At 63.6% G+C, this 56,489-nt stretch carries 54 protein-coding genes (1 of these 54 running past the window's edge); 25 read left to right on the forward strand and 29 right to left on the reverse strand.

The features are described from left to right. Positions 1 to 138: 138 nt before the first annotated feature. Positions 139 to 1,050, reverse strand: a complete 912-nt coding sequence (gene trmB, locus ABD283_RS08390; RefSeq protein ID WP_344224534.1) for a tRNA (guanosine(46)-N7)-methyltransferase TrmB — start codon at positions 1,048 to 1,050, stop codon at positions 139 to 141. 149 nt (positions 1,051 to 1,199) lie between these two features. Between trmB and ABD283_RS08395 the strand changes: the two genes are divergently transcribed. From ABD283_RS08395 to ABD283_RS08405, 3 genes are all read left to right on the forward strand, one after another. Next, the gene (locus ABD283_RS08395; RefSeq protein ID WP_344224535.1) at positions 1,200 to 2,429 is read left to right on the forward strand and encodes a multidrug effflux MFS transporter; all 1,230 of its coding nucleotides are present in this window, start codon (positions 1,200 to 1,202) and stop codon (positions 2,427 to 2,429) included. Positions 2,430 to 2,650: 221 nt separating this feature from the next. Then, entirely contained in the window at positions 2,651 to 4,096 is a 1,446-nt protein-coding gene (locus ABD283_RS08400; protein ID WP_344224536.1) for an alanine/glycine:cation symporter family protein, read from the forward strand. A gap of 195 nt (positions 4,097 to 4,291) precedes the next feature. Continuing rightward, positions 4,292 to 5,146 carry a D-hexose-6-phosphate mutarotase gene (locus tag ABD283_RS08405; protein WP_344224537.1) on the forward strand — a complete coding sequence of 285 codons (855 nt, stop codon included), beginning with the start codon at positions 4,292 to 4,294 and terminating at the stop codon, positions 5,144 to 5,146. Between the two features lie 99 nt (positions 5,147 to 5,245). Here the strand turns inward: ABD283_RS08405 and ABD283_RS08410 are convergent, their stop codons facing one another. After that, positions 5,246 to 6,793: an alanine/glycine:cation symporter family protein gene (locus ABD283_RS08410; protein ID WP_484797335.1), complete on the reverse strand. Its 1,548-nt coding sequence runs from the start codon at positions 6,791 to 6,793 to the stop codon at positions 5,246 to 5,248. A gap of 182 nt (positions 6,794 to 6,975) precedes the next feature. Further along, positions 6,976 to 7,371 carry a hypothetical protein gene (locus ABD283_RS08415; RefSeq protein ID WP_344224599.1) on the reverse strand — a complete coding sequence of 132 codons (396 nt, stop codon included), beginning with the start codon at positions 7,369 to 7,371 and terminating at the stop codon, positions 6,976 to 6,978. Between the two features lie 208 nt (positions 7,372 to 7,579). Between ABD283_RS08415 and ABD283_RS08420 the strand changes: the two genes are divergently transcribed. From ABD283_RS08420 to ABD283_RS08430, 3 genes are all read left to right on the forward strand, one after another. Beyond that, positions 7,580 to 8,356: a type 1 glutamine amidotransferase domain-containing protein gene (locus tag ABD283_RS08420; protein ID WP_344224539.1), complete on the forward strand. Its 777-nt coding sequence runs from the start codon at positions 7,580 to 7,582 to the stop codon at positions 8,354 to 8,356. A 187-nt stretch (positions 8,357 to 8,543) separates the two neighbouring features. Next, complete coding sequence (locus ABD283_RS08425; protein WP_344224540.1) at positions 8,544 to 9,296, forward strand: SDR family NAD(P)-dependent oxidoreductase; 753 nt, start codon at positions 8,544 to 8,546, stop codon at positions 9,294 to 9,296. Positions 9,297 to 9,552: 256 nt separating this feature from the next. Beyond that, positions 9,553 to 11,193 carry a DEAD/DEAH box helicase gene (locus tag ABD283_RS08430; RefSeq protein ID WP_344224541.1) on the forward strand — a complete coding sequence of 547 codons (1,641 nt, stop codon included), beginning with the start codon at positions 9,553 to 9,555 and terminating at the stop codon, positions 11,191 to 11,193. 101 nt (positions 11,194 to 11,294) lie between these two features. Here ABD283_RS08430 and ABD283_RS08435 read toward each other — a convergent pair whose 3' ends face one another. Further along, the gene (locus tag ABD283_RS08435; RefSeq protein ID WP_344224542.1) at positions 11,295 to 11,963 is read right to left on the reverse strand and encodes an HAD family hydrolase; all 669 of its coding nucleotides are present in this window, start codon (positions 11,961 to 11,963) and stop codon (positions 11,295 to 11,297) included. Positions 11,964 to 12,075: 112 nt separating this feature from the next. On the opposite strand from ABD283_RS08435, the gene ABD283_RS08440 reads away from it, so the two are divergent. The 4 genes from ABD283_RS08440 (at position 12,076) to ABD283_RS08455 (ending at position 14,710) form a co-directional block, all read left to right on the forward strand. Beyond that, entirely contained in the window at positions 12,076 to 12,684 is a 609-nt protein-coding gene (locus ABD283_RS08440; protein WP_344224543.1) for a hypothetical protein, read from the forward strand. Next, entirely contained in the window at positions 12,681 to 13,244 is a 564-nt protein-coding gene (locus ABD283_RS08445; protein ID WP_344224544.1) for a GNAT family N-acetyltransferase, read from the forward strand. The genes ABD283_RS08440 and ABD283_RS08445 overlap by 4 nt, the downstream gene beginning before the upstream one ends. Next, the gene (locus tag ABD283_RS08450; protein WP_344224545.1) at positions 13,228 to 13,827 is read left to right on the forward strand and encodes a DNA-3-methyladenine glycosylase I; all 600 of its coding nucleotides are present in this window, start codon (positions 13,228 to 13,230) and stop codon (positions 13,825 to 13,827) included. Before ABD283_RS08445 ends, ABD283_RS08450 begins: the two co-directional genes overlap by 17 nt. Positions 13,828 to 13,927: 100 nt before the next feature. Beyond that, a complete protein-coding gene (locus ABD283_RS08455; RefSeq protein WP_344224546.1) occupies positions 13,928 to 14,710 on the forward strand; it encodes a glucose 1-dehydrogenase in 783 nt (260 codons plus the stop codon). A 90-nt stretch (positions 14,711 to 14,800) separates the two neighbouring features. Here the strand turns inward: ABD283_RS08455 and ABD283_RS08460 are convergent, their stop codons facing one another. From ABD283_RS08460 to ABD283_RS08475, 4 genes are all read right to left on the reverse strand, one after another. After that, positions 14,801 to 15,034 carry a hypothetical protein gene (locus ABD283_RS08460; RefSeq protein WP_344224548.1) on the reverse strand — a complete coding sequence of 78 codons (234 nt, stop codon included), beginning with the start codon at positions 15,032 to 15,034 and terminating at the stop codon, positions 14,801 to 14,803. Positions 15,035 to 15,199: 165 nt separating this feature from the next. Further along, positions 15,200 to 15,835: a DUF3618 domain-containing protein gene (locus ABD283_RS08465; RefSeq protein WP_344224549.1), complete on the reverse strand. Its 636-nt coding sequence runs from the start codon at positions 15,833 to 15,835 to the stop codon at positions 15,200 to 15,202. Beyond that, positions 15,832 to 16,302, reverse strand: a complete 471-nt coding sequence (locus ABD283_RS08470; RefSeq protein WP_344224550.1) for a phage holin family protein — start codon at positions 16,300 to 16,302, stop codon at positions 15,832 to 15,834. The genes ABD283_RS08465 and ABD283_RS08470 overlap by 4 nt, the downstream gene beginning before the upstream one ends. Continuing rightward, positions 16,299 to 17,009, reverse strand: a complete 711-nt coding sequence (locus tag ABD283_RS08475) for a hypothetical protein (RefSeq protein ID WP_344224551.1) — start codon at positions 17,007 to 17,009, stop codon at positions 16,299 to 16,301. Before ABD283_RS08475 ends, ABD283_RS08470 begins: the two co-directional genes overlap by 4 nt. 232 nt (positions 17,010 to 17,241) lie before the next feature. On the opposite strand from ABD283_RS08475, the gene clpB reads away from it, so the two are divergent. Together clpB and ABD283_RS08485 are read left to right on the forward strand one after the other, a co-directional pair. Further along, complete coding sequence (gene clpB, locus ABD283_RS08480) at positions 17,242 to 19,911, forward strand: ATP-dependent chaperone ClpB (RefSeq protein ID WP_344224552.1); 2,670 nt, start codon at positions 17,242 to 17,244, stop codon at positions 19,909 to 19,911. Positions 19,912 to 20,090: 179 nt separating this feature from the next. After that, positions 20,091 to 21,128 (forward strand): serine hydrolase domain-containing protein, encoded by a 1,038-nt coding sequence (locus ABD283_RS08485; protein WP_344224553.1) that lies wholly within the window; start codon positions 20,091 to 20,093, stop codon positions 21,126 to 21,128. 96 nt (positions 21,129 to 21,224) lie between these two features. On the opposite strand, the gene ABD283_RS08490 is transcribed toward ABD283_RS08485, so the two are convergent. Next, the gene (locus tag ABD283_RS08490; protein WP_344224554.1) at positions 21,225 to 23,060 is read right to left on the reverse strand and encodes a BCCT family transporter; all 1,836 of its coding nucleotides are present in this window, start codon (positions 23,058 to 23,060) and stop codon (positions 21,225 to 21,227) included. A gap of 599 nt (positions 23,061 to 23,659) precedes the next feature. Here ABD283_RS08490 and ABD283_RS08495 point away from each other — a divergent pair. Continuing rightward, positions 23,660 to 23,860: a DUF3073 domain-containing protein gene (locus tag ABD283_RS08495; RefSeq protein ID WP_344224555.1), complete on the forward strand. Its 201-nt coding sequence runs from the start codon at positions 23,660 to 23,662 to the stop codon at positions 23,858 to 23,860. A 178-nt stretch (positions 23,861 to 24,038) separates the two neighbouring features. On the opposite strand, the gene purM is transcribed toward ABD283_RS08495, so the two are convergent. The 5 genes from purM to ABD283_RS08520 all read right to left on the reverse strand — a co-directional run bounded on the left by purM (position 24,039) and on the right by ABD283_RS08520 (position 28,605). Further along, the gene (gene purM, locus ABD283_RS08500) at positions 24,039 to 25,202 is read right to left on the reverse strand and encodes a phosphoribosylformylglycinamidine cyclo-ligase (protein ID WP_344224556.1); all 1,164 of its coding nucleotides are present in this window, start codon (positions 25,200 to 25,202) and stop codon (positions 24,039 to 24,041) included. Beyond that, entirely contained in the window at positions 25,199 to 26,743 is a 1,545-nt protein-coding gene (purF, locus tag ABD283_RS08505) for an amidophosphoribosyltransferase (protein WP_344224557.1), read from the reverse strand. The genes purM and purF overlap by 4 nt, the downstream gene beginning before the upstream one ends. Positions 26,744 to 26,755: 12 nt before the next feature. After that, positions 26,756 to 27,097 (reverse strand): hypothetical protein, encoded by a 342-nt coding sequence (locus tag ABD283_RS08510; protein ID WP_344224558.1) that lies wholly within the window; start codon positions 27,095 to 27,097, stop codon positions 26,756 to 26,758. A 79-nt stretch (positions 27,098 to 27,176) separates the two neighbouring features. After that, positions 27,177 to 27,542, reverse strand: a complete 366-nt coding sequence (locus ABD283_RS08515; protein ID WP_344224559.1) for a sterol carrier family protein — start codon at positions 27,540 to 27,542, stop codon at positions 27,177 to 27,179. Positions 27,543 to 27,603: 61 nt separating this feature from the next. Further along, complete coding sequence (locus ABD283_RS08520; protein ID WP_344224560.1) at positions 27,604 to 28,605, reverse strand: asparaginase; 1,002 nt, start codon at positions 28,603 to 28,605, stop codon at positions 27,604 to 27,606. Between the two features lie 71 nt (positions 28,606 to 28,676). On the opposite strand from ABD283_RS08520, the gene purD reads away from it, so the two are divergent. Continuing rightward, the gene (gene purD / locus ABD283_RS08525; RefSeq protein ID WP_344224561.1) at positions 28,677 to 29,972 is read left to right on the forward strand and encodes a phosphoribosylamine--glycine ligase; all 1,296 of its coding nucleotides are present in this window, start codon (positions 28,677 to 28,679) and stop codon (positions 29,970 to 29,972) included. Further along, the gene (locus ABD283_RS08530; protein ID WP_344224562.1) at positions 29,969 to 30,940 is read left to right on the forward strand and encodes a phosphoribosylaminoimidazolesuccinocarboxamide synthase; all 972 of its coding nucleotides are present in this window, start codon (positions 29,969 to 29,971) and stop codon (positions 30,938 to 30,940) included. The genes purD and ABD283_RS08530 overlap by 4 nt, the downstream gene beginning before the upstream one ends. A 76-nt stretch (positions 30,941 to 31,016) precedes the next feature. On the opposite strand, the gene ABD283_RS08535 is transcribed toward ABD283_RS08530, so the two are convergent. After that, positions 31,017 to 31,379, reverse strand: a complete 363-nt coding sequence (locus tag ABD283_RS08535; protein ID WP_344224563.1) for an MGMT family protein — start codon at positions 31,377 to 31,379, stop codon at positions 31,017 to 31,019. Next, complete coding sequence (locus ABD283_RS08540) at positions 31,372 to 32,481, reverse strand: sensor histidine kinase (protein WP_344224564.1); 1,110 nt, start codon at positions 32,479 to 32,481, stop codon at positions 31,372 to 31,374. The genes ABD283_RS08535 and ABD283_RS08540 overlap by 8 nt, the downstream gene beginning before the upstream one ends. Before the next feature lie 315 nt (positions 32,482 to 32,796). Here ABD283_RS08540 and ABD283_RS08545 point away from each other — a divergent pair, with 315 nt between their 5' ends. Continuing rightward, complete coding sequence (locus ABD283_RS08545; protein ID WP_344224600.1) at positions 32,797 to 33,537, forward strand: response regulator; 741 nt, start codon at positions 32,797 to 32,799, stop codon at positions 33,535 to 33,537. A 274-nt stretch (positions 33,538 to 33,811) separates the two neighbouring features. On the opposite strand, the gene ABD283_RS08550 is transcribed toward ABD283_RS08545, so the two are convergent. Then, positions 33,812 to 34,633, reverse strand: coding sequence for a FadR/GntR family transcriptional regulator (locus tag ABD283_RS08550; RefSeq protein WP_344224565.1), 822 nt, complete (start codon positions 34,631 to 34,633; stop codon positions 33,812 to 33,814). 82 nt (positions 34,634 to 34,715) lie between these two features. Next, positions 34,716 to 36,386, reverse strand: coding sequence for an L-lactate permease (locus ABD283_RS08555; RefSeq protein WP_344224566.1), 1,671 nt, complete (start codon positions 36,384 to 36,386; stop codon positions 34,716 to 34,718). A gap of 203 nt (positions 36,387 to 36,589) precedes the next feature. On the opposite strand from ABD283_RS08555, the gene ABD283_RS08560 reads away from it, so the two are divergent. From ABD283_RS08560 to ABD283_RS08570, 3 genes are read left to right on the forward strand one after another with little or no spacing between them, the layout of a single operon-like run. Next, positions 36,590 to 37,423, forward strand: a complete 834-nt coding sequence (locus ABD283_RS08560; protein ID WP_344224567.1) for a (Fe-S)-binding protein — start codon at positions 36,590 to 36,592, stop codon at positions 37,421 to 37,423. Then, entirely contained in the window at positions 37,420 to 39,249 is a 1,830-nt protein-coding gene (locus ABD283_RS08565; RefSeq protein WP_344224568.1) for a LutB/LldF family L-lactate oxidation iron-sulfur protein, read from the forward strand. Before ABD283_RS08560 ends, ABD283_RS08565 begins: the two co-directional genes overlap by 4 nt. Further along, positions 39,246 to 39,890: a LutC/YkgG family protein gene (locus ABD283_RS08570; RefSeq protein WP_344224569.1), complete on the forward strand. Its 645-nt coding sequence runs from the start codon at positions 39,246 to 39,248 to the stop codon at positions 39,888 to 39,890. Before ABD283_RS08565 ends, ABD283_RS08570 begins: the two co-directional genes overlap by 4 nt. 27 nt (positions 39,891 to 39,917) lie before the next feature. Here ABD283_RS08570 and ABD283_RS08575 read toward each other — a convergent pair whose 3' ends face one another. The 5 genes from ABD283_RS08575 to thiO form a co-directional block, all read right to left on the reverse strand. Beyond that, positions 39,918 to 40,718 (reverse strand): SDR family oxidoreductase, encoded by an 801-nt coding sequence (locus ABD283_RS08575; protein ID WP_344224570.1) that lies wholly within the window; start codon positions 40,716 to 40,718, stop codon positions 39,918 to 39,920. A gap of 134 nt (positions 40,719 to 40,852) precedes the next feature. Then, complete coding sequence (moeB, locus tag ABD283_RS08580) at positions 40,853 to 42,049, reverse strand: molybdopterin-synthase adenylyltransferase MoeB (RefSeq protein WP_344224571.1); 1,197 nt, start codon at positions 42,047 to 42,049, stop codon at positions 40,853 to 40,855. Then, a complete protein-coding gene (locus ABD283_RS08585; RefSeq protein WP_344224572.1) occupies positions 42,046 to 43,044 on the reverse strand; it encodes a thiazole synthase in 999 nt (332 codons plus the stop codon). The genes moeB and ABD283_RS08585 overlap by 4 nt, the downstream gene beginning before the upstream one ends. A 1-nt stretch (position 43,045) precedes the next feature. Then, on the reverse strand, positions 43,046 to 43,300 hold the full coding sequence (gene thiS, locus ABD283_RS08590; RefSeq protein ID WP_344224573.1) for a sulfur carrier protein ThiS: 255 nt from the start codon (positions 43,298 to 43,300) through the stop codon (positions 43,046 to 43,048). 12 nt (positions 43,301 to 43,312) lie between these two features. Further along, a complete protein-coding gene (gene thiO, locus ABD283_RS08595) occupies positions 43,313 to 44,563 on the reverse strand; it encodes a glycine oxidase ThiO (RefSeq protein WP_344224601.1) in 1,251 nt (416 codons plus the stop codon). A 176-nt stretch (positions 44,564 to 44,739) separates the two neighbouring features. Here thiO and thiE point away from each other — a divergent pair, with 176 nt between their 5' ends. Beyond that, the gene (gene thiE, locus ABD283_RS08600) at positions 44,740 to 45,396 is read left to right on the forward strand and encodes a thiamine phosphate synthase (RefSeq protein ID WP_344224574.1); all 657 of its coding nucleotides are present in this window, start codon (positions 44,740 to 44,742) and stop codon (positions 45,394 to 45,396) included. Here thiE and ABD283_RS08605 read toward each other — a convergent pair whose 3' ends face one another. After that, on the reverse strand, positions 45,397 to 45,816 hold the full coding sequence (locus ABD283_RS08605) for a thiol-disulfide oxidoreductase DCC family protein (RefSeq protein ID WP_344224575.1): 420 nt from the start codon (positions 45,814 to 45,816) through the stop codon (positions 45,397 to 45,399). After that, positions 45,813 to 46,667 carry a PhzF family phenazine biosynthesis protein gene (locus tag ABD283_RS08610; RefSeq protein ID WP_344224576.1) on the reverse strand — a complete coding sequence of 285 codons (855 nt, stop codon included), beginning with the start codon at positions 46,665 to 46,667 and terminating at the stop codon, positions 45,813 to 45,815. The genes ABD283_RS08605 and ABD283_RS08610 overlap by 4 nt, the downstream gene beginning before the upstream one ends. A gap of 51 nt (positions 46,668 to 46,718) precedes the next feature. Between ABD283_RS08610 and ABD283_RS08615 the strand changes: the two genes are divergently transcribed. From ABD283_RS08615 to ABD283_RS08635, 5 genes are all read left to right on the forward strand, one after another. Then, positions 46,719 to 47,939 (forward strand): sensor histidine kinase, encoded by a 1,221-nt coding sequence (locus ABD283_RS08615; protein WP_344224577.1) that lies wholly within the window; start codon positions 46,719 to 46,721, stop codon positions 47,937 to 47,939. Beyond that, positions 47,936 to 48,607 (forward strand): response regulator, encoded by a 672-nt coding sequence (locus tag ABD283_RS08620; protein WP_344224578.1) that lies wholly within the window; start codon positions 47,936 to 47,938, stop codon positions 48,605 to 48,607. Before ABD283_RS08615 ends, ABD283_RS08620 begins: the two co-directional genes overlap by 4 nt. A gap of 114 nt (positions 48,608 to 48,721) precedes the next feature. Then, positions 48,722 to 49,663, forward strand: coding sequence for an ABC transporter ATP-binding protein (locus ABD283_RS08625; RefSeq protein WP_344224579.1), 942 nt, complete (start codon positions 48,722 to 48,724; stop codon positions 49,661 to 49,663). Next, positions 49,660 to 50,466, forward strand: a complete 807-nt coding sequence (locus ABD283_RS08630; RefSeq protein ID WP_344224580.1) for an ABC transporter permease — start codon at positions 49,660 to 49,662, stop codon at positions 50,464 to 50,466. The genes ABD283_RS08625 and ABD283_RS08630 overlap by 4 nt, the downstream gene beginning before the upstream one ends. A 2-nt stretch (positions 50,467 to 50,468) precedes the next feature. After that, the gene (locus ABD283_RS08635) at positions 50,469 to 51,236 is read left to right on the forward strand and encodes an ABC transporter permease (RefSeq protein ID WP_344224581.1); all 768 of its coding nucleotides are present in this window, start codon (positions 50,469 to 50,471) and stop codon (positions 51,234 to 51,236) included. A gap of 47 nt (positions 51,237 to 51,283) precedes the next feature. Here the strand turns inward: ABD283_RS08635 and ABD283_RS08640 are convergent, their stop codons facing one another. The 4 genes from ABD283_RS08640 to ABD283_RS08655 form a co-directional block, all read right to left on the reverse strand. Further along, the gene (locus tag ABD283_RS08640) at positions 51,284 to 52,411 is read right to left on the reverse strand and encodes a putative glycoside hydrolase (protein WP_344224582.1); all 1,128 of its coding nucleotides are present in this window, start codon (positions 52,409 to 52,411) and stop codon (positions 51,284 to 51,286) included. After that, positions 52,408 to 54,117: a GT4 family glycosyltransferase PelF gene (gene pelF, locus ABD283_RS08645; RefSeq protein ID WP_344224583.1), complete on the reverse strand. Its 1,710-nt coding sequence runs from the start codon at positions 54,115 to 54,117 to the stop codon at positions 52,408 to 52,410. The genes ABD283_RS08640 and pelF overlap by 4 nt, the downstream gene beginning before the upstream one ends. A gap of 112 nt (positions 54,118 to 54,229) precedes the next feature. Next, the gene (locus ABD283_RS08650; RefSeq protein ID WP_344224584.1) at positions 54,230 to 55,444 is read right to left on the reverse strand and encodes a hypothetical protein; all 1,215 of its coding nucleotides are present in this window, start codon (positions 55,442 to 55,444) and stop codon (positions 54,230 to 54,232) included. A 536-nt stretch (positions 55,445 to 55,980) separates the two neighbouring features. Further along, positions 55,981 to 56,489: the 3' portion of an alpha/beta hydrolase gene (locus ABD283_RS08655; RefSeq protein ID WP_344224585.1), read on the reverse strand. 409 nt of this gene lie beyond the right edge of the window; 509 of the gene's 918 nt are visible here — the last part of the coding sequence; its start codon lies beyond the right edge, outside the window; its stop codon occupies positions 55,981 to 55,983.

Genomic DNA, 56,489 nt, shown 5'->3' on the forward strand with positions numbered 1-56,489 from the left:
ATCATGGGCCAACCCATCACACAACACCCCTGTCACTAGAAGCGTTGCAACCACCCTCTGAACCCGCGCCGCGCGAAAAGGTTCCAACGACACATGAGGTGTTGGAGGAGGTTCTTACGAGCCTCGGTAGGCTCCCCGTCACCGACGGCGGTACGTCAGGTCCCTCGGAATCCGTCCGGCTTCGGTGGCCTTGCGTTCGAAGCTCGTGAGGATACGGCCCTCCCAGCGGGGAGCCCAGCCTTGGTCGGGGTTCTCGTCGGTTGCGGCGGGGCCGGGGTTCACATTCTCGAAATCCTCGGAAGCGCCGTCGAGTACCTCGCGCATGACCACCGCGTACTCCTGCCAGTCGGTGGCCAAGCGCCACAGTCCACCCTGTTCCAGAACGCGGGCGGCGAGTCCGGTGAACCGCGGGGACACCAAGCGACGCTTATGGTGACGCGTCTTGTGCCAGGGGTCCGGGAAGAACACCCACAGCTCGTGAATGGAACCGGGTTCCAACATGTGCTCGAGTACCTCGGGAGCGTTGGCCTGAGCCACCCGAACGTTGGTCACGCCCGCCTGCGAGGCTTTCATCAACAGGTCCGCGATACCAGGCTTGTAGACCTCCACCGCCAAGTGGTCCAGCTCGGGGTGCGCCAGCGCATGGTTCACGATCGCCTCGCCGAGACCCGAACCGATCTCGACCACCATCGGGGCCTTGCGACCGAACAGCGCCTCGTGGTCCAGTCGGAAGGACGGATCCACGGAGGTGTCCGTCATGACGCGAGGAATATCCAGGACCCACTGCGATGCGTATTCGTCCCACGCCTTCTGGCGCTTGGGGGAGAGGCGATCCCCACGGCGCACGAACGAGTACGGCTGTTTATGAAAGACAGGGCGCTCGCCCTCGGTCTTCGACGGCGCTGCGTCGCTACCGGCGGCCGCATCGGTGCCAGCGTGGTCCCCGGCTTCGACAGCAGCCACGTCGGCGGAAACCGAAGCGGCGTCGTCGGTGCCGGAAGAAGAGGTCTGCGAATCAGGGGTCTGGGAGGAATCATTGCTGGAGTTCATCGTTGAACATCCTAAGTCCCCGAGTGACTTGTTGGCCCACGAGCAATCGGTGAGGCCCTAGCATTGAGTGGCCCGCGGCAACCTCGACAGCCCGGAACAACGCTGGGCACCACGCGTAGCGGGACAGCATCCAAAGGAGCAGGACACCCATGAGTCAGAGTTCCGCCGAGTCCCACCCGTTCCGGAGCCGCTTGGCGCTGAGCCCGCGGTTGGATCGTGTGGTGTTGATCGGTGCGCTGGGCATCCTCTCCGCGGTCAGCCCCATGGCCACGGACGTGTACCTCGCGTCGATGCCGGACATAGGCCAATACTTCGAATCGACCGCGTCGCTCGTTCAGCTGACCCTGACCACCTACATGATCGGTATTGCGCTGGGGCAGTTCGTGCTGGGTCCGCTGTCCGATGTGCTCGGGCGGCACAAACTCATGGTTGCCGGCAATGCATTATTCGTGGTGGCGTCCTTGGGTATTGCCTTCGCCACGACCATCGAGATGGTCCTGGTCCTGCGGGGAATCCAGGGCATCGCCGGCGCCGCTGGAGTGGTGATCGCGCGCGCCATGGTTTCGGACATGACCACCGGCCGCACAGCGGCACAGCTGTACTCCGTCCTCGCGCTGATTACCTCGCTGGCGCCCGTGGTCGCTCCACTTCTGGGTGGTGTCATCGCGACGGTCGCCCAATGGCAGGTCGTGTTCTGGGTCCTCACGGGCTTCGGCCTGGTGATGCTCGCGTGCTCGGTATTCGTGATTCCCGAAACGCTTCCCAAGGCCATGCGCTCGCAGGGCGGCCTGGGTCGCATTGTGCGCAACGCCGTCACGGTTGTGAAGGACCGCCGGTTCACGTTCTATGCCATGGCGTTCGCCTTCGGTTTCGGCTCGTTGTTCGCCTACGTCTCGGCGTCCTCATTCGTGATCCAGAACGTCATGGGATACAGCGCACTCGCGTACTCGGTGATTTTCGCGGTCAACGCGGCCGGCGCAATCATCACGGCCACGCTCAACACCAAACTCGTCAAAAACCATGAGCCGCGCTCGCTCCTTCTCATGGGCGTGACCGGAATGAGCGTGACCGCGTGCCTCAACATGATCCTGGTTCTGCTGGGCGTGGTGGGCATCCCCACGCTCTTCCTGCTGTTCCTCATGCAGTCCTGCATCGGCTTCATCTTCGGCAACGCGGTGGCCCTCGCTCAGGATCGCGCGCACGCACATGGGCTGTCCGGCACCGGCTCCGCGGTGGTGGGTATGTCCCAATTCGTGCTGGGTGGCATCGTGTCGCCCCTGTCCGGGCTGGCCGGAGACCACTCCGCGGTTCCCATGGTGATCACCATGGCCGCGTGCGCACTCGTCGCACTCGCCGCTGTTCTCGCCGCACGTAGATAGCGGAGCTTCAGACTCACCGAGGGCGACGACGGCGCTCGCGCGAGCGTCGTCGTCGCCCATTAAGCGCGCACGCTAAGCAAGCTACGAAATCGACACAACCACCCGGGTGACACCCGATACCTGGTGATTGGCCCTGAATGTGGTTCAATTCCACCCTACGAGATACAGCTCACATTTCGGTGACGTATCACAGATCCCACCTCACGATCAGAGGCCTCTCTATGATTGATTCACTCACTAATGCCCTGGATGCGGCCAGCGCCTTCATCTGGGGGCCGTGGTTCCTTATCCCCCTGCTGCTGTTCACCGGCGGTTATTTAACCGTCCGTCTCGGTGGCATCCAGCTACTCAAGTTAATCCCTGCGCTCCGTCTCGCGTTGTTCGAACGCAAAGATAAGGACGCCGCTGGCGGCGACGTCTCCCAGTTCCAGGCCTTGACCACCGCGCTCGCGGCCACCGTGGGTACGGGCAACATCGTGGGTGTTGCCACGGCCATCGCGATTGGTGGTCCGGGTGCACTGTTCTGGATGTGGGTCACCGGCGTAGTGGGCATGGCCTCAAAGTACTCCGAGGCGTTCCTGGGTGTGCGATTCCGCACGCGTGACTCGGTCGGTGAGATCTCGGGCGGCCCGCAGTACTACTTGAAGCGCGGCATTCCCAACGGTTTCGGTACGTTCCTATCCCTGTTCTTCGCGATCGCGGCGGTGTTAGCTTCCTTCGGCATTGGCAACATGACCCAGGGGAACTCGATTTCCGCCAACGTGGAGTCCTCGTTCGGTGTGCCCGTGTGGATCACCGGCCTGGTGTTGGCTGCACTGACTCTGTTGGTCCTGGTGGGCGGCATTAAGTCCATTGGTAAGGTCACCGCCGGCCTGGTGCCCATCATGATCATCCTCTACGTGCTGGGTGCCCTGTACATTCTGATCGCGAACGTGGACGCCGTCCCCGCAGCCTTCGGCATGATCTTCGGTGATGCCTTCAGCGGTACGTCCGCCGTGGGTGGCTTTGCCGGTTCCGCCATCATTCTTGCGGTCCAGATGGGTGTGGCCCGAGGCATCTTCTCGAACGAGTCGGGCATGGGCTCAGCGGCCATTGCGGCTGCGGCTGCCAAGACCACCCACCCGGTACGCCAGGGCCTGGTCTCCATGACCCAGACCTTCATCGACACGATCATCGTGGTGACCTGCACCGGCTTGGTCATTGTGACCACGGGTGTGTGGGATCAAGGCAGTGACAGCGCCGCCACCATGACGGGTGAGGCCTTCACTCACGGCTTGCCCGGCGTGTGGGGCCACTTGATTGTCACGGTGGGCCTGGTGCTCTTCGCCTACTCCACCATCCTGGGCTGGGCGTACTACGGCGAACGGTGCATGGAGCGACTCTTCGGTCGCCGCGCTGTGATGCCCTACCGTGTGTTCTTCTCCGTGATCGTGTTCATCGGTGCCACGGTTCCACTAGCACTCGTGTGGACCTTCGCGGATGTCATGAACGGCTTGATGGCACTGCCCAACCTCTTGGGCCTGATAATCCTGTCCGGCCTGATCGTCCGCGAGACCAAGCACTACTTGCGCCACGACCCCAACTTGCGGGCCACCAAGAGCGAGGTGGATACCTTCATGAGGGACCGCGAGGGTGGTATCGACACGTACGAGCACACAATCCGCTGATCAAGCCAACGCGCAGCGCTTCATGACAGGCGCTCCGTGAGTAATGGGACGGCCCCGGACATCGAGTCCGGGGCCGTTCTGTGTGGGTGCTCTTCAAGGACGAAATGGAGAATCCGGTCGATCACGTGGAGTCGGAGCGGTAATCTTGCGGGCCCACTGAGCCCGACGAGGCTGACCAATGCCTAAGCTGGAGTCATGACTCGACTTCCCGCGCCCCTGACCCTTTTCTGCCCGTCCGGTTCCGGCACAGTCCGTACCTACGGCGCACACGTGGTGTCTTGGGCCCCCACCGGTTTCGACCCGGTGCTGTGGGTCTCATCCCAAGCCAAGGACAGTGCGGGGGAGGCTATCCGCGGGGGCGTTCCCATTTGCTTCCCGTGGTTCGGCCCCGGCCGTTCGGGTGACTTGAAGCCGGCCCACGGCTTCGCGCGCATCACCGACTGGAACCTTGCGGACAGGATTCGCAACTACGACGACGCCGCTGCCGCCACCGCGCGCTTCATCCTCACCCACGAGGACATCGACCGTCAGCTGCGTGGTTCGTTCCCCCATAAATTCCGGGCCGTGTACACCGTGGATTTCGGTGCCAAGCTGACCATGTCCTTAACCGTGACGAATACCGATTCCACCGCCTTCGAGTTTGAAGAAGCGCTGCACACCTACTTGTCCGTGGGTGATTCACAGCGCATCAGCATCGAGGGTCTTGACGGCGCGCGGTACTTCGACAAGGTGGCCCAGCAGGAAGAGCAGCAGTCCGGAGCCGTGGCAATCTCGGACGAGACCGACCGGGTCTACTACTCCGAGGGCACCGTGCAGGTGAAGGACCCGGCCATGGCCCGCACCATCACCGTGGCCAAGGAGGGCTCGGCCAACACCGTGGTGTGGAACCCGTGGACCGAGAAGTCCAAGGCCATGGACGACTTTGCGGACGACGAATGGCAGTCCATGGTGTGTGTGGAAACCGCTAACGTGCTCGACAACGCGGTCCGTTTGGACGCCGGTGAGTCCCACACCATGACCCAGATCTTGTCGGTGGGTCGCGGGGCCTAGGGCTGCGCAACTGATGACGCGCGGATAAGAGCGGCGGGCGCCGGGGAGAATCCCCGGCGCCCGCCGCTCTTATCCGTGCCCGACTGTTTCCGGGAGCTGCTACTTAGTGGATGAGGCTGCGTCCGGTCGGTTCCTCACGTCAGCGGCGTCGTCGGCCTGCACGATGGGCATGGAGCCGGTCTCGGTCAAAGCAGGGTTTTCCGAGTCGAAGTCGATGTCGTGATCGATCTGCGCGTCCAATGCGCCCGGGTGGTCACCCATGAACCGGTCGATCTCGTCGGTGGTCGCGGTGAAGTGGGGGTCGTGCTTGAGGTAGAGCCGGGTTTCGCGCACCACCAGACCGGACAGGATCACCAGCCCGATCAGGTTGGGGATGGCCATGAGCCCGTTCATGATGTCCGAGAAGGACCACACCAGGGTCAGGGGAGCCAGCGCACCCAGGCCAGCGGCAATGCAGAAGAGCACGCGGTAAATGGCTGCTCCCTTGTACCCGGCCAGCCGTTCCATGTTGCGTTCGCCGTAGTAGGCCCAGCCCAGCACGGTGGAGTACCCCAGCAGCACCAGGCAAATGGTCACCACGATTCCACCCCATTCGCCGGGCAACCCGGTGGAGAAGGCGATGGAGGTCATGGTGGCTGTATCCGCTTGGTTCCACACACCGGTGGTCAGGATGACGAAACCGGTGATGGAGATGACTACCAGGGTGTCCACGAAGGTCTGGGTCATGGAGACCAGGCCCTGACGCACCGGGTGGTTGGTCTGTGCCACGGATGCGGCGATCGAGGCGGTGCCCATGCCGGACTCGTTGGAGAACAGCGAGCGGGCGGCGCCCATCTGAATCGCCATCATGACCGTGGAACCCACGAAACCGCCCGCCGCACCCATCGGGGTGAACGCGCCGGTGAAGATCAGACGGAACGCTTCGGGGATGCCCGAGAAGTTCACGCCAATGATGTACAGGCCCGCACCGATGTAGAGGACGATCATCAGGGGAACCATGAACGTGGTGACCTTGGCGATCGAGCGAATGCCGCCGATCAAAGCGAGGCCCGTGGCGATCGCCAGCACCACGGCGGTGAGCACGGGGGGAACCGAGAAGCTGTGTTCCAGGTTGCTGGCAATCGCGTTGCCCTGGGTCATGTTGCCGATACCGAAAGTGGCCACCACGCAGCACACCGCGAACATCATGGACAGGAAACGACCGAACTTATTGGGAATACCGCGCACCAGGTAGACCTGCGGCCCACCGGTGAGCTGGCCTGAGGAGTCCCGGGTGCGGAACCGGACGCCCAAGAAGCACTCGGCGTACTTGGAGGCCATACCGAACAACGCGGTGATCCACATCCAGAACAAGGCGCCCGGCCCGCCGAGGGACATGGCAGCTGCCACGCCCACGATATTTCCCGTGCCCACGGTCGCCGCCAACGCGGTGGACATGGCCGCGAACGATGAGATTTCGCCTTTTTCGCCGTTCTGCTTGGAGCGACGCCCGAATCCCAGGCTCATCGCCTTACCGAAGAGGCGGAACTGGATGCCGCGCAAACGCACGGTCATGAAAACGCCAACTCCCATGAGAAGCGGCAAGAGGAGCCACGGCCCCCAAATGACATCGCGGATAGCATCCAAAACTGTTTGCAAGTTGTCCATGGGGAGCTAAGGCTTTCCTTGAAAAGGGAAGGGCAACGATTAGTTCGTTAACGTACCAGCGAGTCACGTGTCCCCTTCCGTTCATCGTGCGGCGAGTCCACTTTTGGTCGCGGCTTTAAACGGCGACGACGCCGCAGCGAGCGCTGCGGCGTCGTCGACAACCCGAAAAGGGTGAGAGGGAGTTACTTCTGCACCACCAGTGCTGCGCCGATGGCTGCCATGAAGGCGTCCTTGGACAGCGTCATGCCGGACTCGGACGGGCGGATGCCGTCGTCCTGGGTCATTTCGGGGTTGCGGAAGTACATGGTGAGCAGGCCGGCGGAGAATGCCAGCAGGCCGGCACCAGCCAGGCGCTTGGAGACGAGCGGGGTCACCAGCAAGGCGCCGATGGCCAGTTCGGAGCCGGCAATGAACTTGCCGAAGGTCTCGGAATCCCAATCAGCGAACTGGGGGACGCCGGTAGCGGCGAACTGCTTGAGGCCCTCTGCGGACTCTTTGTCCAGGCTCAGCTTGCCGTAGCCGGACTGCAGCAGGAATGCGCCGGGTACGGCGCGGAGGATGGCGTTGGAAATGCGCACGTCAATGCCCTTTCGGTGGGAACGCACGGGCGATCTACAGGACCCGCGTCAATTGTCTTTTTCATGCTAACAGCGCCTGCCCGTGATGTGTCAACAGTTGCCGCGACAAGGTGCCTACAGCGAACGAGGCTGTCTCCCGCACGACAGCGTGCTTACGGTGAACCCGTTCACAAGCGCGCAGCATGCGCGCCGGCCGAAAGGAGCACGCATGGACATTGGCACCATGAAAAAGGTTCTGTTGGTACTGACCAGCCATGACACTTTGGGCGATACCGGAGAGTCCACGGGCTACTTCGTGGGCGAGGCGGCCCACCCGTGGAAGGTGTTCCGCGACGCCGGGTACTTCGTGGACTTTGCGTCCATCGAGGGCGGCCAGCCGCCGCAGGACGGACTGGATCAGGACGATCCGATTCAGGTGGAGTTCACCACTGACGAGACCGTCAAGGCCTCCATGTACAACACCCCCAAGGTCTCAGTGGTCGATCCCGGCCAGTACCACGCGGTGTTCCTCGTGGGCGGTCACGGAACCATGTGGGATTTCGCCGGCAACAAGGATCTGCAGAAACTGGTCGCCTCCGTCTATGACAGCGGCGGTGTGGTTGGCGCGGTGTGCCATGGTCCGTCCGGTCTGGTGGACGTGGAACTCGGCAATGGCATCTCGCTGCTCTCCGGACGCAAGGTGGCAGCATTCACCAACGCTGAGGAAGAAGAAGTGGGCAAGGCCAAGGTGGTGCCCTTCCTGCTTCAGGACAAGCTCGAAGAGCAAGGGGCCACGGTCAAGGTGGCCGACAACTGGGAGGACAACGTGCAGGTGGATGATCACCTGGTCACGGGTCAGAACCCGCAGTCCGCAGCCAGCGTGGCCAAGGAGATGACCAAACTCCTGACCGAAGTCGTTCTCGAGGAGAAGGCCGAGGAAGAAAAGGCCTCCGAGGAACTGCGTGCCGAAAAGGACGCGGAGAAGGCAGCTGACGAGGAGGACTGACTCCTCAGCCAATAGCAACCGATCGCCGTGAGTAAGCGGTGTGAATCAGCAGAAGCGGCCCGGGAGACCCCGGGCCGCTTCTGCTGTCTGCGAGACTCGCCCGCAACACAGGGGCACCCCTGGCATTTGTGTTCCAAAACACTAAGACTTGAAGGGAAGCAAATGATCCTCAAACGAAGGAGCGGATATGTCTGAGTTCAGCGGACGCGTGGCACTGGTGACCGGAGCGGCGTCGGGAATCGGCGAGGCGATTGCCAAGGATCTGGCCAAGCGTGGCGCCAAGGTCGTGGTGACCGACATAGATTCGACCGGTATTGACGATGTGGTCCAAGCCATCATGGCCGCCGGCGGTGACGCAGCCGGTATCCGTCAGGATGTGTCCAAGCGCGAGGACGCGCAGGCCGCCGTCGACTTCGCCGTGCAGACCTACGGTGGATTGCACTATGCCGTGAACAATGCCGGAGTGGGTGGCCAGGTCGAGGCGCTGGGCGAGACAGACATGGACGCCTGGGACCGCACCGTGGCCATTGACCTCAACGGCGTTGCCTACGGCATGGCCGCCGAGCTTCCGGTCATCGAACAGCATGGCGGCGGAGCCATCGTGAACATCGGATCGATCCACTCCACCGTGGCCACCGGCGTTGGCAACAGCGCGTACACCGCCGCCAAGCACGGCGTGGTGGGGCTGACCAAGCAGACCGCAGTGGACTACGGCCAACGCGGAGTGCGCGTCAACGCGGTGGGCCCGGCCTATATCGAGACCCCGCTGCTCGCCAACCTCCCGGCCGGCGCCAAGGAAGCACTGGTCAACGCGCACCCCATGGGCCGCCTGGGCACCTCCGAAGAGGTGGCGCAGCTGACCACCTTCCTGCTGTCGGAAGGCGCATCCTTCATGACGGGCGGGTACTACCTGGTGGACGGTGGCTACACCGCCATCTAATCCGTCACCCTGCGTAAACGTGCGACCCGGAGCCTGAGAAGGCCCCGGGTCGCACGACTGTTCCCAGTCAGAGTTGAGTGGACCTGTGGCAGGCGTCCTAACCGGCCGGTAGGTGACGTGTGTACACTGGCTAAGTTCCCTCGTGCATTTCACGAGGTTGGCGCGCCGGTCCAAGGCGCGCAGTTCGCGCCCCAGATTTGGCTCATGGCGCGTGCGCGCGGAATCGTTTCGCGTGGACCAACCTGAAAGACTTTCCTTGCCTACTAATTTTGTAAACCTCGGCGTGCCCGAGGTCCTTTCGGCTGACCTTGCCCGCACGGGCATCACCGAAGCCTTCCCCATTCAAGAAAAAACCCTCCCTGATTCGCTGTCCGGCCGGGACGTCCTGGGCCGCGGCCGCACGGGTTCCGGTAAGACCGTGGCCTTCGCGCTGCCGCTCGTGGCACGCCTTGCGGGCATGGTGGCGGGCGCTGCTCGCGCACCTCGCCGCGCCAACCGCCCCACCGGCCTGGTGCTGGCTCCCACGCGTGAGCTCGCGACCCAGATCGACCGCACCGTAGCCCCGCTGGCCAAGGCTGCCGGCCTGAGCACCACCGTGATCTTCGGTGGCGTGTCCCAGAAACGCCAGGAGCAGGAACTCGCCAAGGGCGTGGACATCGTGGTGGCCTGCCCGGGCCGCCTGGATGACCTGCTCAAGCAGGGCGTTCTTTCTCTGGACGAGGTTCGCGTAACGGTTCTCGACGAGGCCGATCACATGGCCGACATGGGCTTCCTTCCCGTGGTCACCCGCATCCTGTCCCGCACCCCCAAGGGGAGCCAGCGTCTGCTGTTCTCCGCCACCTTGGACAACGGCGTGGACACCCTGGTCAAGAAGTTCCTGAGCAACCCCGTGTTGCACTCGGCGGACGTCGCTCAGGCGTCCGTGACCACCATGGATCACCACGTGCTGGTCGTGAACAACGATGACAAGCAGGCGCTCATCGAGACCCTGGCCTCCGGTACCGGTCGCCGCGTGATGTTCACGCGCACCAAGTACCGCGCCAAGAAGATGGCCAAGAAGCTCAATCAGTCGGGTATCCCCGCGGTGGATCTGCAGGGCAACCTGTCGCAGAACGCTCGTGACCGCAACCTGGCCGCGTTCTCCAACGGTGAGGTGCGCGTGCTCGTGGCCACGGACGTGGCAGCCCGCGGCGTGCACGTTGATGACGTGGAGCTGGTCGTTCACATCGACCCGCCCGCCGAGCACAAGTCCTACCTGCACCGCTCCGGCCGCACGGCTCGTGCCGGTGCCTCCGGTTCCGTGATCACCATTTCCACGACCGAAGAGCGCGGCGACGTGAACAAGCTCATGCAGAAGGCCGGCGTGCGCGCTCGCGTTGACGCTGTGTCCCCCGGTTCTGAGATTGTTGCGGACCTCGTGGGAGAGCGCGCCGAACGCGTCGCACCCCAGCCCGTAGTTCAGGCCGGTAACGGTGGTGGCCAGGGCGGTCGCGGTTCCAAGCCGCGTTCGGGTGGTCGTTCCGGCGGTCGTAACGACGGCGCTCGCTCCGGTGCTCGCAACGGCGGCCGTTCCGGCGCGGGTCGCTCCCGTTCCGAGCGAGGTGGCTCCGCTCGCGATGGCGCAGCTCGCACCGAGGGCAAGCGTTCCGGCGGTACTCGTTCGGGTGGTGCACGCAGTAACGTGTCTCGCTCCGACGCCGCGGGCTCCGGTAACCGTCGCTTCGGCGGTAAGTCGCAGGGTGCCGGTTCGGCATCGGGCGCTCGCAATGATCAGGCTCGCGGTGAGCGCAACGGCTCCGGCCAGCGTTCGCACTCGACCGGTCAGACTCCGGACCGCGCAACCGCGGCGGCCCAGCGCCGTCGTCGGGCGAACCGCCAAGACCAGGGCGCCCGCTAAACTCGGGTACTGATCAAGCAGAGCGGCCAGTTTCAATACGAAACTGGCCGCTCTGCTTGATGCGGTCTGGACGCGCTGTTCAACTACTCAGTGCGCGGGTATCACTGCTTGAGGGTGCGCAGGAATTCCAGAGTGAGTTCGGAGTGATTGGGCACGTGCACCACGCCAGGCTGTGCCGGGATCTCCTGTTCGCCCGGAACCGCCACGGTGACGATGCCCGCAGCGACACCGGCTTGCGCCCCCGAGGGGGAATCTTCAATGACCACGCAGTCCTGCGGGTCCACACCCAGACGCTTGGCTGCCTGCAGGTAGGCATCAGGGTCCGGTTTGGGCTTCACGCCTGCGGCCACCTCTTGATCGCCGATGATCACCTGAAAAAGGTTGTCCGGCGCAATGGACGCCGTGTACTTGGCAACGTCTGTGGTGGCATTGGTGACGATTGCCGCGGGGATGCCCGCGTCCGCGAGATCCTTCAGCAGTGGCTCGACGCCGGCAATGAAGCCGGGAGGGTTCTCTTCGAGGATCTTTTCGAGCACCGCGTAGAACTCCTGGAACACCTGATCCAGGTCACCGGGCACACCGAGTTCACTGAGGCGCTCGACCGTCTTGGCAATGGGCTTGCCCAGGGTCGCTTCCGTATCCGCCTGTGTCCATTCCCCGCCGTGGGTTGCCGCCAGCTGCTCCTTGCCCTGCGCCCACAAGGGTTCGGTGTCCACCAGGGTTCCGTCGTGATCGAACAGTACTGCGCGAGGGAATGAAGTAGCGGTCATGGTGTCACTGTACTGGCCGGAACTGACACCAAAGTGGCCGTGACCGGCACGAAGACTCGACCAGCGACCGGTGGTTGCACAGAGGCAAACCCGCCCTGATTACCATGAAGACATGAGCCCCTACGAGACGCATACCGGCGAATTGCACCGATCTGGTTCTGGATGGCGGCGTGCTTTGCCGACGACCATGCTCATTGCGGCCATTGTGTTGGTGATTTGGGTGGTTATAGGGCGCTTCACCGTAGGGGCATTGGGGCCCCTGACGTATGTCTACGCATTCGGTCTGGGTGTTCCGCTGATGGCACTGCACACCGTGGCCGCAGTGCTGTTCGCCAGAGACGCGAAGTTCTACCCGTCGGAGTCGGTGAGTCCTCGTGCAAGCCTGACCGCCATTGGTTCATGGATTGTCACGGCGCTGTTCGGGTTCTTCCTCCCGGACTCCACTCCGAACGGAATGGAATCGGTATTCACCGCCCTGACCGGCCCGAACATGTCGGGGATTTCTTATGGATTCGCCAACACCTTTGGCGTGGTCTCCATGGCCATGGCGGTAGCCCTGGTGCTGCTGGCGCTCACCGACCTTCGAAATACCCGGCGGGCTTTGCGCGGAGAACCGCTCAGCGAGGACGAGCTGCTCGACCGCATGGAGGCCCAGGACGGGCAAGGCGAGCCGAGGCACGCCGGCGGCCCGGCAGCGTCGTCGGATTCGAACAGGCAGTGACGCGTTCCCTGGAGACGCCGCGATTGACGTTGCGGCCCTACTCGCTGGCTGACGTCGCGTTCGTCCAAGACCTCTACTCACGCGCGGACGTGCAGCGTTACATTGGCGACGGCACCCAACGGGTGCGAACGATGGACGAGGCGTGGGTCAAGATCGCGGCGTGGAACGAACGCTACTCGGACGAGCCGGTCCAAGGGCTGTGGGCGGTGTGTTTGAAGGACGGAACGGTGACGGGGTCCCTGCTGCTCAAGCCCATTCCGGACAGCGGCACCAAGGTGGAGCGGGATATCGAGATCGGATGGCATTTCCATCCCGATCATTGGGGTCGTGGTTACGCAACCGAAGCGGCGTGGGCGGTTCTGGAGCATGCCTTTGCCTCCGGTCTCCATCGTGTGGTGGCGGTGACCGACCCGGCGAACACGGCCTCGCAAGCGGTGTGCCTGCGGCTGGGCATGACCCACCTGGGCCTGAGTAAGGCCTATTACGACGCCGCATGTGAGCTTTTCGACATCACGGCACCGCCCGTGGGGAAGGGGTATTCCTATGGCGAGCAACCCTGATCTGGTCATCGGCGAGGACGGCCTGGCGCGGCCAGTGTGGGCAGGCAAGGATCCGTTGTTGCGCGAGTACTACGACACCGAGTGGGGCATGCCCGTGACGGACGAGACGGGCATGTTCGAACGCGTTGCATTGGAGGCGTTCCAGGCCGGACTGTCGTGGCGCACGGTCCTGGCCAAGCGGCCGGCCTTTCGGGAAGTGTTCAACGACTTCGATCCGGATGCGGTGGCCGCTTTCAAGGAAGCTGACGTGAACAGACTTCTGGAGGATGCCCGCATCATTCGGAACCGACAGAAGATCGTTGCCACCATCAACAATGCTCGGGCCACGGTGGCCCTGCGAGAGAACGGGGGATTGGTGGATCTGGTGTGGTCCTTCAAACCCACCGAAACGCCGCGGCCCGAGATATTTGCGCAGGTCCCGACCGTGTCCGAGGAATCCAGAGCGTTGTCCAAGGAACTCAAGAAGCGCGGGTTCTCGTTCGTGGGACCCACCACCATGTTCGCGCTGATGGAAGCGATCGGTGTGGTGGATACCCACTTGGTGGGCAGCCACCGGCGGGGAACGTCCGGGGTGTGGGCCTGACGCATAAGGAAGCATCTGTGGCGGATCGCTACGGTGGAACGGAGGGCGCTGATCCGCGCCCCGTCGCCGCACAGCCTCTCCGGCTAGGGAAGGACATCACATGGCACGTTTCACCGACAAAGCAGTGATCATCACCGGCGCAGCATCCGGTCTGGGATTGGAATCCGCCGTTCGCATCGGCTCCGAGGGAGCCAACCTGGTCCTGGTGGACCTCAAGGAAGACGCGCTGGAGGCTGCCAAGGCCTTGGTGCTCGAAACCGCACCCGACGCCAAGATTCTGACCGTGGCAGCGGACGTTTCCGATGAAGCGCAGGTCCAGAAGTACGTGGACGCCACCGTCAACGAGTTTGGAAAGATCGACGGCTTCTTCAACAACGCCGGCATCGAGGGGCGGCAGAACCTCACCGAAGATTTCGGCGCTGAAGAGTTCTCCAAGGTGCTCTCTGTCAACCTCAACGGCGTCTTCTACGGAATGGCCGCGGTGCTGAAGGTGATGCGCGAGCAGGGCTACGGATCGATTCTGAACTGTGCCTCCGTGGGTGGCATTCGCGGCGTGGGTAACCAGTCCGGTTACAGCGCTTCCAAGCACGGCGTGGTGGGACTGACCCGCAACTCCGCGGTCGAGTACGGCCAGTACGGCATCACTATCAACGCCATCGCCCCGGGCGCCATCATGACCGCCATGGTCGAGGCGTCGCTCAAGCAGATGGATCCGGAGAACTGGGAAGAGGCGGGCCTGCAGTTCGTTTCCGTGAACCCGTTCAAGCGTTTCGGCAAGCCCGAGGAAGTTGCCTCCGTGGTGGCCTTCTTCCTGTCCGGCGAGGCCCCCTTCGTCAATGGCACCGTTCTACCCATCGACGGCGGTCAGTCCGCCAAGTACTGACAGTTGCGGCGGGCGTCCAGTCCGCCGACAGCGCGCACAAGACTGCCCCGCGCATCCCATGAATGCACGGGGCAGTTTCGGTTCTTGGAACTACTGCCCGCGGCGGCGCAGGTAGGTACGACCGTTGGCGTCCTTGACCATCTCGAAGTCGTTCTGGAGATTGTCGTACCAGTCCTTGGCCTCGTCGCTCATCTCCGTGTTTCCCCGCAGATTAATGGAGCTGCGGTTGGCGGGGCCCACGAAACGCATGATGAAGTTGTCGAAGCGCCGGAATTTGCTCGTTTTTCGCGGAGCGGGCTGCTCGGACGGGGAATCGCTGTCCACGGTGGGTCCCTTCAGGAACGGCGGGCGAGGTGTTGAAACAGTCCAACACCCACGGAACATGTCTACTGATGATCTTAATGCACTAACTAGCGTGCGGCGGACGAGAAGAGGGCCCCCGACCGTGTCCGGTCAGGGGCCCTCAGCGTCAAGCAGAACAGCCAGGCATCACGCCTGGTTCGTGTTGTTCTTGACGTTCTTGGCCGAATCCTGCGCCGAGCCCTTGAGCTGGCCGGCTTCCTGCTGGCCCTGGGACTTGACCTGTTCCGCACCGGACTGCGCGGTTTCCTTGACGGATTCCGCAGCCTGCTTGGCCGGTTCCTTCATGTCCTGCGCGATGTCCTGCGCGGCCTCCTTGGTGGAGTCCACGGCGCTCTGCACATGCGGCTGGGCGCGGTCGGCGGCCTCGGCTACGAGCTCCTGCTCCTTCTTACTCGACGGCAAGAGCGAGCCGACCAACCAGCCGGCACCCAGTGCGATCAGACCTGCGGCCAGGGGATTGCCGCGAGTCTTGGCCTTGGCGGTGGCCGGTGCATTACTGACGGCGTTACCGGCCTGGTCCATGCGGTAGGAGGCCTCGTCACGCAGATCGTGAGCGGCGTGGTGTCCGGCGACTCGAGCGTCGTCGGCGCTGCCCATGACGGACTCACGAACGTTCTGGATCTTGTGGCGGGCCTTGTTCTTCTGGCGATCTACGACGTTCTCGGGGGTCACCTTTTCACTGACGGCGTCCACATCGGCGCTCAAGCGAGCGCGGGTGGATTCGATCTCGGCGCGGATCTCTTCGGGGTTCTGCTGGCTCATCGGGTCTCCTTGGAAGGCTTCACGGTTTCCGGAATTTCGCTGACGGTTTCACGGGTTCTCGGCAAGGGGTCGTGGGTGGCATGAGCCATCTTCCGCTTGCCCTGGTCGAGGTTCTTCTTGCCGAGCACCGCGAGGACTGCAGCGACGATCGCCCAGAGGACCGCGACGATCAGGGCGGACCAGCCAAGATTCATCACGTTGCCCAGACCCCACATGAGGGCCAGGGACAGGAACAAGAGAACGAAGTGCCCGGCTACGCCGGCTCCACCCAGAATTCCCGCACCCTTACCGGCGTCCTTGGCCGAATCCTTGGCTTTCTCGACGGACTGAGCCGTCTCCGCCTTGGCCAGCGCGATTTCCTGCTGGATCAAGGTGGTCAAATTGGTGCTCAACGACTTGAACATCTCGCCGAGCGATTCGTGCTCCGCCCGCCGTTCAGGCTCAGACGGTGGGATGGGGTGACTCATCGACGCTCACCGTCCTGTCCCGGGTACACGGTCTCGGGGACCTTTTCGGTGTACGTGCGGGGAGCGTCCCCCTGCGTATCGGCGTGGTAGGCGTACGTCTCGTCCGCAGCGGGAGTTCCGTAGACGTGCGGCTGAGCAGCGGCGGCGTCGTTGCTGTTGCCGATCTCGTCGCTGTCCTTGGCGCTGCGAGTCGCGCGACCTGCCAGCAGGCCGACGCCGGCAGCAATCGCCAGGAAGGTGCCGGGGCGGCGGGCGGCGAAGCGACGCACATCGCCGAGCAAGTCCTGAGCGTCCTTGTTCTCGAGCGAGGAAGCGAACGAGTCGACAGTGCCGGACACGCTGCCGAGGAGACCGGTGACGTATTCGGTCTCAGGCTTCTTGCCCTGGGAGAGAGCGGTGACCTCGTCACTGACGGAGCGCACGGTGGAAGCGAGGCGTTCCTGCTGCGGACCGACATAGCTCTGCAGGTCATTCTTGAGCTGGCCCAGGAGATCCTGAGCCTGGTCTACGGCCTCGTCCTTGGCGGCGACAGCCTGGTCCTTAGCGGTCTCCTTCACGCGGCGACCGGAAGCGGTCGCCTCGTTCTTGAGCTGCTGGCCTTCGGCCTTGCCAGCCTCTGCGGCGATGTCCTTCTTGGACGGAGCATCGGTGGAGCCTTGGGCATTGGCCTTCTGACCGCCCGGGCGCTGGGTGTTCTTGTTGCTCATAGTGGCACCTTTCCTACAACACATGGTCGACTTTGTAAGGCTACAGATAATTGAGCCGATAATAAGGTGGCATATTAAATTTTCTGCTGACAGCACCGAACCTGGGGTGTAGTGATGCACATCGCGTCTCGCAGTTTGCTTTTTGGAGAGCAAGCCCCTTCACATTCAGACTTGAGCGGAGTATACTCAAGTTAACTGAACTGACTACGATCACAACTGCAGAGGAGCTGCTGTGGACACCAAATTCACCACCAAGTCTCAAGAGGCGTTGGCCGCAGCGGCCACGAATGCCTCGACCGCGGGTAACCCGCAAATCGAACCCGCACACCTGCTCAAGGCGCTCATGGATCAGCGCGAGGGTGTGGCTGTTGCCGTGCTCAAGGCCACCGGCGCAAATGTGGACGCCGTGTCGGTCAAGGCCAGCGACATCATCAGCCAGTTGCCCAGCGCCTCCGGCGCCAACACAGCCCAGGCCCAACTCAACCGCGCAGGACTGCAGGCGCTCCAAGCGGCGGAGAATTACGCGCGTGAACTCGGGGACGAGTACGTCTCGACCGAGCACCTGCTTTTCGGTATTGCCTCGGGCAATGACAAGGCCGCCCATGCCCTGGAAGAAGCTGGTGCCGGGCCGGCTGAGCTTCGCCGGGTGATTCCCGCGGTGCGCGGGGATCGCAAGGTAACCAGCCCGGACCCGGAGGGAACATTCCAGTCATTGGATAAGTACGGGACTGATCTCACGGCTATCGCACGCGACGGAAAGCTGGATCCCGTCATTGGCCGTGATTCCGAAATCCGCCGTGTGGTGCAGGTGCTGTCCCGCCGCACCAAGAACAACCCCGTTCTGATCGGTGAACCCGGTGTGGGTAAGACTGCCGTGGTCGAGGGGCTGGCCCAGCGCATGGTTGCCGGTGACGTGCCAGAGTCCCTGCGCGGCAAGACCTTGATCTCCTTGGATCTGGGGTCGATGGTTGCCGGTGCCAAGTACCGCGGTGAATTCGAGGAACGGCTCAAAGCCGTGCTGGACGAGATCAAGCAATCGGAAGGTCAGATCGTGACCTTCATCGATGAGATCCACACCGTGGTCGGTGCGGGAGCCTCCGAGGGTTCCATGGACGCGGGCAACATGCTCAAGCCCATGCTGGCCCGCGGTGAGCTGCGGTTGATCGGTGCCACCACCCTGGATGAATACCGGGAGAACATCGAGAAGGACGCAGCACTGGAGCGCCGCTTCCAGCAGGTGTACGTGGGGGAGCCGTCGGTGGAGGACACCGTGGCCATCCTGCGTGGGCTCAAGGAGCGCTACGAGGCGCACCACAAGGTGCAGATCGCGGACTCGGCTTTGGTCGCCGCGGCTACCCTGTCCACCCGGTACATCCCCAGCCGTCAGCTACCGGACAAGGCCATCGACCTGGTGGACGAGGCCGCTTCGCGGTTGCGCATGGAAATCGACTCCGCTCCGGAGGAGATCGACCAGCTGCGCCGCCAGGTGGACCGCCTGACCATGGAGGAACTGGCACTGGCAGATGAAACGGACCCGGCGTCCGTCGAGCGTCTGGCTGCCCTGCGCCAGGACATGGCGGACAAACGGGCCGAACTGGATGCGCTCAACGCTCGTTGGGAAGCCGAGAAGGCCGGCCTGAACCGGGTGGGTGACCTCAAGGCGAAGATCGACGACCTGCGCTCGCAAGCCGAACGGGCTCAGCGCAACGGCGACCTGGGAGAGGCTTCTCGACTGCTGTACGGCGAGATTCCCGGTCTCCAGAAGGACCTTGACGCCGCACAGGCACAAGAGGAGGAAGCCGGTGCCACCCACCAGGACACCATGGTCTCCGAGGAAGTCACGGCGGACGACATCGCTGAAGTGATTTCCGCCTGGACCGGTATCCCCGCGGGCAAGATGCTGCAGGGCGAATCCGAGAAACTCCTGCACATGGAGGAACTGCTCGGTAAGCGTTTGATCGGTCAGAAGCCCGCGGTCACGGCTGTCGCTGATGCAGTGCGACGTTCGCGTGCGGGGATCTCGGATCCGGACCGCCCCATTGGTTCGTTCCTCTTCCTGGGCCCCACGGGTGTTGGTAAGACCGAGTTGGCCAAGTCGTTGGCGGACTTCCAGTTCGACGACGAACGCGCCCTGATTCGCATCGACATGTCCGAGTACTCGGAGAAGCACTCCGTCTCGCGGCTGGTCGGTGCGCCTCCGGGCTACGTGGGCTATGACGAGGGTGGCCAGCTGACCGAGGCCGTGCGGCGTCGTCCGTATTCCGTGGTACTGCTGGACGAGGTGGAAAAGGCCCATCCCGAGGTCTTCGACATCCTTCTGCAGGTCCTCGACGATGGCCGGCTCACCGATGGCCAGGGTCGCACCGTGGATTTCCGCAACGTGATCTTGATCCTGACGTCGAACATGGGTAGCCAGTTCCTGGTGGATCGGAACCTTGATCAGGACGCGAAGAAGGAAGCGGTCATGAACGTGGTCAACGCCTCGTTCAAGCCCGAGTTCCTGAACCGCCTGGACGACATCATCATGTTCGATCCGCTGTCGGTCGAAGACCTGGCCAAGATCGTGGACATCCAGGTCTCTCAGCTGGCCAAGCGTCTCGAGCAGCGCCGCCTCACCCTGGAAGTCACCCCCGCCGCCAGTGAGTGGCTGGGCCTGGCGGGTTACGACCCGGCCTACGGTGCTCGTCCGTTGCGCCGCCTGGTGCAGCGCGAGATCGGCGACCGGTTGGCCCGCGGCTTGCTCGCGGGCAACATCACGGACGGGGATACCGTGCGGGTGGACGTCAACCCAGACGTTGCCGCGGACGGCCTCACGGTCACGTCTTCCCACGACGACGCCGCAGGGTCGCCTTCCAGCGACCGTGACGACGACGTGGCGGACGCGGAGACCGTCGAGGACTGAACCGCGCCGATTAGGCAGGGCTGGTTTGCACCGATAGCTGCGAGAACGCGCCGGTAGCGCCCCTATCAGGGGTCGCTACCGGCGCTTCTGCATCTGTGGGTGGTAATAAAGGACACGACCGGCAAGTGCGCAGGGCTGGGAAGAAACGAACGCTCTGTCATCGGAGGAGAGGACCCCGTATGAGTGCCACGTGGAGCCTGGCTCGCGTGGATGATCTGCTGCGCTCGCGCAATTCCGTGCATCACGCGGTGGCCGTCACGGAGAGTGCGGACGGTTCTCGCCGACATGCGGTGACCATGGGCCGTGCCAGCGTGGACGACCGGTTCATTACCGCGTCCATCAGCAAACTCTTCGTTCACGCGATCGCCTACGCGCTCGTGGATCGGTGCATTCTCACGCTCGATCAGCCCGCCGCGCAGTGGGTCGGAGCGGACGCATTACGCGGCATCCACACGATCAAGGGTCGCGATTACAGTGCGGACATCACGCTCCGCCATCTCCTGACGCACACCTCCGGCCTCCCTAATCTGGAGACGGCCAGCGTGGATGGGGCACCGTCTATCGAGAAGCAGGTACTGCAGCGGGACCGCGAAGTTCCGCTCGCGGAGGTCATGGACCTGCACCGCCGCGTGCCCGGCAAGTTCCCGCCCGGTTCGGGGCGATGGGCCCACTATTCGGACACCAACGCGGACCTGCTGGCGCTGATCCTTGAACGTGCCACGGGCACGTCCTACGACCAGTTGCTATCGGACTTCATCCTGGAGCCACTGAGCCTGCGCCGCACGGGCCTGGTCCACGCCGACACGAGCGATACCGCCCCGGTCTTCCGGCGACGCCGCCCCGTCACTTTCACGCGTTACCTCGCGTCTCAGCCCGGTTCCGGGGGAATCGCGGCGTCGGCAATGGACCTCATGGTCTTCTTGCGCGCGTTCATGGAGGGCACGCTGTTCTCCCGCGAGCACCTGACGGATCCTGACTGGCGGCGGACCCAGTACGGACCGCTGGAGTACGGTCCGGGTGTCATGCGACTGGCCGGCCCGCGATTGATGTCCCGGTTCTTCTTCCCGGCTCCGGCCATCGTGGGGCACTCGGGGTCCACGGGAAGTTTCGCGTTCTACTGCCCCTCCTACGAGACCTTCATCGTGGGCACTGTGAACCAGATGTCGGGCGTCCCGTTCGAGTACGTCTACCGGTATCTGAACGCCTTCGCGCGGTAGGTGGCGTAAGCGGCGTCGTCAGCGGAGGATGACAACCAAAAGCGCCGGTGGCCATCCCCGAGAGGGAAGCCACCGGCGCTGAGCAGTCCGAGGACGCTACTTGGCGGGTTCGTCCTCCACGTACTTATCCTCGCGGTAGTCGTAGTCGACCGGGTGGTCGTCCTCATCGGTGCGCTGGTACCAAGAACTCATGCGCTCCGAGGTGGAGTCCACATCGTGACCGGCTGCGGCCGGGCCCTGTTCGTGGCGAATCTCGATGGCGAAATCGTCGCCGTGTTGATCCATGCCCTGGCGCACCGCGTTATCCAGAGCCTTGCGGCCGTAACGGTGCCGCAGTGTCATCGGGTCTGTACTCAGATCCCGCAGGAAAGCGGGGATCAGCGCGAGCAGGATGATCGCGAACGGCAAGGCCGCAACGGTCACCAGATCCTGAAGACCTTGCAGCGCATCCGAACCGCCCACCAGGAGCATGACCGAGGAAACACCAGCCAGCGCCAGTCCCCAGAAGATGATGATTTTCTTGTCCGGGTGGGGCTTACCCTGCTGGGACATGGACGCCATGACCAGGGTTGCGGAGTCTGCCGAGGTAATGAAAAAGACGGCCAACAAGATGATGATCGCAATGGGCGTGATCTGGCTCAGGGGCAGTGCGCCCAGCATCAGGAAGAGCATTTCCTCCGGGGAAGCGGCGCTGGCGATGTCCGTCCCTGACCGCTGCAGCCAGATGGCGGTGCCGCCGAAAATTGAGAACGCGAGCACACAGATCAGAGTGGGAGCCAGTAGCACCACCGTCACGTACTGGCGCAGGGTGCGGCCGCGCGAAATGCGTGCCACGAACGTTCCGACGAAGGGCGCCCAGGACACCCACCAGGCCCAGTAGAACAGGGTCCAGTAGCGCATGAAGTCCTCGGCTTCCGGGCCCCAGGACGCAGACATGGAGATCATCTGGAACATCTCACCGAAGTACGTGCCCACCACGGAGGGAATGAAGTTCAGGAGGAACACGGTGGGGCCCGCCACGAATAGGAAGAACGCCACGCACGCGGCCAGCACCATGTTGAAGTTGGACAAGCGCCGAATTCCCTTGGCGACACCCGATACGGCGGAAATCAGGAACACGCAGGTCAGCACGGCGATGATGCCGATCAGCAGGCCGTTTCCCACATCGCCCAAGCCGGTGACGATCTGCAAACCACTGCCGATCTGTAGCGTGCCCAGGCCCAGCGAAGCCGAGGTTGCGAACAATATGCCGATGATTGCGAAGGTGTCGATCAACCGACCGCCCACGGTCAGGTGCGCTCGCTGGCCGAAAATGGCGGACATCAACAACGGACGGCCGCGGCGGTAAGCCGCGTAACCCACCGCAGCACCCACCAATGCGTAAATGGCCCAGGCCTGCAAACCCCAGTGGAAGATGGTCTGTGCCATGGCCGAGTGCATTGCCTGATACGTTTCCGCTTCCGCCCGACCCGGCGGGGGAGTCATATAATAGGTGATTGGCTCGTACACGCCAAAGAAGATCAGGCCCACGCCCATGCCCGCGGCGAAGAGCATCGCGATCCATGAGCCCATGGAGTACGCGGGAGCCTCACCGTCCTTACCGAGCGGGATCCGGCCGTAGCGTGAGAAGCCCACGTAGAGCAGGAACAGCAAGACTATGGCCGCCAGCAGGGTGAAGACCCAGCCGCCGTAGGTGACCACACCGGTCAGCGCGGCCGAGGCGACCTGGGTCAGGGTTTCGGTGGACACCGCGCCCCACACCACAAAACCGATGATCAACGCACCGGCCACACCGAACGTGATCTTGTCGGTGCGATAACGGACGCGCTGTTCCTCCACGGAAACACCGGGTACCAAACCCGGGTGAGTGTCGTGGGGGTAATTTGCGGGGGAGTCGTCGGACCCGGAAACCGGGCGGGACGAGGAGCTCATAACGGAACCTGCGTTCTGAACTGAAGATGGCGGTGTCGGCCGCCCGGACTGTTTGACCTTACCGGGTACTCGGAGCGCGGCAGAGATTCGTTTGAGCCCGGCAATCGCAAGGAAATGTCACTGAACAAGGCAATAACCGGGGAGTAGCCGCGGTCACGAGGCTCGTGACTGGCCGCGTCCGGCCTGGGGTAGTGGGCAATTTCACGTTCATGGCCCATGTGAATCCACCTTTGGCCGCGAGATTCCGCTGGTTAGGCGTAGCTGGCCGAGAGTCTGTGCGCAATCTGTGCCGAGTCATCGGGGACGGTGACAATGAGGCGAATAATTACCTGACGTTCGCTGTGAAGCTGCACGTCGCAACGGGTGGTTCAACCTCCGGGTCCAGCCCGGGCTAAGTGGCTCGATACGAGCGGATCTACAACAACCGAGGTCATGTAGCGCGTTTCTCGCGATGTGAGTGACCCCTCGTCAGCAAGGGCGGGTAAAAGCATGTAACCTGGACCTACGAAAAACTGACAAGATACTCCGGGGCCGTACTGTGTGCGCAGTGCGTTGAACAGTGCCGCCCATCGGACACGAGACGCAGAGGGGGTCACGCCATGGGGCGCGGCCGTCAAAAGGCGAAGGCGACACGGCAGGCGCGGGAGATGAAGTACTTCAGCCCGCAAACCGACTACTCGGCGCTGCAGCGCGAGCTGCGGTCCAATAAACCGTCCTCCCGAGCCGTAGACCACGAGGATCGTCATGATGAAGATGATGATTACTCGGCCTACGCGGAGAAGTACTCCGACTACGACTGATCTGGTTCACGCGGGAACCCACGGAGGCCCGCGCAACCGGCAGTGCAGCGCATGCGTCACGCGAACGTGGAGCACCACGTTTCGGGTCCAAGGACGTTGTAGTTCACAAGGAACCGCCCCACACCACAAGTGGTTGGGGCGGTTCCTTGTGCGCTATTCATCCCTGCCCAGGGGGAAATCAGTTGGCGTACTTGCCGGTCATGAGCACGCCGCCGCCGTCCACGCCCTTGGCGCCCTGGACCCAGTCGAGTCCGGCATCCTTGGCGGACGGGTCAACGGGGCCCACTTCGCCCATGATCCAGGAGCTCACGCCGCGCTTGTTGAGGTGCTCCACGGCGGCGTCCGCCACGGAGGGGTCCACAATTGCAACCATGCCCACGCCCAGGTTGAGCGTGCGCTCCAGGTCCGGCAGGGGGACGTTGCCCAACTGGCCGACCAGCTGGAAGATCGCGGGAAGCTCCCACGTGGAGCGATCCACGGTGGCCTGCAAACCGGCGGGCAGCACTCGGGCCAGGTTCGCGGCCAAACCACCACCGGTCACGTGTGAAAAACCGCGCACGCCGTGGCCGGTCTGACCACCCTCACCGTTGACGGGAAAGGCGCGGGCCAGATCCAGTACGTCTGCGGCGTACACGCGCGTGGGTTCGAGCAGCTCTTCGCCCAGGGTGCGGCCGAGTTCGGACACCTGCCGTTCCAACTGCCAACCGGCCACGTTGATGACCCGGCGCACCAGTGAGTAGCCGTTGGAGTGGATGCCGGAAGAGGCCATACCGATGATCACGTCACCGGCCTTGACACGGTCCGGGCCCAGTAGCTGGTCGGCTTCGATCACGCCGGTGGCGGCACCGGCCACGTCGTACTCGTCCGGAGCCAACAGGCCCGGGTGTTCTGCGGTCTCGCCACCGACCAAGGAGGTCTCTGCGGCGTCGCACGCGGCGGCAATGCCACGCACGATGTCCGCGATGCGCTCGGGGACCACTTTGCCGGTCGCGATGTAGTCGGTCATGAACAGCGGCTTGGCACCCACCACCACGATGTCGTCCACGACCATGCCCACCAGGTCCCAGCCAATGGTGTCGTGGATGTCCAAGCTCTGAGCAATAGCAACCTTGGTACCCACGCCGTCCGTGGAGGTCGCCAGGTAGGGCTTGCGATACTTGGTGAGCTCCGAGACGTCATAGAGTCCGGCGAATCCGCCCACGCCACCGACTACGTTGGTCGAGTGAGTGGCCTTGACCGCAGACTTCATGAGTTCCACGGCGCGATCGCCGGCTTCAACGTCCACTCCGGCGCTCGCGTAGGTCACGGACTGGGTGCTGGCGCCGTCTTGGATGTTGCTCATGCGCTTTTCTCCTGGGTGGCGGGGGTTTGGGATTCGGTCTCGTTCAACTCGTGGTGCTTCGCCGACGGCGCTGTGCTGCCGGGCGCTTCAAGCACGGCCTTGCCGAGCTTGTCTGCTTCGGGCAGGGGAGTGGGGTACGTGCCGGAGAAGCACGCGGTGCACAGGATGTCCCGGGGCTGCTTGGTGGCTTCGACCATGCCGTCCTGGGAAATGTATCCCAGTGAGTCCGCACCCAAAGAGGCGCGGATATCTTCGACTGCCAGACCGTTGGCGATCAGCTCGGCACGCGACGCGAAGTCGATGCCGTAGAAGCAGGGCCACTTGATGGGCGGGGACGAGATCCGGATGTGGATCTCCGCAGCACCGGCTTCGCGAAGCATGCGCACCAAGGCGCGCTGCGTGTTGCCGCGCACGATCGAGTCATCCACCACGATCAGACGCTTGCCGGCCACAATCGAGCGCAGCGGGTTGAGTTTGAGTCGGATGCCCAGCTGCCGGATAGTGTCCGAGGGCTGGATGAAGGTGCGTCCCACGTAGGAGTTCTTGACCAGTCCGTGCCCGAACGGGATGCCGGAGGCCTCCGCGTAACCAATAGCCGCCGGGGTGCCGGATTCGGGGGTGGGCATGACCAGATCGGCCTCGACCGCGTGCTCTCGAGCCAACTGACGGCCCATTTCCACGCGGGACTCGTAGACCGAGCGGCCGTTGATGGTGGTGTCCGGGCGAGCCAGGTACACGTACTCGAAGACGCAGCCGGCGCGCTTGGGCTCGGCGAACTGGCGGGTACGCAGGCCGTTCTCGTCCACGGCGATGAACTCGCCGGGCTCGATCTCGCGCACCAGCGAGGCGCCCACGATGTCCAGTGCGGCGGTTTCGGAAGCGACTACCCAGCCGCGCTCCAAGCGGCCCAGCACCAGCGGACGGATGCCCTGGGGGTCGCGAGCGGCGTACAGGGTGGTCTCGTCCATGAAGGACAGGCAGAAGGACCCGGTGAGCTTGGGCAGCAGGTGCATGGCGGCGTCCTCGAGCGAGCTGTGAGGGTGCTCGGCCAGCAACGCCGTGATCAGCGCGGTGTCCGTGGTGTTGCCCTGGGCCATTTCGCCGCGGGAGGGGAAACCGGACTTGTCGATGAGCTGGTCGTAGAGCTCAGCCGAATTGGTCAGGTTACCGTTGTGCGCCAATGCGACGGTTCCGTGGGGAGTTGCGCCCAGGGTGGGCTGCGCGTTAGCCCAGTGTGATCCACCCGTAGTGGAGTAACGGCAGTGGCCCACGGCCACATGTCCTTGGAGGGTGTTCAGGACGGTCTCGTCGAAGACCTGGGACACCAGGCCCATGTCCTTGTAGACCGAAATACGGTCGCCGCTCGACGTGGCAATGCCCGCAGACTCCTGCCCGCGGTGCTGCAAGGCGTACAGACCGTAGTACGCGAGTTTGGCTATGTCCTCGCCGGGGGCCCACACACCGAACACGCCGCATGCGTCCTGGGGGCCTTTTTCGCCGGGGAAGAGGTCATGAGTGAGTTTTCCATCGGATCGAACCACAAGAGCAGTGTCTCACGATCCGGGGCGGTCACCACTGTCGTGTACGTCATCAACCTGTGCAGTGACATCGCGGCGGCGCTTGAGGGAAATCCTGTCGATGATCAACGACACCACCGAGCCGAGCCCTGCGCCTACGATCAGTCCGATGACCAGGAAGAATCCCACGATGGAGCCGCGCGTGTAATACAGGGAGGACGGGCCCAGAAGACCGAACAGGAAGCCGGCCACGGCACCCAGAATCGCGCCGGTGATGAGGAACGCGAGCAGGTTGGGCGCTCGCCGGATGGTCATGTTCTCCTGGCGCGAGGAGTCGTGTGATGCGGATTCGGGGGTGTGGTTGGGCACGGAACTCATGAGTTCCAGGCTATCGCGGGAGCGCCGAGTGCGCGCACGCTCTCCCCGACAATGGACCGAAGGTTTGCTGGCAACCTGCTCAGGTGAACAGCGGCAGCCACTCGGAGAGGTCGGTCCTGGTTCCCGACGCCGCCACATCCCCGTTCGCCACGGTGCTCGCCCATTCGAGTTGCCCGGTCGCAAGACGGAGCCAGGTGGCTGCATCTGTCTCCACCACATTCGGGGGAGTGCCGCGTGTGTGACGAGGTCCGGCCACGCACTGGGTCACGCCGAACGGAGGCACTCGTACTTCCACGGAATTGCCCTCGGCGCGGGTGGCCAGTTCTTCCAAGCAGTAGCGCACTGCCAAGGCTGTGGTTTTGCGCGGTGTCGACTCGGGGTCTTCGCGCCACTGGGCCAGTGCCAGGGTGCCGTCCGCGGGATTGATTTTGCGACGCACGCTCACGGTGCGGTTCCTCCAGAATTTGTTGCGACTCGGTCCGTGTGGTTCCGAGGGCGAGAATCGCTCAGTCGAGCAGATCCAGAACGGGACGCGCGAGCTTGATGGCGCCCACGGGTTTGCCGGCCCCGGTAATGGGGCGCAGAACCTTGTCCAGGACGCGAGCGGCGTCGTCGGAAGAAATGGCACCCACCTGGTCCAAGAGCGTGAGGCCCACCAGCGCGTTGGCGCGGGAGGAACCGTCGAGCATCTTGATGGCCACGGACCAACCGCCGCGCGTGCCCAGACCGAGCACGCCTTCCGCGCCGAGCTTGGTGATCACGTCCAATTCCTCCATGATCACGGTATTGGACCGACGGGGGCCCTGGACGTACTCGGGATAGTCGAGCATGGACGTGGCGACCGTGGCGGCACGAGCGTCCGCCTGAATGTTGCGTGCGGCGCGACCCAGTGTGGAATACATGCGGGCCAACCCGGTCAAGGTGAGCGCGGTCAGCGGTGCACCACACCCGTCGATGCCCACGTGCTTGACCTGTTCACCGGAGAAGTCCTCGATGGTCTCCACCACGAGCTTCTGCAGCGGGTGCTGCGGATCCAGGTAGCTGTCCAGCGGCCATTCGTTGACCACGCACGCATACAGGAAAGCTGCGTGCTTACCCGAGCAGTTCATGCACATGCGGTTCTTGCCGCGCTCGGTGCGGATGAGCCACGCACGGGTGTCCTCATCCTGCGGCCAGTCCTGCGGGCACTGCAACGCATCGGGCCCCAGCCCCGCCGCCTTGAGGATGGAGCTCACGGCGTCCAAGTGATCGAAGGTGCCCGTGTGAGATGCGGCCGCAATGGCCACTTGGTCTCCGCGCAACGGAGCGCCGGCCTTCATGGATGCGATGGCCTGGAAGGGCTTGAGCGTGGAACGAGGAAAGATCAGTTCGTCCGGGGCGCCCAAAGACAGAGCTACGGAACCGTCCGGAGCCAACACTACGGCCGAACCGCGATGCCGGGATTCCACGAAGCCGCTGCGCTCCACCTCAGCGAGATCGACGGCCTGTTCAGAACTGAATGTGTGCATACAGCCCAGTATGTCAGCGCGATCATGCGAAACGTTGGAGTAGGTGGACCCGGTGCCGATACGCTGAGCACGTGAAGGTTTTGGTAGTGGGCCCAGGCGGCCGAGAACACGCGATCATCAAGTCCCTGCTGGCAGATCCCAAGGTCAGCGAAGTTCATGCTGCACCCGGTAACGCCGGGATCGCCCAAGATGTTCCGGTGCACCCCGTGAACGCGCAGGACCCGCAGGCGGTCACCGAGCTCGCGCGACAGCTGCACGCCGATCTCGTGGTTGTGGGACCCGAGGCGCCGCTGGTAGCTGGCGTGGGTGGCGCCCTGCGCGAGGCCGGGTTTCCGGTGTTCGGGCCCTCCAAGGACGCCGCACGCATCGAGGGTTCCAAGGCGTTCGCCAAGGAAATCATGGCTGCCGCCAACGTGCCGACCGCCCGCGCAGTGGCCACCTCGGACATGGCCGAAGTGCGCGAGGCCCTCACAGAGTTCGGCGCCCCGCACGTGGTCAAGGACGACGGCCTGGCCGCGGGCAAGGGCGTAGTGGTCACCAGCGAGCGTGACCGCGCGGAAGCCCACGCCCGCGAGTGCGTCGAGGCCGGCGGCTCCGTGGTGATCGAGGAATTCCTGGAAGGCCCCGAGGTCTCCCTGTTCGTCATCACGGATGGCGAACGAGTGGTGCCCTTGATCCCCGCCCAAGACTTCAAGCGCGTGCGCGACAACGATCAGGGCCCCAATACCGGTGGCATGGGTGCCTACACGCCTCTCGACTGGCTGCCCGAAGGCTTCACGGACGGGGTCGTCGAGCGTGTGGCACGGCCCGTGGTCGACGAATTACGACGCCGCGGCACACCTTTCACGGGCGTGCTCTACTGCGGTCTGGCGGTCACCAAGCGAGGTGTGCAGGTCATCGAGTTTAATGCCCGTTTCGGGGATCCTGAAACGCAATCCGTTCTGGCCATGCTCGAGTCTCCGCTCGGTGAGCTTATGCTCGACGCCGCCCAAGGGCGCCTGTCCGAGGACGGGGCACTGGAATGGAAATCCGGCGCATCCGTGACAGTGGTGCTCGCCGCACAGAACTACCCCGGCGCCCCGCGCAAGGGTGACGCCATCACCGGCCTGGACCAGGCCGAATCCGTGGAAGAAACTCACGTGATTCACGCCGGCACCGCCACCAATAACGCCGGTGACATCGTTTCCGCGGGCGGCCGCGTGTTGGCCGTGGTGTCCCACGGCGCAGATCTCAACGAAGCACGTGAGCGTGGATATCGTGGGATGGAATCGATTTCTCTCCCCGGTGCGCATTACCGCGGTGACATTGCGTTGGCTGCCGCCGAAGGTCGCATCACCCTCCCGACCACAGCTGAGGAGCAAGCATGAGTGAGCATCTCGCTCCACCCGAGATCCCCGGCTGGAAGCACGCCTATTCGGGCAAAGTCCGTGAACTCTACATTCCGGACGAATCCCGGTTGCGGGCCACCGGCGTGGCCATCAACGACAACGCGGAGTACCGGGCCGGATCCGTGCTGGTGCTCGCGAGTGACCGGATCTCCGCATTCGACCAGGTACTGCCCACCGAGATCCCGGACAAGGGCACCATCCTGACCCAGCTGTCACTGTGGTGGTTCGAGCAACTCACCGGAATTCCCAATCACATTCTCACGACCGACGTTCACGAGTCCGTGCGCGGGCGTGCCGTGATCTGCAAAAACCTCTCCATGTTCCCGGTCGAGAACATCGTGCGCGGTTATCTGACCGGGTCGGGTCTCAAGGACTACAAGGCTTCCGGATCGATCTGCGGAGTGGAACTGCCCGAGGGCCTGCAAGACGGCGATCGGCTCGAAAGCCCCATCTTCACCCCGACCGGTAAAGCCGAATTGGGTGAACACGACGAACCCATCACCTTCCGGGAAATGGCGGACGTGGTGGGCAACGCGGTGGCTGATCGGCTGCGCGAACTGTCCCTCAATATCTACTTGGAGGCGGAGGAGATCGCCCGCGAACGCGGCATCATCGTGGCCGACACCAAGATGGAATTCGGGCTCGATTCTTACCGGGGCGCCATCACCCTGGGCGACGAAGTGTTGACCCCGGACTCCTCCCGGTTCTGGGATGCAGAGACCTACAAGCCGGGTCAAGCCCAGCCTTCGTTCGACAAGCAGTACGTCCGTGACTGGCTGCGTTCCGACGAGTCCGGTTGGGACGGCAACGGACCTGTTCCCGAGCTGCCGGAGGACGTGGTCGAGAAGACCCGTTCGCGCTACGTGGAGGCCTATGAACGACTCACGGGGCGGGCCTTCGAGCCCAAGGGCCCGTTCTTCGAAGTGGCGGGTCCCACGGAGTACTGAGCAGTCGGCGGTAATGGGTCGATGACGTCTTGACCCTGCCTCCTGGGTGCCCCGGCTCGGGGCGGGCCAGCGGGGCCTAATCTGCAGGGACCGCGAAGTCCTCCGGGGGATCGTCCCACCGGGCGGCCCGCATGGCCACCTGCACCAAATGCGCGTCAGTGTCTTTGAGGGGAGTGCCCTCGGCCAGATAGTGCTCTCGAGCGGCGATCTGTAGGTGATCCGGCAGAGAGCCGTCCGCGCGCACGATGCGCCACCAGGCGACGTCGTCCCCGGCCAGACCGCGCGACATGATGCGCGCAGCGAGCCGGGGGGAACTCAGCCCCGCGAGCTCGGCCACATCACCGTAGGACAAAACCGCACCGGGCGGTACGGACAGGACCACGCTGCGAACCGCTCGGGCGGCCGCGTCTCCGGTGAGCGGGGAGTGTGAATCAGGCATCGCCGAAGGGGATCCGCACATCCAGAACCCAACGGCCGTCCTGAGGGCCGTAGGTGACATCACCGTTGAGCAGCGCAACACGCTCCTGGATCCCGTGCAAACCGTAACCGGAGGTCATCGGGTACTCGCCGTACTCCGGTCCGCGCGAATGCTGCAATTCATTCTCCGTGCGGACCATTACCGAATTGGCATCGCGGGTGAGGGACAACAAGCAGGCGGAGCCGGCCGGAGCGTACTTGATGATGTTGGTGGACGCTTCCTGCAGGATGCGCGCGGCGGTACCGCGCACGGTGGTCGGTAGCGTGTCAAAACCATCCAGGGTGTTCACCGTGACGGAGAATCCAGCCGCGGTGAGACTCGCGCTGAGGGAATCCAACAGGTTCTCCAAGGAGCCGGTGGTCAGGCCGGATGAGTTCTCGTTGCGGCTCACCGCTCCCGGTGATTCGCGCAGAATGTGCAGCAGCGTGCGCAGCTCCTGCAGACCGGACCGGGCCGCGTTCTCTATGGTGGAAATGGTTTCGTGCAACACCGCAGGATCGTTCTGGCGGTGGGATCCCGCGGCCTGCATGGTCACCAAAGTGAGTTCATGGGCGACCACGTCGTGGAGATCGCGCGCAAGCTCCAACCGTTCCTGCTCGCGCAACTGCTGGTGGGCGGCCTCAATGCTCCTCAGGCGTGTCTTGTTTTCGCGGTGCTGAATGACGAAGAAGCGCAGCGCCACACCAATGACCACGCCGACTACGAGTGGTGTACCCATGAGCCACAGAGCATCCGTGGTGCTCTCCACCACCACGGCCGTTATGGTCCATGTTGCGAGGACCAAGCTGTAGACCAGCGTCAACGTGCGCGGCAGCATGCTCACCGTGGCAATCGTGACGATCACCGCGCAAATGAGGGTGAACGCGTAACTGTGGGTGAACAACGCGAGGACGAGCGGGACCAGAAGGACCGTGCTCGCAACGCCCGGACGCCAAGCCACCAGGGCCAACGAACCGTAGCTCAGGATCATTTGAGCAGCTACCAGGACCGTGGTCGTGGCGGCATGATCCTCGGGCTCCAGCGCCCGAAGATCGTCGAAGAGCGCAATGGCAGCAAAGAGCACCAGCGTGACACGAAGCCAAACCGGCAGTGGACTGGTGCGGTTAAAACCCTCCCGCACGGAGGTGGATCCCGCTGGGGCGGCGATTACCACCCCCCGCAGAGCTGGGGGAAGTAACGGCACACGACGCTACTGGGGCCCTTCTCCGCAGGACCCTGCTGAGCGCTCATGGCGGGGCCGCCCAGTGTGAACAGGAGGGAGCATGTGATCAGTGTGGCAGCGAGGGCCCGTTTGAAACTCGACAAAGAGCCAGTTTGGTCAGTATGGATGCGGGAAATGACATGAGGAGAGTTCATGCGATCAGTTTATGATCAGACTATGAGTTTGTGCACCCTTATTTTGGTAGATGACCATCCACTCATGCGCGATGCGTTGCGGAATTTATTCGACGCGGAGCCGGGATTTCAGGTTTTGGGTGAAGCATCGGAGGGTGCGGAGGCGGTTCAGAAGTGTCTCGAGCTGGATCCTGATGTGGTGCTCATGGACATCAGAATGCCCGGAATGGACGGCATCGAGGCCACTGCACAGATCGTTCAGCAGGCTCCGCGCTCAAAGGTATTGGCGCTCACGACTTTTTCTACCCTGGAGTATGTTGTGCCGGCGCTACGAGCTGGTGCTTCCGGATATCTGGTGAAAGACGCCCGGCACGAGGAAATTGTTTCTGCGGTGCTTCAGGTGCGGGAGGATGAAATGACGCTTTCGCAGTCCGTGGCCAATTCGTTGGCCAATAATGTGCTGGGGGATGTTCCGGTTCCCTCGGTCCGCAGGGGGCGAACCGAGACGGCCCACACGGTGCCCCAAGAGACCCCCGCGGCCACGAATCAGCAATCATTCGTCCCGGATCTGACCACCCGAGAGTTGGAAACCCTGCGGTGGATCGCCAAGGGGCTCAACAACAATGAGATTGCCGACCAGATGAAGGTCTCCCACGGCAGCGTCAAGGCCTACGTATCACAACTGTGCGACAAGCTGGGAGCGAGGGACCGAGTTCAGGTTCTTATTGCGGGTATTCAGAGCGGTTTGGTGGAGCCGGAACTCACGGACGATATGACGCAGTGAACTCACTCACAGGCTTTTAACAGGTTAGGGGCCCCAACTCTGGCCATTTGGCCATGTTCCCCCGGTGGTGCAGTGCGGCAAAGTAGTACATGAACACGACGAAGGAAGTGTTCATCAGCTCAAGAGCTTGAGTGGCTGCGGTGAGTGTACGGTGCCGCGGCACCCAATCTTGGGTCACGCTGAACTCGCGGCGGGGGTCTTGTATGGCCCTCCCCCGGTTAGAGCTCCGGAAGACTTGGATCACCTTGCGTGACGCTCCGAGACTCCCGTCGCGTCAGCACGTGAGAAGTGAAGTACGGCACCTCTCGACCAGGAGGGGCCGTACTTTTTTCGTGTGCCGTGTGCTGCCGGTTGAGGGGTGGCTGTCTCGGTGGCTACTTTTCCGGGCGGGTACCAGGCTGTAGAACCATTGGATGTGTTCGCGCAATAAGCGGGTCGCCAGGTCGCCGTCGCGTGCCGTGACGGCCGCGAGGATTTCCCGGTGCTGGGTCTGGAGCCGGGCGCGGATGCTCGGCCAGTCTTCGAGGGTGGCCACGGTTTCCTGAACGTAGCCAATGGTCGCCTCACGCAGGGACACCATGATGGTCTCTAACACCACGTTGCCGGCCAGGGACGTCAGGAGCAGGTGGAACTGGGCATCCAGGGTATGGAACTCGTCATCGGAGACCTCCGGGTCGTCCATCCGGTCCAGCAACTCGTGGGCCCTGGCCAGAATGCCGTCGCGATCCGTGTGATCGTCGTTCTCGCCCGAGGCGGCATCCCACGCGGCCTGGGTCTCCAGCATCAGGCGCGTGGTGACAACGTCCTTGACCGGAAGGGCCTGGGTGGCGATGTGCATGCGCAACGCCCATCCGAGAGCGGCAGAAGCCTCGGAGATCACCGTGGCACCAGCTTGCGGACCCGATCCGGTGGACGAGCGGACCAAGCCCATGGCGTCTAGAATGCGGATGGCCTCGCGCACCGAGGCGCGGGAAATACCGAAATGCTCGGCGAGGGCTCGTTCCGCAGGCAGCTTGTCACCCACGCGGATCTTCCCGTGGCGCAGCTGCTCCTCGAGCCAGTTCAGCACCACCGTGTAGGCGGGGGTGGCAACCATGCGGTCCTCCTGCGGGTTGTTGAAAGTAAACCGCCCGGCACCCGTGATGCACGAGTGGCGGGCGGTTTATGCATTGCCAAGTCTATGCGGCGGGAAGCATCCAAGCGAGCACGTTGGACTGCAGGAACACCAATCCACACAGCACGATCAGCATGCCGATGGACCAGGGAACCACCGAACGGAAGATCTTGGACTCCTGCCCCTGCATGCTCACCGCGGTAGCGGCAATGGCCAGGGACTGCGGCGAGATCATCTTGCCCACCACGCCACCGGAGGTGTTGGCGGCGGTCATCAGGTAGGGATCCAGTCCGGATTCCAGGGCCGCGGTCTTCTGCAGGTTGGCGAACAGCGCGTTGGCGGAGGTGTCCGAACCGGTCACGGCCGTGCCCACCCAGCCCAGCACGGGGGAGAAGAAGGCGAATGCCGCGCCCAGGCCTGCCACGAACGTGCCGATGGAGATGGTCTGGCCGGAGAAGTTCATGACGTAGGCCAGTGCCAACACGGAGGCAATGGTCAGCGCGGAGAAACGCATCTTCCACGCGCTGCGCCCGATCTCGGCAATCGCGTTGCCCACGGTGAGCTTGAAACGTCCGTGGTGGTTGAACACCGAGTAGATGATGGCGACCAGCAAGCCGGAAATGAGCAACAGCGTGCCCGGGCTGGAGAGCCACTGGAAGTTGTATACCGAACCGGAAATGGGTTCACCCGCCGAGTTCAGCAAGTGGCCGTGCAGGCCGGGCCACGGGATCTTGATGTCGGTGGCGGCCAGGGCCTGCGGAACATTGACCCCCCAGGTCCAGAGCTTGGCGATACCGAAGACCACGACCACCAGGATGTAGGGCAGAACGGCCATCCAGGCGCGCACCGGGGTAAGGCCCTCTACGCTCTGCGGGCGTTCGATGCCCAGATCCGCGCGGACCTCTTCGGTGCCCTTGGGCTTCCAGAAGCGCATGAGGATCACGGCGGCGGCCAGGCCGGCCAAGGATGCCACGACGTCCGTGAGCTCGTAGGAGAAGTGCGTGGCGCACCACCACTGGGCAATCGCGAAGGTGCTGCCAACGGCCAATGCGGCGGGCCAGGCCTGCTTGAGGCCCCGAACGCCGTCGACAATCATGAGCAGGAAGAAGGGGACCACGAACGCGAAGAACGGTGCCTGGTGACCGACCACGGCGCCGATATGCGCCGGATCCAGGCCAGTGAGCACGCCGGCGGTAGTGATGGGAATGGCGATCGCTCCGAAGGCAACGGGGGCGGTATTGGCGATCAGCACCACGGTCGCGGTCTTGAGAGGCTTGAGGCCCAGCGCCAGGATCATGGTCGCGGTAATGGCCACGGGCGCGCCGAAGCCTGCGAGGGCTTCCAAGAGACCGCCGAAGCAGAAGGCGATCAACATGGCCTGAATGCGCAGATCACCGCCGCCGATGGTGTCGAAAATGGTGCGCAGATCCTCGAAGCGCCCGGACAACACGGTGACCTGGTAAAACCACAGCGCCATGACCACGATCCACACAATGGGGAACAGTCCGTAGACGGCACCCTGTGTAGCGCTCAACGCGGCCAGCTGTGCGGGCATGTTGAAACCGAATATCGCCACGAGCAGCGCGGCGCCCAACGCTGTGAGGCCAGCAACGTGGGCGCTGGTCTTGAACGCCAGCAGCATCACGAAGAACGTGAGCAAAGGAATGCAGCCCACCAGGGCTGAAAGTCCGACACTGCCACCCACGGCGTCGGTCATGGCGGTAAATGTGGTCACGCTGTCTCCTGTGCGCTCCGGTCGGTCCGCTCGTATGGTCGGACCACTATGGTCAGACCACGAATCATACATGATGCCCGTCACACTGAACAGTCACTTCATGGGTGCGCAGACGTGATCAGGGAGGGGGCTTGCTTGTGTGATCATCTTCACTCACCTAGCATGGTCAGACCACAGGAGCCTCGAGTTTCGGAGATCAAGTTGTGAGAATCGCACTGTTTGCCACGTGCATAGTGGACGCCATGTATCCCAAGGTCGCTCTGGCCACCGTGCGAGTTCTGGAGCGGCTCGGCCACGAAGTGGTGTTCCCCCAAGGACAGGGTTGCTGCTCGCAGATGCATGTGAACAGCGGCTACTTCGATGACGCCATGCCGGTGATCCGCAATCACGTCAAGGCCTTCACCGAGGTTGAGTACGACGTAGCCGTGGCGCCTTCCGGCTCGTGCGTCGCGTCGCTGGGCCATCAGCAGCCAATGGTCGCGCGCAAATGCGGCGATAATCAGTTGGCGGAACAGGCCGCGGACGTTGCCGCCAACACCTATGAGCTGTCCGAATTGTTGATCGACGTGCTGGGCGTGACCAACGCGGCCGAGCAGCTGGGGTCATGGTTCCCCGAAACCGTGACCTACCACCCCTCGTGCCACGGCATGCGCCTGCTGAACCTGGGGGACCGGCAGAAAGACCTGGTGAAGTCCGTGGGTGGTATCGACTACCGCGAACTTCCGGACGCCGAGGAATGCTGCGGATTCGGTGGCACCTTTTCCTTCAAGAACCCGGATGTTTCCGGGGCCATGGCGGACGCCAAGCTGCGCAACATCGAAGCGTCGGGTTCCTCCCTGTGCACCGGCGGTGACGCATCCTGCCTGCTGCACCTGGGCGGTGCCGCCTCCAAGCGAAAGGCGCCCGTGCGCACGGTGCACTTCGTGGAAATCCTGGCCTCGACCAAGGAGAACCCCCTCACGGTGGAGGGGCCCGTAGAACTGTCCATTCCCGCGCAGGGTGCGCGGACGGCGTCGAACGCTGGAGGTAACCGATGAGGATCACCAATCTGGGCATGCCCGCGGTGCGACCCGTGCACGGGCAGGGCAACCTGCACGCACAGGTTGCCTTCCCCCAGGCCGCCAAGGAAGAACTGAAGAACGACCAGATGCGTGCGAACATCCGGCACGCTACGCACACCATTCGTGGCAAGCGCGCCAACGTGGTGGGGGAGGTCCCCGATTGGCAGCAATTGCGCGATGCGGGCTCGGCCATCAAGGAACGCGTCATGGCCAACCTGCCCGAACTGCTCGAGGCCTTCGAGCAGAACGTGACTGCACGCGGCGGTGTGGTCCACTGGGCACGTGACGCGGATGAGGCCAACCGGATCGTCAGGGAGTTGGTGCAGGACACCGGCTCCAAGGACGTCATCAAGGTCAAGTCGATGGCCACCCAGGAAATCGGCTTGGACGCCCACCTCGAGGAACACGGCATCACCGCAACCGAGACCGACCTCGCGGAGCTGATCGTGCAGCTGGGCCGTGACAAGCCCTCGCACATCCTGGTGCCTGCCATCCACAAGAACCGCGAGGAGATCCGCGAAATCTTCCGCCGCGAAATGCCCGAGACCACGGACGAGCTCACCAGCGAACCGCGCGTGCTTGCGGAGGCCGCACGCCAGCACCTGCGCGAGAAGTTCCTGACCACGCGCGTGGCGATCTCCGGTGCGAACTTCGGCATTGCCGATACCGGCACACTGTCCGTGGTCGAGTCCGAGGGCAACGGTCGCATGTGCCTGACCCTGCCGGACACCCTGATCACGGTGATGGGCATCGAGAAGCTGCTGCCCTCGTACGAGGACCTCGAAGTGTTCTTCCAGCTGCTGCCGCGCTCTTCGACCGGCGAGCGGATGAACCCCTACACCTCGCTGTGGACGGGCGTCACGCCGGGAGACGGGCCGCAGAACTTCCACGTTGTCCTGCTCGACAACGGCCGTTCGGCAGTGCTGTCTGACCCGGACGGGCGTTCCGCACTGCACTGCATCCGCTGCTCCGCCTGCCTCAACGTGTGCCCGGTGTACGAGCATGCCGGCGGTCACGCGTACGGCTCCACGTACCCCGGCCCCATCGGAGCCATTCTTTCGCCACAGCTCACGGGCATCACGTCCGAGGAAAACGCGTCGCTTCCGTACGCTTCCTCACTGTGTGGGGCTTGCTACCAGGTGTGCCCGGTCAAGATCAATATCCCGGACATCCTGGTGCACCTGCGCGACGAAGACATTCGTACCAAGCACGGCGAACGCACCCAGGACGACGCCGCTCCGGCTCCCGTTTCGCACGACCCCGCAACGGAGTCCGCGGACAACTGGCGTTCGGAGAAAGTCCTCACGGGTGACGCGGACTCCGAACGGACCGACCCCGGCTCGCGTTCTCGTGGGGATGCCGTGCGCGATGCCGCGAATGATGTTGCGGCATCCGTGCGATCCGCCGGGCGGAAGATCTCTAAGTCCGCGCCGGCCAAGAAGGTCCCCACCCAAATGGACGCCATGATGAAGGGCGCCTCCTTCGTGATGTCTTCGGGCAAACGCATGTCCTTGGCCGAAAAGGGATTGCCGCTGGGCCGTGTGGTCGCCGGCCGTGATCACGCGATTAGCTGGTTGCCCGGCATGGTGGGTGGCTGGACGGCTCAGCGTGACATCCCCGAACCGCCCAAGCAGTCCTTCCGCAACTGGTGGAAGAAGCACGAGGGTGAGACCGAGCAGCGCCTGGCCCAGGACGGCGTCGGGCCCGCACCCTCGGCTGCCGAGGACGGCGCAGATCAGCCTGCGGCTGAACCGGATCAGTCCACCATCGCCAACAACGACCAGGACGGAGCGCAGCGATGACCGCGGACGCCAAAACTGAGATTCTCGCCCGCATCCGCGGCGCGCTGGCCGATTCGCCGGAGGTGCCGGAAACTCCGCGTGCGTACCGGAAGACCTCGGAGCTGTCCCGCGAGGAGATCGTGGAGATGCTCGAGGACCGACTGGTCGATTACAAGGCCAATGTGTTCCACGAAACGGCAGAGACCGTGGCCGAGCGGATCGCCACCCAGTTGGGCACCTCTGCTCGCTACGTGATTCCGGAGGGATTCGACACCGCATTCCTGCCGGAAGACACGGCAGCGCGCCGCGCGATTGTGGATCCCAATGATGGTCGTAAGGCTTCAGCGTTGGTCGTGCGCGAACTGAACCAGGTGGACGCGGTGGTGACATCCTCCACGGTGTCCTGCGCACAGACGGGCACGATTTTCCTGTCCGGCAGGCCGGACGAGGGGCGTCGCGCGATCACGTTGGTTCCGGATCACCACATCTGCATCGTGCCCCTGGATTCAATCGTGGAACTGATTCCGGAGGCCATGGCCCGCGTGGAACCCACCGCGCCCACCACCATGATTTCCGGCCCGTCCGCAACCTCGGACATTGAGCTGGAACGCGTGGAAGGCGTCCACGGCCCCCGCACCCTGGATGTGATCCTGCTGGGCTGATCGGGGCGGTTAGAGGTCCAAACCGGGTCACCAGGAGGAATCCCCTCGGGTCAGGGCGTCGTAGCCGGAGTCCACGAACAGCACCTGAACGGTGACCTTGCCCACTGCGGTCGAGGACAGGAAGCAGATGGCGGCGGCAATGTCCTCGGCACGGGCGGGGCCGTTCAGGGGAGAGGGCATACCCTGCTCCATCTGCTGGCGCCCCTCTTCGGTAGCGAAGAGCTGCCCGGTCATGGGCGTGATGACCACACCGGGAGCCACGGCATTGAGTGCGATACCTGCGCCGGCGAACCGTTCGGTGGTTGCGTTGCGGCGGACCCAGCGAGCCACTGCCTGCTTGGAGGACGAGTAGTTGAGGTAACCGGCCATTCCACCGGCAGCGACCAACGGCTCACCGATGGCTGCAGCGGTTGCGCGGTCGCCATTGAGCATGGCGTCCATGAGTTCATCGTTGGCGGGGTGCAGCGAGGCAGCGCTCCCGGTGATGCACACGCGGGGCGCATCGGAGTTGTTGAGCAGGGGAAGCAACCCTTCGACCGTGCCCACCGCACCGAAGTAGTTGATGGGCAAGTCCAGGGGAGCCTGTAGCGAGGTGCCAGCGTTGGCGACCACGCCGTCCACCACGGAGGTCAGCTGGGAGACCTCTTCAACCACGCCGGCGATGCCCTCTTCGGTAGAAAGGTCCGCGACGACTTCCGTGTTCTTGAGGTCAACGCCAATGACCCGGTGGCCTTCTTCGATGAGCTGAGCGGCGGTGGCCTGACCGATGCCGGATCCAGCTCCGGTGACCACGTAGACGCGAGGGGCAGCAACTTCAGTGTTAGGCACGATCTCTCCTCAGGGATACGGCCAGCCCGTGAGGCGCTCCCGCATGGGGGAAAGCAGCCGCGTAGTCTCAGGGGATGTATGTGCAGAATCCGTGCCCGAAATCGGCAATTGCATCACACGAAAATTCAGTGCACCTAGTACCGGGGCAGCGAGGGGTCCACCTGGTCGACCCAAGCGAGAACACCACCGTCCAGATGCTTCACCGTGTCCTCCCGCAGTGCATAGTCTCCGCGCAACGCACCGAGTGCCTGGGCGGAGCGCACTCCGGCCTTACAATGCAGCACCACATTGCCCTCCACCGAATCCGGCAGGGCTGACACACCACGGTCCAGGATCTCCTGCAAGGGGACCTGCACGGAGCCCGGGATGGAGACCAGCTCCCGCTCCCAGTCGTCACGCACATCAATCAATGTGAAGGACGTTTCGCCCAGTGAACGGGCGGTCAGCAACCCGGCAAGCTCGGAAGCGGTGAGGGTTTCGTGGCTGGCAGGAGCGGCGTCGTCGGCGGTGGGGAGACCGCACGCCACGGCGACTTGCGAGAGGTCGGTGACCGGCAGGCGGTCGGGATCCGGCAGGATGGAGAGCTCGCGCCAGGTCTGGGCGAGGGCGTCGTGGATGAGTACGCGACCCACCAGCGGGCGGCCGATACCGGTGATGAGTTTGAGCGCCTCGGTGACCATGACCGACCCGATAGTGGCCGGGAGCATGCCGAGCACGCCGCCTTCCGCACAGGAGGGAACCTGACCGGGTGCCGGCGCCTCCGAGAAGAGGTCGCGATAGACCGGGCCGTGGCCGGACCAGAACACCGAGACCTGGCCGTCGAAGCGCAGGATGGATCCCCACACGACCGGAATTCCCACGAGCTCGGCTGCATCGGACACGAGGTACCGCGTGCCGAAATTATCCGCGCCATCCATGACCAGGTCGTACCCGGAGAAGATCTCCAGGGCGTTGTCGGTGGTCAGGCGCTCGCCGTGCGTTTTGACGGTGACCAGCGGATTGAGGCGGGCAACTGCGTCGGCGGCGGAATCCACTTTGGGGCGGCCGATGTCCGCCATCCCGTGCACCACCTGGCGTTGCAGGTTGGACACGGAGACCACGTCGTCATCAACCACGCCGATGGTTCCGACACCCGCGGCCGCCAGGTACTGCAGTGCCGGGGCTCCCAGACCGCCGGCCCCGATGACCAGCACGCGAGCGTTCTTGAGGCGACGTTGGCCCTCCACCCCGAGTTGCGGAAGCGTGAGGTGGCGCGAGTAGCGTTCGAGTTCTTCGTGGCTGAGCTCCGGTGCGGGCTCGACGAGGGGCGGGAAAGAAGAAGCGGCGGTCATGAGACGTGCGACTCCGATGGTGACGAGGTGGGTGAAGCTGACGGTGCCGACGAATCCACCCGTAAAGGACCCTGCCCCGAGGACGGCGCGGGCCAGTCCCCGCGTGGAATGTCATCTCGTGCGGCTTCCGATCCCGAAGGGGCGCCACTAGTTCCGATTCGTCCGGCCATCGGTGAGGATGCCACGGCATGCGCGCGGCGTGCGATTCTGCCCGCGCCACGCGCCAGCCGTCCGGCCTCCACTGCGTATCGCATGGCCTGGGCCATGTTCACGGGGTTCTGCGCGCGGGTCACGGCGGAGGCGAGCAGTACCGCGTCGCATCCGAGTTCCATGGCCAGTGCGGCCTCAGAGGCCGTGCCAATACCCGCGTCCAACACCACGGGAACGCTCGCTCGAGAGGCGATGAGCTCAATGTTGTGCGGGTTCAAAATGCCCAGCCCCGTGCCGATCGGTGCGCCCAGCGGCATGACCGCCGTGGCCCCGGCCTGTTCGAGGTGCAGTGCCAGAACGGGGTCATCGGAGGTGTACGCGAACACTTTGAAGCCTCGCGCGACGAGCTGTTCGGTGGCGTCGAGTAGTTCAACACCGTCCGGGAGCAGCGTGTCCTCGTCCGCGATGACTTCCAGCTTGACCCAGTCGGTTTCCAGCGCCTCCCGGCCCAGCTCGGCGGTCAGCAGCGCGTCACGCGCGGTGTAGCAACCGGCGGTATTGGGCAGCACCCTGATGTCGTTGCGGTGCAGGATGCCGTAGAGGCTGTCCCGGGGTGACGACGCCGCTGCGCCATCGTCCACTTCGCTCCCGTTGCGAACAGCCTGGCCACCACCGGAGCCCAAACCCCATCCCGGTGAGTACCGCCGCACCGCCACCGTGGTCAGCTCGGTACCGGATGCGAGGAGCGCGCGCTCCAACATGGCTAGGTCGGTGAGTCCGCCGGTGCCCATGATGAGCCGGGAGCCGAGGGGGACGCCGTCGATGATCAACTCGTCGGTGGTCATGTCAGCCTCCCTGCACTGCGGTGACGATTTCTACGGTCTGGTTGGCCTCAAGCAACGTGTCAGCCCAGCGGGAACGCGGGATGACCGCGTGGTCCAGCGCCACGGCGATACCCAGCGGCTTGCCGTCAGCCGCGCGGCCGGCCGCGGTAATTTCACGGCCGGTCAGATCGGCCACGGCATCGGCAACGGACAGGCCTTCGGTCAGCGGTACGGGGTTCCCATTCACCTGGATGGTGTCGTGGGGCGCGGTATTCATGGTGTTCACCTGCTACATCTCGGGGTGCGCGGGAGAATGCCGCGCGGGATCGGTCGAGGTCAAGAAATCTTTGTCGTGCTCGTGGCTGACGGCGGGGTCCGTGGTGCCGGTCGCCAGTTCTGCGGCCAGCCGGGCGGCCACGGGAGTCAGCAGGATGCCGTGTCGGAAGTGGCCGGTGCTGATGACCAGTCCGGTCACGGAGCACAGACCCATGTAGGGCAGATCGTCGGGCGTTCCGGGGCGGGCGCGGGCGAGCATTTCCAGCACATCGCAGTCGTCCACGGCGGGCAGAATCGCTCGCGCATCCCGCAACAACTGATGCACCCCGCCGGCGAGCACGGAGTCGCGGCCGTCCTCGCGGCTCGTCGCGCCGAGCACCAGCGTGCGGTCCGAGCGGGGTACCAGATAGACCGGCCGCCCGTTGACTTGTCCGCGTACAGTCCGCGTGATCAGGTGTTCCTCGCCGGGGAGCAGTAACGAATCGGGTACGCGCAGCCGCAAAATATCGCCGTACACCGGGCGCAGCCGCAGGTTCAGGTCCGTGGGCAACTGTCCCGTATCGCCGGCATTCAGCCCGGTGGCCAGGATGACCGCGTCACTCTCGACTTTTTCGCCCCCGTCCAGGAGCACTCCCGTCACCCGGGGATCGGAGCCACGCGTGGAGAGAACTCGTTCGACCTTGGCGTGGAACCAGTGCGCGGGGCCGGGGTCAATGGCGCCGTGCAGAGTGTCGATGCTGGGCGCGTCTAGAGCTTCTATCAGGGACGCTGCGAGTAGCCGGGGATCCACCTGGTGATCCGTGGGCACCCTGATGGCACCGGCGAAATGCGGGGCAAGGGCGGGTTCGAGTTTCCGGGCCTGACGCGAGGTGATGTCCTCCACATGCATGCCCGCGGCCCGCTGATGGACGGCAAGGTCCTTGAGACTGTGAGCATCCGCGGTGTCCACGCCCACCACCAGGGTCTCTTCGGTTCGATATCCGCTGGGGAGCCCCGATGCCGCGGACACCCGTTCGATGAACGCGGGGTACTCCACAGCCGAGGCAGTCATGAGGGGGTACAGGCTTTCCTGCCCGTACTGGGTTTCGGCGATCGGGGCGAGCATGCCCGCGGCTGCGTGGGTGGCTCCCGAAGCGGGCCGCGGGTCTGCAAGCGTGACGGCCACACCGCGGCGTCGTAATTCGAAGGCGGTCGCCAGGCCGATCAAGCCGGCGCCCGCAACCACTGCATGCTGTGGCGCACTGTGGTGATGTACGGGTGGCATAAGTGCCACATCACTCCCTCCGGCGGCATGATCCGCATCAGGTTTCCGGTCGGCGGCTCACGCCCTCTCAGCCCGCTGCGGTGGTTGCCAAGGCAACAGATGCGGACTCCCGTGGAACTACCGGTCGTGTGACCGGTACATCCCAGTGTAACCGTGACCCGTGGCACCATGGCCACATGAGTGAGCAACAGAATCAGGGTGCCCGCCGGCGTGACGCGTTCGCGAACGCCAAGTTGTACGTGTGTGTCACGGCGCGAAAAGAGCGGGGTGACCTGCGGGAATTCCTGCACGCGGCCTACGAGGGCGGCGTGGACATCATTCAATTGCGGGACAAGAAACTCGAGGCCGCGGCAGAAATCGAAGCCATCGAGGTGCTCGCGGATGTTGCGCGAGAACACGGGAAACTGTTTGCGGTCAACGACCGCGCGGATGTCGCCATGCTCACCGGCGCGGACGTTTTCCACGTGGGTCAGGGCGATCTCACTACTCCGCAGGCGCGCCAGCTGCTGGGCAATGACGTGATCATTGGCCGCTCGTGCCTGTCCCGTGAGCAAGTGGACGGTGCCATTGCGGATGAGGGGCTGGACTACTTCTGCACAGGTCCCGTGTGGGAAACGCCCACCAAGCCCGGCCGCGCCGCCGTGGGACTGGAGCTACCGAAGTACGCAGCTGAGCATGCGGGGGACAAGCCGTTCTTTGCGATTGGTGGCATCGACGCCGAGCGGTTGCCGTCCGTGCTCGAGACCGGCGCATCACGCATCGTCGTGGTCCGAGCGGTCACGGACGCCACGGACCCCCAAGCTGCCGCTCGCGAGCTGCGGAGATTCTTGTAATTACGTAGTTCTGGGCTCGCAGTTTTCCGGGTGCTGCTCGCACCACGGTGTGACACCGGGGAACTTTCCTCGGTGATCCGCGACCCATTGGTACACACGGTCCTGAAGTATTCGCACCGGTGGGATGCGGTAGAGCCTGCCGAAAACCCGTGTGCCGAGGGCTGCGTCCAGGGTGTCGGCCACGGCGGCTGCACCGGCCGTTTGTCGCTCGCCGACGACCGCCCAGACCGCCGCGTCGGCTTGTGATTCGGTGAGGTCGAATCGTTCCAACACGCCCCGTTCCTGATACGCGTGCGTGTTGATGCACCCGTGTCGGTCGAGTTTTCGGGCCCAGCCCACGGCGCGGGTGCAGAAGCCGCAGCGGCCGTCGAAGATCAGGTCCAATTGTGTCTCGTTCGTTGTACTTTGTCCGCCGGTCATAGGAGCACCGATCCGCTGATGCACGTGGTGCAGTGCCCGCCCACCCAGACATTTTTATGGGCATCCGAGGTGACGGTCACGCGCCCGCGACGCCCCATGGCCGTGCCCTGCTGAGCGACGTACGACGACGCCGCGTGGCCGGTCCTCATGAGCCACTGCGCCAGGCTCGCGTTGAGACTACCCGTGACGGGGTCTTCGTGCCCGCCGGTGCCGGTCACGAACGCCCGGACCTCGAACTGTTGCGGGCTGTCTTCCGGATAGGGACCCACTACGCCGATCTTGTAATTCCCCAGCGCCGGGTAATCCGGTTCGATGGCCAGGACATCCTCTGCGGTGGGCAGCAGGACAGCCGCCCAACCCGGACCGTTGTCGACCCACTGATGGGCAACGATCTCCTCGTCATCCAGGCCCAGCCCCGCAGCGACCTGCTCCAGCATGGCGGGATCGAAGCTTCCCGAGCGCGAGGTGGGTGGCGCGGCGAAGGTCAGAGCGCCGTCGTCGGTGGGACGGATCTCGACCAGACCGGCGGCGCATTCCTGCACGATGACCTCGCTGGAGCGGGGGGTATTGCCCGCCTCGAGCCACGCGTGGGCCGAGCCGAGCGTGGGGTGACCCGCGAAGGGGAGTTCACCGCCGGGAGTCCAGATGCGCAGCCGGTAGTCGGCGTTCGGAGAGGAGGCCGGGAGGACGAACGTGGTTTCGGACAGATTGGTCCAGCGCGCGAACCGGGCCATCTCCTGGTCGCTGAGGTCCGTGCCGTCGAGCACGACCGCAACTGGATTGCCCATGTAGGGCTCGCGGGAGAAGACATCGACCTGGGCGAACGGGCGCTGGCGGTGCTGATGAGTCATGAGTCGATTCCATCACAGGCCGTCGCGGGGCAGCGTTGTAGCGTGGAAACCATGGAGCCAGCACGCACCGCTCTGCATGCCGAGACCGCACCCGGACGACGCCCCGCTGGGTCGGAGCGCCAATCTCCCTCCAGACGAACCAGAATCCTGGGCCTCGTGATCGTCGTGGCTGTCTTTCTCTACAACCTGCCCATCGGACTTGGAGCTTTGCCGCGGGAGCTGCCGGCCGTGATCGGACTGGTGATTTTTGCGGCGCTGTGTGTCCCCTTCCTGTTCCGTCACCGCTGGCCGGTAGCTGTCTTCGTGCTGACGGCCGCAACCGCCTTCGTGCAGTTGTCGTTGGGCATCGATGTCCTGGTGGCGGACATCATGGTGTTACTGACGCTGTGCAGCCTGACCCTCCGATTCGCTTGGTACTTCACGGTGCCGGCGCTGCTGGCCTCGGTTGTCTGGGTGGTCGTGGCCACGCAAGAGTCGCTGCGGTCCGGGTATATCAATGTGGGCGATGTGGGTGTTCTGATCGCACTGGTGGTTCTGGCCTGGACGTGGAGCATCGTGCTGAAAGTCAGGCGGCAGTATGTGAACAGTCTGGAGCAGCGGGCTCTGGACCTGGAGCGGGAACAAGCGGCCAAAGAACGAATGCTTCTTGCGGAGGAGCGCAACCGTATTGCCCGAGAGATTCACGACGTGGTGTCCCACAACCTGGGAAGCGTGGTGGCCTTGTCCGACGGCGCCATCGCGTCGGTTCATTCCGATCCCGAACGCGCTCAACAGGCCATGACCATGGTTAGAGACACCAGCAGTGGTGCGCTGACAGAAATGCGGTCCATGCTCGGGTTCCTGCGCTCCGAGGACACTGGCGGTAACGCCCCACAACCCGGCATCGACCAGCTCGAAGAACTCGTCGCGCGCACGCGCAGGACAGGTATTTCGGTGGATTTCCGGACCTCCGGTCAACGCGGGGCATTGGCGTCGGGCGTGGAACTGACCGTGTACCGGGTTATCCAAGAAGCGCTCACCAATACCCGCAAGCACGCGGGACAGGGCAGCACCGCGGTGGTTGAATTGACCTTCGATCGGGATTCCGTGGACGTTCATGTCGTTGACGACGGCGGCCGAGGTGCCCCTGGCCAGAGCCGTGATTCCCGCGGGCACGGGCTGATCGGGATGCGGGAGCGCGTCAGCGCATACGGTGGCACGCTGGAAACCGGATACGCCACGGATGGGGGATTCCGCGTTCATGCGTGGATCCCGGTAGGAGATCAGCAATGACTATTCGGCTCGCGCTCGTGGACGATCAAGAAATGATCCGCATGGGGATGAGTATGGCGTTGAGCGCCCATGAAGATCTGGATGTCGTGGCCGAGGCTCGTAACGGTCGTGAGGCGCTGACCGTTCTGGAAACCACACCGGTGGACGTGGTGCTCATGGACATCCGCATGCCCGAGATGGACGGGGTGGAAGCGACGAGGCAGATCCAGGAACGGTTCGGTTCCGGAGCGGGGATAGAGGCTCCCCGTGTTCTGATTCTGACTACCTTCGATCTGGACGAGTACGCCTACGACGCGCTCCAGGCCGGGGCCAGTGGGTTCCTCCTGAAGGACTGCCCGATGGAGGAACTGGTTGCCGCCATCCGACACGTGAACCGCGGCGACGCCGTGATTTCCCCGGTAATGACCAAACGTCTCCTGGGACACTTCACGCCACCCCGCGGCACCGAGATGCGTGCGGATGCTCGGATTCAACGACTGACGCCGCGTGAACTCGAGGTCCTGCAACACATGGCCAAGGGGCTGTCCAACGCGGAAATCGCCGTCGAGCTCGTCCTGAGTGAGGGGACCGTCAAGGTACATGTCGGGCACGTCCTGGATAAGTTGCAGGTCCGAGATCGTGTGCAAGCCGTGGTGGTCGCTTACGAGACCGGTGTGGTCGGTATTTAGCGACATAGATCTAGCGTGGCCGGCCCGGAGGGGCGCAGCTATGCCTTAAGGCATAGCTCAAGATAGGCCTGTGGGTAGATCCGCACGAATGCCCAGGTGGCGCACCGTAGAGGCATGACTTATCTAGTGGAAACGGATCAACTCAGTAAGAACTACGGTGACCGCGCTGTCGTGGAGAACCTCGATCTGAGGGTTCCCGCGGGGAGCGTGTACGGATTTCTCGGTCCCAACGGATCGGGCAAGTCCACCACCATGAAAATGTTGCTTAACCTGATTCAACCCTCGGCGGGGTCGATCAACATCATGGGTCAACCGATGACTCGCGGCACCAGGCGGGGTCTGCTTGGGCACATCGGTTCCCTAATCGAGAACCCACCCGGATACAGCCACCTGACCGGTCGGGAGAACATGGCCATCGTGGAGCGGTTGTCGGACTTGAGCAGTCTGCAGATCGACCGGGCTATTCACGCTGTGAAGCTCGAGAAGCAAATGGACAAGAAGGTCAAGAACTACTCCCTGGGTATGAAACAGCGCCTGGGCATTGCCATGGCTCTGGCGAAAGAACCATCACTGCTCATCCTGGACGAACCCACCAACGGCCTGGATCCCGCGGGTATCGACGAAATCCGTGGGTTGCTCCATGACCTGTCCCAAGCGGGCGTGACCGTGATGGTGTCCTCTCATTTGCTGGGCGAGATCGACAAGACGGCAACGCACCTGGGCATTCTGAGCAACGGTCGGATGATCTTCCAGAGCAGCCGCGAAGAACTGTTTGCCTCGACGATCCCCAATCTTCTGGTGCGTTGCTCCCAGCCCAGGAAAGCACGAGAGCTGTTGGCCCATTCCGCTGGGGTGCAGCATTCCAGTGAAGTCCAGCTGACTTCCACGGAATCCGGCCCGGCCGAAACCGTGCGGATCTCCAACATGGACGACGCCGGAACCGCTCAGGCCGTGGCCACCTTGGTCCGGCAGGACATCGATGTCTTCGATGTCAGGAGAGAAGAACAGAACCTGGAAGACCTCTTCAGGAACCTGACTCATCAGGGGGGACTATGAGCACCGCAACCTTCTCCGAAGCGGCCACAACCACGTCATCGAGCAAGCAAACGCTGGGGGCACTGGTGGCCAATGAGTTCGCCAAGATGCGACATTTGAAGGTCCTGGTCCTGCCGCTGATCATGCTCATCGGAGTGACGGGTTTGACCCTGTTCAGAGCGCTTGCCTCCGGTGCATTCAGCGCGGATGCGCAGGGAGACAGCTTCCCCTGGAAGCTGATGCTGGCCAGCATGAGCTTCGCGATCACCATGATCTATCCCATTCTTCTGTCGGTCATGGCCAGTCGCTTGGTGGAGGTCGAACACCGCGGGAAAGGGTGGTTGTTGTCAGCCGGATCAGGGACCACCCCAGGCCAGCTGTGTCGCGCCAAGTTCTTGGCCCTCGGATCGCTGGTCATTGCGGCAACGGTGCTTCAAAGCGCATGGATCGCCGGTGTGGGACTGCTGGCCGGTGTGACCGCCTTCCCCACCGGATTGTGGCTGTCCTACACGGTGTCGGTCTCGCTCATCAATCTGGTGGTGCTCGCAGCACACGTGCTGATCTCGGCCGTGATCGAGAATCAGCTGGTGTGCCTGGGGATCGGCGTGGGAGGACTGTTCCTCGCAGTGTTCGGATCGGCCTTCCCCGCATGGATTTCGCACCTGACTCCGTGGGGCTACTACGCCTTGGCCCAGCCCGCCGATTACGTGGGTGCGGACTTGGTCTACTTCGACATGCCCGTTCTCAGCATCATCGCCCTAACCGTGATCGGCGCGGGAGCATTTCTGGCCATCACCTCTCGATTCGACCATCAGGAGCCGTAGCAATGAACGTCATCCAGACAGAATTCATGAAACTCAAGGGATCACTCAGCTGGCTCGTCGTGGTGCTGCTCCCCGTGATGGCGGTGTTGTCAGGTTCCCTGAGCACCCTGTCGAGCGGAGGCGAGTTCCAGGACGGTTGGCACACCCTGTGGATCCGTTCCATCGGATTTTACGGAATGGCCCTGTTGCCGATCGGTGTCGGAATCCTCGCGTCGCTGGTCTGGCGGCCCGAACACCGGAACGGGAACTGGAATGCGTTGATGTCCCAGTCCGTGCCCACTCAACAGGTGGTGTTGTCCAAGGTCGTGGCGATTTCCACACTGACAGCGGCCATGCAGGTGGTCATGTTGCTGACCGTGCTGTTGCTGGGGAAGCTCGCCTTCCAGATTCCGGGGTGGTTGCCCGGCACATACTGGCTCGGTTCATTACTGATCGTGGTCGGCTGCATCCCAGTGGTCGCCTTGCAGTCCGCGTTCTCCACCTTCTTGCGATCCTTTGCAGCTCCGGTGGCGATCGCACTGGTCGGAGCGGGGGCCTCCACTGTGGCCCTGATGGTGGGTGTGCCTGCCGCGATCGCCAGTCCCTATGCACTGGCCACGTACACCACCCAGCTCGGGACCACGCTTGTGGGTGGTGAATCCACAGTCTTCAACGCGGCGGCCATGTCCCCCGGCAGCGTGGCAATGGTTGCGGTCGTGTCCGCGCTCGCGGTCACTCTGATCACGTGGCTCACCACGCAGATCCTCAACCGGAAGGACGCCACCACGTGACGTTCGTGTGGCAGGCCAGGAACCTGCCGAACCCGCCCACTGCATGGTCAGCCCCGCCGCAACACCACACCGCGGCGGGGCTGCAGCACGAGACGGGGGCCGACCGGTTGGCCCTGGGCGTCGACCATGCCGTGGGGCGCCCGCACGCGGCGGCGTCGTCGGCGGTCGGAATTGAAATTCCCCCCGGCCCAGCCGTGCGTGAATTCGCGCCACCACGTGTGGCCGCGCCGCATCGGTTCGTGCACCGGTTCGCCCAGGTCCCAGTCGAGCTGGGCAACGTACTGGGTGCGGCTGTAGTCGTCGTGAGCGGTGGCTGAATAGGCCCCGCGCCCCGCGCCGAAGATCCAGAACGCAGCCAGGCCGTACTCGAAATTGGGGTGGTCATCATTGCCATCGGTGGGCACTCGAAGAATGCTGATGCCGGGTCCGTCAGCCTGCGGCAACTGCGCCTCGGTGGTCTCCGGGTCGAAAAGGTCCACTGGGCTGAAACCCAGCCACACTTCCTCGAAACCTCCGCCGTAGGCCGCGTGGCTGTTCCACCGCCCGGGCTGGCGGCGCGATTCGGCGATATTCGGCACCAGGATCTTGCCGACGTCGTTCAGCGCCTTCCCTGCCGTGTGCACCAGTTGTCCCACGCCATCGCGAAAATCCCCCATGGTCTGGGCATCCTGGATGGGCAGGTCCAGGCCGTAATAGTCGTCGAACACGTCGTTGTCGGCCATGACGCCGTCGAAGGGTGAATCGGTCAGTTCGGCAACGACATTCTGGACCCAACGGTGCCGATACCCGGGGGACCACACGGCCATTTGCCAGTGCCCCTCGTAGCGGGCCCACTGGATCCGCTCGCCGTTGAGCCGCTGGGCGAACCACGCATCCTGCGCCTCGGGATAGGACACTCCGGAACTGTAGATCGGGCCGGGTTCGTAGCTGCGGGTGGAAGACAGGCACTTGTAACAGAGCACGGTCATATCCGGGCGGCGCTGCTTCAATTCAGCGGCCGCGTCCAGTTCCCACGGCTGCAGGATGGCCACTCGGTAGTGCTCGGCCGCGAAGTCGATCTGCTCGGGACTAATGGGCCAGCCGTAGCGGATCCATGCGCCCACTCCACCCGTTCCAGGAGCAGGTTCGACGTCAGCTACACCGGTGACACTCGCTACTCCGACAGCTTCACTCACGAAGCCCGCTCGGAAGCCTGGGCACTGGCCATGAGCGACTGACCGGCGGTGTACTCGAAGTTGCGCTCCTCGCCCATGTTCCCGAGCATCCGGTAGAGCTTGTTGTAGGAGGACATGACCTCGTGGAGCTGGAAGAAGTCCTCCACGCGGCCACGAGCGTTGACGCAGTAGGAACGGTAACGGTCCACGTCACCGATCACGGCCTGGATCTGGTGGGCCATGGCCTCCACATCACCGGGGGACAGCAGCTCACCGCACGCACCCCAGGTACGGCCGTCATTGGTGTTCAGCTCGTCCCCGACCAGCTGGCTCATGCCGCCCACGTTCGATCCCACGGTGGGGATGCCGGCGGCCATGGCCTCGAGAACCACGATGGGCTGACCTTCGTTGTAGCTGGGCAGCACCAACAGATCGAACTGATCTAGCATGTCGCGGCCGTTCACGGTGCCGTGAATGGTCACCATGTCCTGGAGTCCAAGGCTCTCGATCTTGGCCAGGCACGCCTCGTAGTAATCCGGTACGTGTTCCGTGGGGCCCAGCACGTCCAGGTGCAGGTTGGGGAACCCTGCCTTGCGGAGCAGATCCATGCTCGACAGAAGATCCATCAGCCCCTTGATGGGCACCACGCGAGCGATGTACACGAGTTTCCACGTGTGCTCGCTCGGATCGGCGGCAATCCGCTCCACCGCGGCCTGGCGCTTGTGGTACTTGTCCTCGAACTCCTCAATGATCATGCCGTTGGGCAGCACCACGGATTTGTCGATGTCTGCCCCGAGCTCAGCGGCCTCGGTGATCGCGGTGGGGTAGAGGTACGTGACGACCTCCGCGCTGGGGTAGCAGAAGTGCCCCATCTCGATCCACCAGGCCATCCACGCGCGGTGCTCGGGGGAGACATCGAAGGTCCGGTAGTCGTTGGATGTGATCGACAGCGCCATGTTGCGGTCCAACAGGGTGTTGACGGTGTCGCGCACGTAGAGGTTGTGCTCGGTGAGCAGGAAGGACGTCCCGTGATCGCGAGCGGCTGCCGCACCCAGCAGGGCGGCGTATCCGGTGGTGTGTGCGTGGTACACCCGGGCCCGGGGCATGGTCTCGCCAAGGACCGCGTAGGCCAGCGAGAAGAAGCCGCGCAGGGTCCAGAACGATTCGGACAGGGACATGTTCAGTTGCGGCATCCGCACGGTCAACGCGTGCATGAATTCCTGCGAACCGAGGATCGCCCACAGGGGGTATTCGCGGGTGCGCTCGTTGAAGCCCTCGTCGATCAGCTCCCACAACGGCTCGGTGTCCCGGTGCTCGGACAGCGCGTACAGGGCGTCGAACAACCGGTTCGACAGCCGCGCTCGCTGAGCGGAGTTCATGTTCAGGTCCTTGGGACGCACGGACATGAAGTCGTGGCGGTGCTCCTGCATGCTGAGGAAGATCACGCGCACCCACTTCACGTTCTCCGGCATGCCGTACAGGTCCTCCATCGGCTGACTGGAGTCCCAGGCAATGTGGATGATGCCGTAGCTCAGGTCCGGGTTGCCCGTGACGATGTCGTGGACGACCGCCGAGACACCACCCTTGAGGTACGGGTACGTGGATTCCATGACGATGGCCACGTCCACATCCTCGTAGTGCTTCTGCGCCTGTTCCTGCGCGGGCACGAGATCGGTTGCAGGGCCGGTGGCGCGGTGTTTACCGAGAGAACGAACAAAGGGGTACATGGGGGAGGCTCCTCAAGAGCAGATCGGTCGGGCCGGACGTTCCCCGGCCTGGGCGGCGTCGTCGTACTACCCGAAGCGAGCGGGCAGACAACGGACGCGGTGGTGGGTGGGCTTACCAGGACGTGGCGTGACGCCAGAACAGCGTGTACTCGGGCTGCGCCCAGTGCCGCTTGTAGAGGGCCCAGGCGGCAACCACCAGGGCGAGGTCGACCAGCAGGAGCAGCGCGTACGCACCGGTGGTGCCCAGCACGGCGAAGGCCAGTCCGGTGGCGACCAGGTGCGCGGCACCGAGGGCCTGCGCGGTGATCTTCTCGCCGATGTAGTCCAGTTCGTAGCTGAGCAGCGTGAGCATCATGAATGTCCACGAGGCCACGGAGACGGTCACGGCCAGCAGCGCGTTCTCGGGCTGCAATCCACCCAGCAACAACGACGCCGCCAGGGTCAGTACCATTCCCACCGCGCCGGTGCGCAGCACCGAGCGGTCCACGATGTAGCTGAGCATGGTGGACCGCGAGGCCATTTCGGAAAGAGGTTCGTGTTCGATGGCCTTGTGCAGGCCGGTCACCGCGTGATCAACGTGCGGAGCCAGGTTCACGAAGTAGAAGTTGTAGGCGAGCACCGCGAGGAGCATGGCCATGAAGACCACGACCACCTGGAAGGTGCCGTCCGTGACGAGGAAGAGTACGAACTTGTCTGCCCACAGCACCGCACCGAGCAGGAGCCCGCGCAGAACATCCACCGCGAAATTGCGCTGGCCGAGTCGCTCGAAGGCCCGAACATGGGTCAGGTTGCGGCCCATAGCCACGATCTGAGTCGCCGCGGCCAGGAGCGGAGGGAGGATCCACACGGTCGGAGCCAGCGCCAAGGACAACGCATAGGCTCCCCAGGCAATGGCCCACAAACCACGGCGTTCGCCCACATTGGCCAGCACGAGCGACTGCACGAAGAGAACGTGGGCACCACACAGCAGTACGTAGGCGACCATGGCCTCGAGCGACCAGCCGGTGGCCAGCCAGAGCGGGAGCGCAAAGACCAGAACCAAAGGCAGGGTCTGAGCGAACATCGCGGGCCACACCTCACAGAAGCGGCGAGTGATCTTCTGCATGTCGCGCTCGGCCATCAACCCTCCGATGGCCCGGTACGACGGCATGCACGCAGCCTGAGCCAGCCAGGGGACGGTGATGGAAGAAGCCAGCACGACGTAGGTGAGTTGCACCCCTCCAACCGTCGCCGCGGCCATCTGGGGGCTGACCAGCGGGAAGACGATATTGAGGAAGATCACCGGCGAGAGGTAGAGGATCAGGTTGATGCCGCCCCGGTTGCTCACGGGGGGTATCGTCCTGTTGGTTGGCTGTTCCCAGCGCGCTGCCGCGCATGATCAGTGCCACGGTGATGAGCACCAGAAGACCACCGGCCAGGGTCAACAAGGTCAACCCGGACTCCGCGAGGCTATCCACCGTGAGGGGGCCGAGTGCCGTCAAGAACAATGCGGTGATGATAATTGCGGTTCGGCGCCTGCTATGGGCGTCGTGAACTAAGGACGTGATTGATCTCAAGGCTCTCCCCCTGGTGAATCGGATCGCGCCCTCAGCCCCCGCCGAATGAACGCCCGATGTAATGAATGATTTCGCGGCTGCCCAAGCAACCGCACTAGTCAGGATTCACATTAGGCATGTGCGAATGCAAAAATCAACATGAATACGCGATTAACTGTGGGCCAAAAAATGGAAGTTAAGATACGCCTTGAAAAAAGCTACTGATTAGTAAGTTCAGTAGAAACCGCGAGAATTCAGGGAACAGCGGTGCGACAATTAAATGCAAATACATTTAATACGCCTCATGGGGGACAACTAACCCAGATTGCTACGCCTGGTTCGACACCTTGTGAATTTCATCACGGACGGCACGCATCATCTGCTCGAACCCAGGTTCCTCCGCCGGGAAATGTCCGCAGTTCTCGAGCAGTCGCCAGGTCTTCTGGGCGCCGATGCGTTCGAAGAACGGTCGGCTGATCTCCAGCGGGGTCCACAGGTCCTCCGCGGGGTGAAGCAGGAGGACGGGAGTGTCCGTGAAGTCCTCCGGTTCGACCAGAGGGGTTGATTTCATGTAGCTGCGGATCCACCCCAGGGGTACGCGACCTCCGCCGCCACGTCGATCCTTGATGACCTCACGCACTAACCCGGGCGCGTTGGAGATGTGCCGCATGTCCGCAATCCATCGGATGGGCACGCGCAGGTTCGCCAATGGACCCCGAACCAGCTTCAAGCCGGGGCCGGCAAGCCGTGCCAGCAACGGGTGCCAGGTCAATTGTGCTCGCACGTTCGGGTCGCGGGGATCCAAAAGGCACGTAACGATCAGGCGAGTGGCGAGAC

Source organism: Kocuria atrinae (assembly GCF_039531425.1).
GTDB lineage: Bacteria > Actinomycetota > Actinomycetes > Actinomycetales > Micrococcaceae > Kocuria > Kocuria atrinae.

What these genes read in the sequence shown, in the direction of transcription:
- trmB (WP_344224534.1), bottom strand. Translation starts at nt 1,050, where the DNA reads ATGAACTCCAGCAATGATTCCTCCCAGACCCCTGATTCGCAGACCTCT.
- ABD283_RS08395 (WP_344224535.1), top strand. Translation starts at nt 1,200, where the DNA reads ATGAGTCAGAGTTCCGCCGAGTCCCACCCGTTCCGGAGCCGCTTGGCG.
- ABD283_RS08400 (WP_344224536.1), top strand. Translation starts at nt 2,651, where the DNA reads ATGATTGATTCACTCACTAATGCCCTGGATGCGGCCAGCGCCTTCATC.
- ABD283_RS08405 (WP_344224537.1), top strand. Translation starts at nt 4,292, where the DNA reads ATGACTCGACTTCCCGCGCCCCTGACCCTTTTCTGCCCGTCCGGTTCC.
- ABD283_RS08410 (WP_484797335.1), bottom strand. Translation starts at nt 6,793, where the DNA reads ATGGACAACTTGCAAACAGTTTTGGATGCTATCCGCGATGTCATTTGG.
- ABD283_RS08420 (WP_344224539.1), top strand. Translation starts at nt 7,580, where the DNA reads ATGGACATTGGCACCATGAAAAAGGTTCTGTTGGTACTGACCAGCCAT.
- ABD283_RS08425 (WP_344224540.1), top strand. Translation starts at nt 8,544, where the DNA reads ATGTCTGAGTTCAGCGGACGCGTGGCACTGGTGACCGGAGCGGCGTCG.
- ABD283_RS08435 (WP_344224542.1), bottom strand. Translation starts at nt 11,963, where the DNA reads ATGACCGCTACTTCATTCCCTCGCGCAGTACTGTTCGATCACGACGGA.
- ABD283_RS08440 (WP_344224543.1), top strand. Translation starts at nt 12,076, where the DNA reads ATGAGCCCCTACGAGACGCATACCGGCGAATTGCACCGATCTGGTTCT.
- ABD283_RS08450 (WP_344224545.1), top strand. Translation starts at nt 13,228, where the DNA reads ATGGCGAGCAACCCTGATCTGGTCATCGGCGAGGACGGCCTGGCGCGG.
- ABD283_RS08455 (WP_344224546.1), top strand. Translation starts at nt 13,928, where the DNA reads ATGGCACGTTTCACCGACAAAGCAGTGATCATCACCGGCGCAGCATCC.
- ABD283_RS08465 (WP_344224549.1), bottom strand. Translation starts at nt 15,835, where the DNA reads ATGAGCCAGCAGAACCCCGAAGAGATCCGCGCCGAGATCGAATCCACC.
- ABD283_RS08470 (WP_344224550.1), bottom strand. Translation starts at nt 16,302, where the DNA reads ATGAGTCACCCCATCCCACCGTCTGAGCCTGAACGGCGGGCGGAGCAC.
- ABD283_RS08475 (WP_344224551.1), bottom strand. Translation starts at nt 17,009, where the DNA reads ATGAGCAACAAGAACACCCAGCGCCCGGGCGGTCAGAAGGCCAATGCC.
- ABD283_RS08485 (WP_344224553.1), top strand. Translation starts at nt 20,091, where the DNA reads ATGAGTGCCACGTGGAGCCTGGCTCGCGTGGATGATCTGCTGCGCTCG.
- ABD283_RS08490 (WP_344224554.1), bottom strand. Translation starts at nt 23,060, where the DNA reads ATGAGCTCCTCGTCCCGCCCGGTTTCCGGGTCCGACGACTCCCCCGCA.
- ABD283_RS08495 (WP_344224555.1), top strand. Translation starts at nt 23,660, where the DNA reads ATGGGGCGCGGCCGTCAAAAGGCGAAGGCGACACGGCAGGCGCGGGAG.
- purM (WP_344224556.1), bottom strand. Translation starts at nt 25,202, where the DNA reads ATGAGCAACATCCAAGACGGCGCCAGCACCCAGTCCGTGACCTACGCG.
- ABD283_RS08510 (WP_344224558.1), bottom strand. Translation starts at nt 27,097, where the DNA reads ATGAGTTCCGTGCCCAACCACACCCCCGAATCCGCATCACACGACTCC.
- ABD283_RS08520 (WP_344224560.1), bottom strand. Translation starts at nt 28,605, where the DNA reads ATGCACACATTCAGTTCTGAACAGGCCGTCGATCTCGCTGAGGTGGAG.
- ABD283_RS08530 (WP_344224562.1), top strand. Translation starts at nt 29,969, where the DNA reads ATGAGTGAGCATCTCGCTCCACCCGAGATCCCCGGCTGGAAGCACGCC.
- ABD283_RS08535 (WP_344224563.1), bottom strand. Translation starts at nt 31,379, where the DNA reads ATGCCTGATTCACACTCCCCGCTCACCGGAGACGCGGCCGCCCGAGCG.
- ABD283_RS08545 (WP_344224600.1), top strand. Translation starts at nt 32,797, where the DNA reads ATGAGTTTGTGCACCCTTATTTTGGTAGATGACCATCCACTCATGCGC.
- ABD283_RS08550 (WP_344224565.1), bottom strand. Translation starts at nt 34,633, where the DNA reads ATGGTTGCCACCCCCGCCTACACGGTGGTGCTGAACTGGCTCGAGGAG.
- ABD283_RS08565 (WP_344224568.1), top strand. Translation starts at nt 37,420, where the DNA reads ATGAGGATCACCAATCTGGGCATGCCCGCGGTGCGACCCGTGCACGGG.
- ABD283_RS08570 (WP_344224569.1), top strand. Translation starts at nt 39,246, where the DNA reads ATGACCGCGGACGCCAAAACTGAGATTCTCGCCCGCATCCGCGGCGCG.
- moeB (WP_344224571.1), bottom strand. Translation starts at nt 42,049, where the DNA reads ATGACCGCCGCTTCTTCTTTCCCGCCCCTCGTCGAGCCCGCACCGGAG.
- ABD283_RS08585 (WP_344224572.1), bottom strand. Translation starts at nt 43,044, where the DNA reads ATGACCACCGACGAGTTGATCATCGACGGCGTCCCCCTCGGCTCCCGG.
- thiS (WP_344224573.1), bottom strand. Translation starts at nt 43,300, where the DNA reads ATGAATACCGCGCCCCACGACACCATCCAGGTGAATGGGAACCCCGTA.
- thiO (WP_344224601.1), bottom strand. Translation starts at nt 44,563, where the DNA reads ATGCCACCCGTACATCACCACAGTGCGCCACAGCATGCAGTGGTTGCG.
- thiE (WP_344224574.1), top strand. Translation starts at nt 44,740, where the DNA reads ATGAGTGAGCAACAGAATCAGGGTGCCCGCCGGCGTGACGCGTTCGCG.
- ABD283_RS08605 (WP_344224575.1), bottom strand. Translation starts at nt 45,816, where the DNA reads ATGACCGGCGGACAAAGTACAACGAACGAGACACAATTGGACCTGATC.
- ABD283_RS08610 (WP_344224576.1), bottom strand. Translation starts at nt 46,667, where the DNA reads ATGACTCATCAGCACCGCCAGCGCCCGTTCGCCCAGGTCGATGTCTTC.
- ABD283_RS08615 (WP_344224577.1), top strand. Translation starts at nt 46,719, where the DNA reads ATGGAGCCAGCACGCACCGCTCTGCATGCCGAGACCGCACCCGGACGA.
- ABD283_RS08620 (WP_344224578.1), top strand. Translation starts at nt 47,936, where the DNA reads ATGACTATTCGGCTCGCGCTCGTGGACGATCAAGAAATGATCCGCATG.
- ABD283_RS08625 (WP_344224579.1), top strand. Translation starts at nt 48,722, where the DNA reads ATGACTTATCTAGTGGAAACGGATCAACTCAGTAAGAACTACGGTGAC.
- ABD283_RS08630 (WP_344224580.1), top strand. Translation starts at nt 49,660, where the DNA reads ATGAGCACCGCAACCTTCTCCGAAGCGGCCACAACCACGTCATCGAGC.
- ABD283_RS08635 (WP_344224581.1), top strand. Translation starts at nt 50,469, where the DNA reads ATGAACGTCATCCAGACAGAATTCATGAAACTCAAGGGATCACTCAGC.
- pelF (WP_344224583.1), bottom strand. Translation starts at nt 54,117, where the DNA reads ATGTACCCCTTTGTTCGTTCTCTCGGTAAACACCGCGCCACCGGCCCT.